Genomic DNA, 57,671 nt, shown 5'->3' with positions numbered 1-57,671 from the left:
TATTTGTAGACCGTTTTATGGGTACAGCAATGTTCTACCCAGCAAACTACGGTTATGTACCAAACACCCTGTCACTTGACGGTGACCCATTAGACGTACTGGTGGTAACTCCGCATCCGGTCGAACCAGGTTCTGTGATTCGTTGCCGTCCTGTGGGTAAGTTGAACATGGAAGATGACGGTGGTATTGATGCGAAACTGGTTGCAGTTCCACATGATAAACTGACGCCAATCTACAAAGATGTTCAGGAATATACGGATCTTCCTCCATTACTGATCAGCCAGATCGAACATTTCTTCCAGCACTACAAAGACCTTGAACCAGGTAAATGGGTTAAGCTTAGTGGTTGGGACGGGGCTGATGTTGCAAAACAGGAAGTCATGAGTTCAATTGAAGCTTATGCAGAAGCAAATAAATAATTGCTTTTTGTTCATTGGGCTTTAAATTTTTAAAGCTTGGTATAAAAAAACCTGCACATGATGCAGGTTTTTTTATGGCTTGAATTTCGCGTGAATTAGAATAATTTCACAGGAATGTCTAGCCAGATACGCCATTCGTTGGTGTCACCAATATAGCTAGATTGATAGTCATCACTCGCTCGGTAATAAGAGTGACGTAAGCGTAAGCTTGCATCTTTCAGGTGACCAGATTGAACGGTATATTTAACCTGGTTAAAAAATTCATGTTCCTGAGCATTGCTGGTGATTAATTCAGCGCGGTTATCCGGATTCGCAACATGGATATCCCAGCCATAAACAAAAGCCGTGGTCCAGTTTAAACCTGGAATGCCATGATTTTTGAAGTTATAGCTGTACTGTAGCTGAGCAGATTTTTCCTTATTGCCAATAAAGTCAGAAAGGTAAGAGTTTGGAAGATACATGCTCTGACCGCCATCAGCATTTTCACCATAATCGTAACCAACATTGCCTGAGTTTTGTTGGTAAGCCAGCATGATATTGTGCACGTCTTTGTTATAGGCACTTGAAACCGCCCAGATTGTATTATGACGGTCTGCCAGATCAGTCGTGGTCTGAGAGTAGGTATTGGCATCTTTGTCAAACTTAGTATGATATCCACTCAAATCTAAAGTTAAAGATGAATCATCCTTCAGGTCATGGGTAGAGTTGACACTCGCATAATGACGTTCCAGTTTATCTTTAACATCAACTCCATAATAAGAGGAGTTAAGGTGGTCATTGAAGTCGTATTTTGCACCCCAAACTACTGCACTTTTCAGATGACGGCCATCAGTACTAAGTTGATCTGAATATTGATCTTTGGTGAATTTACCTGCTGTAAGCTTCAGCTTGTCTATTTCGTTACTTGTGACCAGTACACCGGTAAAATACTCGGGAACCAGACGTGCGGTATTACTTGCGAGTACAGGAATATCAAGAACCTGAGTACCATAAGTAGCTGTCGTACTGGAAACACGAGCTTTCACATATGCCCCACCACGTGCCCAGGTACTATAAGGATCCACCCGGCCTTGGGCATCTTTGGCACCATTATTATGCAGGGGAATCATGTTATTCCCCGCGTGTGCATTTTTGCCTATCTTGAAAGATGCATCACCGATAATACCTGCACCAAAACCGACTACACCTTTAGTAAAGCCAGAGTCCAGTTTAACTATCGCCGTTTGAGCAGATGAGCGTGTATCCGCTACACCATTCTTTTTGTCACGGCTTAGAAAACCGGTGCGGAATAAAACCGTACCGTCAGCACCTTCAACAAAACCTTTAGCTTCAGCTTGTTCATTGGCATACACAGATGACACCAAAGCAGCTTGAATCATAACGATCAATGTTAATTTTTTTATATTTTGCATTGGGAGATGACCTTATACAAACTAGTAGAGAATTTTTAAGAATTGTATAAGAATTGATGGAAAAAATGTCATTTTTTATTGCAGATCTTCTATTAAAGTCTAATTTTTTTAACTCAAATTAAAAAATAGCGAAACTTAACGAAGATGGATTTATAACCATTTGGTAAAAAATTAATATAAACAAAAACCTGTTAGAAGGTAAAACTTATCTTTTTAAGAATGCAAAATAAGAAGAAATAACTTTTACACTGAATAATGTGTAAAAAATATGATCAAAAAATATGCACGATTTTTTGGCATAAATTTTGATCCTTTTAAAAACAGAATCAAAATAGGGCAAGTTGTAAATAATTATGTATAAGCCTTAAAAAACAAAGGAATGGTGCTTAAATCTTTTGAGTCAAGAAATCACCTAGCACATACTTTTTAGAATAATTTAAATTTTAATTTAAAAACAGAAACTTATGTATTAATCATTTTGTAGGTTTCATTGTTTCGAGTGTCCTTTATCCAGATTGGCATAGCTCTTGCAGTTTCGAGCTTGAGTTTAATCAATGACCATAAAAAACGTCTCAGACGATCTGGGGGAGTCACACAATGAAATCAACATTAAAAGTATTATCTCTTGCTTTATTGGGCGCTGCATCTTCTTTTACTTTTGCTGAGGAACCGGCTGCTGAACATACGGTATCTGGAAATATCAGCGTACTTTCAAGCTATAACCTGCGTGGTATTACCAATACGCCAGAAAATAAGGGCGCTACTTTACAGGGGGGGCTGGACTACAATCATGCTTCTGGTTTCTATGCAGGGTGGTGGGGTTCGACATTAGACTATGGTGATGATTTGCCCAATGCCTTTGAAAATGATTTTTATGCGGGCTATAACGGTTCAATCAATGAAGACTGGGATTATACAGCGGGTTTAACTTATTATTATTATTATGATATTGGCAATACAGGATCAAATGGTTTTGAAACCATGCTGGGTCTGACGTACAAAGATTTTGGTATGACTGCTCAAACATTACTGGAAGATCTTGATTGGGGTAATGCAGGGGATACCTATCTAAAAGGCACCTATAGCTATGCACTGCCAAAAGATTTTAGTCTGGATACTGCACTTGGCCTATATATTTATGCCAAAGATGGCGACATAAAAGGAACAGAAAACAGTTTCGGTTTCCGTCATTTCGATATCGGTCTAAGCAAGCCACTTGCTGATACAGGCATCACCGCCAGCATGAATTATATTTTTGGTGGTTATAACCGTTTTGAAGATAAACAGAAAAATAAAGTGGTATTAGGACTAGGCTACAGCTTCTAATCTTTGGTGTTTAAAAAAGGCGATCTCAGGTCGCCTTTTTTAATGTTCTAAATCTGCTGCTGCCCGCGATAAGATAAAGCCTCAGACAGATGCTGGCTTTGGATATCGGGACTTTGATGCAAATCGGCAATGGTACGTGCGACACGCAAGACCCGATGATAACCTCGGGCTGACAAATTTAATTTTTGCTGCGCCAGTTCAAGCATATTCTGAGCAGACTGATCTAATGCGGCATACTGCTCTAGCTGCTTCGGACTCAGACTCATATTCAAGGTGTTTTGCCGTTGCATCTGAATTTCATAAGCGGCAATGACGCGTTGTCTGACCGTTTCCGAGTTTTCTGTAGGTCTATTGTCCTGTAACTCATGCGCCTGTAATGGAGGTACATCAATATGCAAATCAATCCGGTCCAGCAGGGGACCGGAGATCCGGTTCTGATAACGCTTAATACTTTCAGGCGAACATTGACAGCGGATATCCTGATTAAAGGCATACCCACATGGGCATGGATTCATGGCAGCCACCAACTGGAAATTGGCGGGAAAAGTAATCTGGCGTGATGCCCGGGAAATGACAATTTCCTTTGCCTCCAAAGGCTGCCGTAAGACTTCCAGAACTTTGCGGTCGAATTCAGGCAGTTCGTCCAGAAATAAAACCCCTAAATGCGCCAGGGTAATTTCTCCTGGCTTGGGATGTGAACCACCACCGACCAGTGCCACTGCAGAAGCAGTATGATGCGGAGCCCGAAACGGGCGTTGCCCAAAAGGATGATTGGCATTCGCCACTGAATAGATACTGGCGACTTCCAGATTTTCCTGGGTCTTTAAAGGCGGTAAAATACTGGCCAATCGGGAGGCCAGCAAAGTCTTGCCTGTTCCAGGCGGACCACGAAACAGCAGGGAATGACCACCTGCTGCAGCAATTTCTAAAGCACGTCGTGGTCGTAATTGTCCTTTTACATCCGCAAGATCAAACTTATAAAAATGGTCTGTAGCAAGTGAACCGGATTCTATCTGCTGCAAGGGCTGTGTCTGGGAAAGATGTTCACACACCTCTTTCAGATGATTGGCTGCGAAGACTTTAAAATCAGGGAGCTGACAGGCTTCTTGGGCATTTGGGCCAGGCAGGATCAGTTGATGCTGATCACTCTGACAGGCAATCGCAATACTCAGGGTTCCACTGACCGGACGTAATTGACCATCAAGGGCCAATTCTCCAATAAATTCAAGATGCTCGGTGCAATCTTCTGGGAGCTGGCCTGAAGCCACTAAAATGCCTAAAGCAATCGGTAAGTCCAGACGTGAGCCATCTTTTGGCAGATCTGCTGGCGCCAGATTAATGGTGAGACGTTTAGTGGGGAATTGAAAGCCGCTATTCAAAATAGCCGACCGTACCCGGTCTTTACTTTCCCGTACTGCTGCTTCTGGAAGCCCCACAATAGTGAGTGAAGGCATGCCCGAACTGACATGAACCTCGACTTCTATTAAAGGTGCATGCAGGCCAAGCAAGCCTCGCGTATAAATTTTGGCAAAAGACATTATTGTTGTTCCAATTTGGTGCGTTATTTTTATAAGTCTGGTGTCTTTTGTGCACTGTACTTGTGCTTATTTTTTGTTCGAAATTTTTTCTTCTAGTGCCTCAACCTGTTTGAGTAATTCATCCAGACGATAATTGGCTTTATTTAGGGCAGTGCGTTGACGTTCAATTTCTTCTTTAGACACCAGATCCATTTTAGCCACAGCTTCATTTAACAGGGCACGGAGATTATGTTCCAAATCTTTCTTAGGTTGTTCGACTTGCTGCATAATTGCTTGTAATAAGGTTTCAATCATCGTCTGATCCATTGCCATAGAAAGGAGCGCACAGTTTAGCATTGCTAAAATGCAGACTATAGTATTTCAGATAAAATATAGACTTATTCGGGCAGAGATATTGTAAAAATCCACATAAAAAATGTCTATTTTTTGAAGATTCAAGGACTTTATAAGTATAAAATAAGGTATAAATAGACCACATGCCGAGCTTTCTAATTTCCCCCGACCTTAGGGATCTTGGCATGAAATTTGAACGTAAAACCTTACTGGTGAAATAAGCCGAAGGAAAACAAACATGAAGCTCGTAACTGCAATTGTAAAACCTTTTAAATTAGATGATGTGCGCGAAGCATTGTCTGAAATTGGTGTTCAAGGCATCACTGTAACTGAAGTGAAAGGCTTTGGTCGTCAAAAAGGCCATACTGAACTCTATCGTGGTGCTGAATACGTTGTAGATTTCCTACCGAAAGTCAAAATTGAAATTGCAATCAGCGATGACATGGTTGACTCAGTAATTGAATCTATCACCCGTGTGGCTAGCACTGGAAAAATCGGTGACGGAAAAATTTTCGTAACTAACTTGGAACAAGTCATCCGTATTCGTACAGGTGAAACAGGGGCAGACGCTGTCTAACTTGGCACGAAGTTTGCTGAGTACCTAATAACTCACAAAAACTTGGTTGGGGGATACGATGAAAAAAATGCTACTCGCGTTCGGCATGGCCGGCGCTCTTTTTGGTGGTTCTGTTGCATGGGCTGAAGAAGCTGCAACAGCAACAACACCAACAGAAGAAATTGTGCTTGTTGAAGAAGCAGGCGATACAACACTAAATACAACAGAGACTACAGCAGTCATTGCTGAAGCAGCGCCAGTCGAAGCCGTAATACCTGCAGAAGAAGAACCAACGCTAGATACTGGTGATACCGCCTGGATTTTAACCTCGACCGCTCTGGTTTTATTGATGACCATTCCTGGTTTGGCGCTATTTTATGGCGGTATGGTCCGCAAGAAAAATGTCCTGGCGACCATGGCACATAGCTTTGTTGCTGCTACAGTGGTCAGTATTGCCTGGGTCATCATTGGTTATACCCTCGCTTTCGGGGAAGGTAATGCCTTTATAGGTAGCCTGGATAAATTCATGTTAGCGGGAATCACCACAGAAGCACTCTCGGGCACGATTCCTGAAATCCTATTCGTGATTTTCCAAATGACTTTTGCCATTATTACGGTTGCCATCATTAGCGGTTCGATTGCAGAACGTATGAAATTTGGTGCTTTCGTTGCTTTCATCGCACTTTGGGTGGTGATTGTCTATGCCCCAATTACCCACTGGGTGTGGGGTGGCGGCTGGTTAGGTAACGATGGCGCGCTTGATTTTGCCGGTGGTACAGTCGTACATATCAACTCGGGTGTTGCTGGTCTGGTAGCGGCATATATGCTGGGCAAACGTATGGGCTTGGGCCGTGAATCTATGGCACCACATAACCTGACCCTTACAGTGATCGGTGCATCTTTACTCTGGGTAGGCTGGTTCGGTTTCAATGGTGGTTCTGCATTAGGTGCAAACGGTTCTGCAGGCTATGCCTTGATCGTGACTCAAGTGGCAGCAGCGGCGGCAGCTATCTCTTGGTTAATTACTGAAAAACTGGTGCGTGGTAAAGCTTCCGTACTGGGTGGCGTATCAGGTGCAGTTGCAGGTCTGGTCGTAATTACTCCTGCTGCAGGTTTTGTGACCGTAGGTGGTGCGCTGGCGATGGGTCTGATCGGTGGTGTGGTGTGTTTCTGGGGGATTACTGCACTGAAACGCGCATTGAAAGCCGATGATTCTTTAGATGCCTTTGGCTTGCATGGTGTAGGTGGTATTGTAGGTGCGATTTTAACAGCCTTCTTTGCCAGCGAATTCATCATGGGTGACAATGCCCCTGCCAATGTCATGCATCAGCTTTGGGTGCAAGTGGAAGGTGTGTTGGCGACAATTGCTTACTCTGCGATCATGACCTTCATTATCCTCAAAGTCATCGACTTGATCATTGGAATCCGTGTGACATCTGATGATGAGCGTATGGGGCTGGATTTGAGCCAACATGGCGAACGTGTCGAATAATAATAACTACCTCATAATCAATATATAGTGTAAAACAGCCCGAATGGGCTGTTTTTTTTCTATATGTTGCGTAAAGCTCTACAAAGTTTGTAATTTTTGCTACACTCGGAAATCATCTGGATTTGCTCAATTAAACCGCTATGCATTGCCCATTTTGCAATACTGCAGACAGTAAAGTGATTGATTCACGCCTGGCAGCTGAAGGCTGTCAGATTCGTCGTCGTCGTGAATGTGTCAGTTGTAATGAACGCTTCACTACCTTTGAAAGTTATGAAGTGGTGATGCCACGTGTCATCAAGTCAGATGGCAAGAATGAGCCTTTCGATGAAGCCAAACTACGTCGCTCCCTGATGCATGCCTTGCAAAAACGCCCGGTGACCCAGGAACAGATTGAAACCGTGCTAAGTGATATCCAGCTACAGATTCGCCGTCTGGGTGAGCGTGACGTGAAATCACGTACCATCGGTGAAATCGTGATGCAGTCTTTATTTGCTCTGGATCATGTTGCCTATGTACGTTTCGCTTCGGTTTATCAGGATTTTCAGGATGTCGAAGCTTTTCGTCATCAGATTGAACAGATGCAACAACGAGAATTACACGAATAAACATGGCTGAATTGAATCAAGATCGAGTCTGGATGCAGCGTGCCATTGAATTGGCTCGTCAAGGGCAATATTCCACCAAACCGAATCCGAATGTCGGCTGTGTCATTGTTAAAGATGGCATCGTGATTGGTGAAGGCTTTCATCCCCAAGCCGGCCAGCCACATGCTGAAGTCTTTGCGCTGCGTCAGGCGGGTGGACAGGCACGTGGTGCAACCGCTTATGTGACTTTAGAACCTTGTGCGCATTATGGCCGAACACCGCCTTGTGCCAAAGGCTTAGTTGAGGCAGGCGTGGCAAAAGTTATTGTTGCCTGTCCTGATCCCAATCCGCTGGTAGCCGGCAAGGGCGTACAGATCCTGAAAGATGCGGGCATTGAGGTAGATGTTGGCATCTGTGAGGATGAAGCGCATCAGCTGAATCAAGGTTTCCTGAAGGCTATGGCAACCGGCCAACCTTATGTACGTTTAAAAATTGCTTCAAGCCTGGATGGCCGTACCGCGATGGCATCGGGTGAATCAAAATGGATTACTGGTGCAGCAGCGCGTCAGGATGTACAGCACTGGCGTGCGATTTCAGGCGCGGTGATTACCGGGATTGATACGGTCCTTGCGGATGACTGTGAACTGAATGTGCGTCAACTGGATGGCGTTGAAGATATCAAGACCGTGGTGCAACCGAAACGGATTATTCTGGACCGTCAGGGGCGTTTACCACTCAACGCAAAAATTTTAGCGCAAGCCGACACCGTAATGGTGATGGGGCCTTTTCGTCAAGAACTAGCTGATCTGGGTGTGCTACACTTGCCTGTACAAACCTTACAAGAATTATTGATGCTGTTGGTTCAACAGCATCAGATTTATGATGTGCTGGTGGAAGCAGGGGCGACCTTATCTACCGTATTTTTACAAGAACACTTGGTTGATGAACTGATTAGTTACGTTGCGCCGACCCTATTGGGGCAGTCTGCACGTACTATGTTCAATGCAGAATTCAGCCGTATGGCCGAACAACTCCGATTTAAGCTGCGCGATGTGACTCGCTTGGGTGATGACGTGCGCTTCAGGCTAATTCCTTTTCAAGAGACACTATGAGTTCAGAGCCTACGGTTTATCATAAACGTCGCCATGCGGCGCGTACCACCGATGAATATCTTTTCCATCAACTGGTTCCTTATCTGGGCAATAAGCGCCGTTTACTGCATTTGATTCTGGAAGCTCTGGAGAGTACAGGAACCCTGAAACGTAGCGATGGTCGTGCGCCAATCTTTGCTGATTTTTTTGCCGGTTCAGGTGTGGTTTCACGTTTGGCCCGTCAGAATGGTTATCGCGTCATTGCCAATGACTGGGAACCGTATAGCCATGCGTTGAATCATGCGGTACTGGCCTGTACGGAAGCACCGGCATTTAAAGAGTTGGGTGGCTATCAGAAAGCCATTGACTACCTGAACCGTTTGCCTGAAGTCAAAGGCTGGGTCACGCACAACCTCTGTCCACGTAATGATGAAATCTATGATCCAGCCCGTGACCGTTTGTTCTTCAAACGCCGTAACGGCATGCGTATTGATGCGATTCGCCAGCAGATTGCCGCCTGGCAGGCCCAAGGTGCAATTGATGATGTGGAAATGTCTGCCTTGCTGGCCCCTTTGCTGTATTCAGCCAGTTTTGTCAGCAATACGTCTGGTGTTTTCAAAAGCTTCCACCATGGCTGGGGCGGGAAAACCCAAACTGCGCTGGAACGGATTGAATCATTGCTGTGGCTGACCCCAAGCCGTTTTTGCGAGTCGGATCAGAAAAAGGGAATGGCCGCAGAAATGTGGTGTGTCGATGCCCAGCATCTGGCCAACCAGATGAGCGGCTTTGAAGTGGATGTGGCCTATCTGGATCCGCCATATAATCAGCATGCGTATAGCAGTAATTATCATGTGTTGAATGCATTGACCTTATGGGATCAGGTCGATTTGCCAACCCCGGACACCAAAGGCTTTAAGAGCGGAATTGACCGGGCATGGCGTAAAGAGCGTCCGAGCCAGTACAACTCTTCTAAATATGCCAAAGAAGCCTACGAGAGCCTGCTGGACACCATCAACGCGCGCTTTATTCTGACCAGTTATTCAACCGACGGGAATATCAGCGCCACCGATTTATTACAGGCCAACCTGAAACGTGGCCGGGTCAGCTTGCTGACCCAAGATGTACCGCGTTATCGTGTTAGTAAACAGCGTCAGTCCGAACGTGCCCGGGTACTGGAATTTATTGTGATTACGGATACGCATGCCAAGTCCGGTCCGCCAATCCGCCAGTTACTCAGCCAGTTGCATCATTATGCAGAATTGGGCGGTGTGGATACGACCGGCGTTAGTACCCAGCTGGCTCTCTGGTAAAAGAAATTTAAAGGAAATAAAAATGTTTACAGGTATTATCGAAAGCCTCGGCAAAGTCGAAAGTCTGCAAAGCGTTGGCGGTGATGTACGTTTGCGGATCCAGACCGATCTGGACATGTCCGATGTACATCTGGGTGATTCTATTGCGACCAACGGTATTTGCCTTACAGTCATTGACTGGGGCAAGAACTGGTATGCGGCTGATGTTTCCCGTGAAAGCCTGAACCGGACTACACTGGGTAACTGGAAAGCAGGCCAGCCTGTCAATGTCGAAAAAGCCATGTTGCCGACCACACGTTTTGGCGGTCATATTGTGTCAGGTCATGTGGATGCAGTCGGCGAAATCACGCTGGTTCGTGAAGACGCCCGCTCGATTTATTATGAAGTGACGGCACCGGCCGAAATTGCCAAATACCTGGCAGAAAAAGGCTCGGTTACAGTCGATGGCATCAGTCTGACGATTAATCATTTGCGTGGCAGTGTCATTAGTCTCAACCTGATTCCGCATACAGCGGAGCGGACCAATATCGGTACCTGGAAGGTGGGAACCAAGGTCAACCTGGAAGTTGATGTACTGGCACGTTATATCGAACGTTTATTGCTGGGTGATAAAGCAGCTGAAACCACTGAACAATCGAAAATCAGCATGGATTTTCTAGCTGAAAACGGTTTCTTAAAATAAGAAAAATGTTGATTTACTGAACAGTCTGATTGAAAAATTAGACTGTTTTTTTATTTTTCGGGATAATCAGCAGTTCAACTTGCAAATATTGCCTGGGTGGACGGGTCGAATGCTCGATTTTTTACTTAACTTGGAACAGTCATTGCCGCTATTGCTCGATCAATACGGGGTATGGATTTATGCAATTCTGTTTCTGGTGATTTTTGCAGAAACCGGTTCTGTATTCTTCTTTTTTCTGCCGGGTGACAGCTTGTTACTGGCTGTGGGAGCGTTATGCGCCAGCAGTGATATCGTGACCTTGCATTCCATGGGGCTGTTGCTATTTACTGCTACAGTGCTGGGTTATAGCGTGAATTATTACACTGGGAAAGTTCTTGGTTTAAAATATTTCAATCAGCATTCACGTTTTTTTAAGCCAGAATATATGGTGAAAACCAATCACTATTTTATGAAACATGGTGGTAAAACTATCGTTATTGCGCGTTTTATTCCCTTTGTTCGCTCATTTGGCCCTTTTGCTGCAGGATCCGCCCATATGAGTTTTGCCACATTCAGCTTCTATAATATTGTGGGGGGTATACTCTGGATTGGCACTTTATTAAGTATTGGTTATCTGCTCGGAAATGCCGCTTTTATGCTGGCCGACTTTTTCTAGGATAAAACTAAAAAAGCCCGAATGTTCGGGCTTTTTATGTGAAAGGATGATCTAACTATTGCTTGGTTGATCAGAAAATTCAGAGTTTTGAATGATATACTCAATTTCTTCTTTGGCTGCAGCACGCATTTTCTCTCTAAGTGCATTGACTGTTTGTTCAATCACCGCTTCTGCCTCAAGTTCCAGGCGTAAACGCACACTTTCTAATTCGGATAAAATGTTCTGATCCTCAATCTGGATGCGGCCTTTGGCAAAGTCAAAAGTATGCTCAGGGTTTTTCTGAAAGCGGTCAACATAGTGCTGCACTTCAGTCTTTAGCTGCATATTAATTTCAGCAAGCATTTGGGTCTGTTCGCTCAATTTTCGCTGTTCTTCAAGACGTAACTGTTCTTGATAGGCCTGTTCCTCGGCACGCTTTTCGGCCAAAGCTTTTTCGAGTGCAAGCTGTTTGCGAATACGGGCTTCTTCAATCAATTCGGCCTTGCGCTGCGCATAGGCTGCTTCAATCTTGCGTTCAGATTCCTGCTGCAAGCGCTGCTCACGACTCTGCCATTCTTCCAAAGACGTTTCAGGTTTTAAAATATCGCAGATACGAGAGAGGTCATCGATAAAGGTCTGACGTACAGCTTCCGGCACATTTAACCAGCGCTGTTTAAAATCGGGACCTACATTTAATGCCACGTGCCTCTCCTTATGAATAATATCGGTTAAAGCTTATGGGTGTTTGGCTCAATGCCTAAACGACGATACTGTTTGAATTTTTCACGGCCCTGCTGTTTAGCCGTTTCTTGGTTTTCAATAATCTCAATAATGTGACTAAATTTCGCGTAAGGTTCAAGTGCTTCCGGATTAAAATTGAAAATAATCCAGTCAGACTCTTCAGGTAGCCTTGCCGAAATACAGACAGTGGCCTGAGGCTGGTCAATGCCATGGGGAATAAAACTGCCTGGATCAAAGCTCCACAGGCGTTCATCCAGCTGTTGCTGCAATTCGGCATTAGCACACAGTAACCAGATCCGCGCCGGCTGGCGCAGAATCTTGCGGCATAAACGGCAAGCGCTATCCACTTGCCGTTCAGGGCTTTTCTCAAATAAATAAAAGCTGACCTTAGCCATTCGATTGAACGCGGTTGGCCAGGAATTGCATTAATAATGGGACAGGACGGCCGGTTGCGCCTTTATTGGTACCTGAGTTCCATGCCGTGCCTGCAACATCCAGATGTGCCCAGCGATATTCACGGGTAAAACGTTGTAAGAAGCAGGCAGCAGTCACAGAACCGGCTTTTGGACCACCGATATTGCCAATATCTGCAAATGGTGAGTCAAGCTGTTCCTGATAGTCTTCCAGTACCGGCATACGCCATACCCGGTCAAACGAATCTTGGCCGGCAGTTTCCAGCTCTGCTGCCAGTTTATCATCTGGTGTGAACATACCGGTTAGCACTGAACCTAAAGCGACCACACAAGCACCAGTTAAAGTTGCAATATCAATCACTAAAGCAGGATTGAAACGTTTTACATAAGTCAGGGTGTCGCATAGCACCAGACGGCCTTCGGCATCGGTATTCAGGATTTCGACGGTCTGACCACTCATTGTGGTCACGATATCGCCAGGACGGGTGGCTTTGCCTGAAGGCATATTCTCTGCTGCAGCAATGGTACCTATGACATGCAATGGTAAGCGGGACTCACACAATGCACGCATCGTGCCGAGCACAGAGGCTGCACCGCACATGTCGTATTTCATTTCGTCCATGCCTGCGCCTGGTTTGAGAGAAATACCGCCGGTATCAAACGTAATGCCTTTACCTACCAGCACAACCGGTGCTTCGCTACGCTCTGACTGATACTCTATGCTGATAATACGGCCCGGACGCTCTGAACCCTTACTCACTGCAAGGAAGGCACCCATGCCTAAATCTGCCATCTGCTGTTCGTCCAGCACCGTGACTTTAAGCAGGTCTGGATATTCAGCGGCCAAAGCCACCGCCTGTTCTGCAAGATATTCAGGGAAACAGATATTGCCTGGACGGTTACCCAGGTCACGTGCCAGGTTTTGTCCGTTCTGCACCGCTTGTACCAGTTGCAACTGTTCGGTAGTTAATATGCTATGGGTGGCAATCAGGTCGATCTGCTCAAGTACAAATTCATTTTTCTTGGATTTGTATTCATCATAACCATAGCTGGCCTGAGTTAGAAACAGGGCAAACAGATAATGGAATTCTTGTGGAAGCTGGTTCAGGTCTACAGAAATCTGTTTGAATTTTTTTTGAGTGGCCTGAATAATAGTCTGTGCGATTTTTGCAAGTTTGGCCGGTTGCAGTTCAGCAACTTTGCCCAAGCCGATCAGTGCAGCATGGCTAGACTGACTGACCTGACCAATCAGGCTCAGGCTTTCAGCCAATGCTGCCTTGAATTGAGAGGCTTCAATTAATGTGTCTAAATTATTGATTTGATAGGTTGCTGTTGTATTCTGAAGCTGTTCTGAGTCAACTAAAATCAACAAAGATTGACTTGATCCATTCTCTGGGAATGACGTATTAATTGTAAGTTTCATATTCTGTTTTCACGCCTGTCTAGATTGGTAAATCATTCAGTCATTGAAACATTTATCTGAATAGATTTTCAATGGGCTGAGCGGCTTAGGTTTTATATTTTTGCTATTCGGGTAAACTAGCACCCGTTTTATAGACCTTATTTTGGAAGAATTAATTTGATTATTCGGCGTTATCTGGTCAAGCAAGTTATCTCGACATCCTTGGTGGTGATTGCCTTATTGACTTTGATCATGATGGGTGGTCGACTGATCAAGTATTTTGGGGTCGCTGCACAAGGCCGTCTGGATGCAGGCATTCTATTTAGCATTATTGGCTACCGGCTGCCTGAATTCTTGACCCTGATTCTTCCACTCGGTTTCTTTATTGGACTGATGCTGGTTTTTGGCCGTTTATATGTCGATCATGAAATGGCCGTCCTGAATGGTAGTGGTGTCAGCCGGCATCAACTGGCGCGCTTGCTAGTGCCGATGACCCTGGTATTTTTGATTGCTCAGGCGGGACTCATGCTCTGGGCTGCACCTTGGGGAATACGCCAGTTTGAAGCCCTGACCACCAGTCAGGCGGTACGTACCGGTTTTGATCTGGTACGACCCAAAGAATTTATCTCTTCCGGACCCTATACCATTTATGCGGGTGACCTGTCTGAAGACCGTAAAAACTTAAAAGATATATTCTTCTATCAGCGCGCGCAAAAAGAAGGCAAGCCGGATGTGATGATTCTGGCACAGGAAGCGACCCGAATCGAAATACCAAATGATGCTGCCAATGTGGTAGATCTGGTCCAAGGGCGCCGTTATGAGATTTATCCGGGTACGCCGCAGTATACTCAAGCTGAATTTGAAAGTTATCGTCTGCGCCTGGAAAGTAATGAAGAAGTAGAGTTTGCCAGTACTGATGTTGAAGCCTTGCCGACTTCGCAATTATGGAAGAACCGTCAGGATCCTGTGGTGGCTAGTGAACTGGGCTGGCGGGTGTTTGTGCCTTTTGCCATTCTGATTGCCCTGATCCTGGCTGTAGCCTTGTCTGAGGTAAGTCCACGACAGGGTCGTTATCTTAAGTTATTTCCTGCCCTCATGATCTTTGCCAGTCTGATTGTGGCCCTGATGGCAGTAAAGACCCGGATCAGTAAACAGGAAATGGGAATCTGGGCCTATCCATTGATCCTGATTGCCTATGCAATTGCAGGTGCCTTGTTCTCACGTAAACAGAAATTGGGTCCGAAAATCAAGAAACAGATTCAGCGAGTGAGGTCTTAACAATGTTGGCACGTCGTATAGTTGCAAAACATGTGACCCAAACCACTGCGCTGGCCATGCTGGGTGCAACCGCGGTATTGGCGGGTTTACAGGTTTTATTCACTTATCTGGGTGAGCTGGGCTCACTCAAAGAAGGCTATGGCGCCTGGGATGCCTTGAAATATGTACTCTGGGAAGCGCCGAAATATTTGTATGAAATCCTGCCGATTTCTGCATTGATTGGTGCAGTATTGGGATTGGGCACATTAGCTTCGAATAGTGAGCTGATCGTGATGCGTTCGGTGGGTGTAAGCTTATGGCGTATAGTCGGCTGGGTCATCCGTTCAGCCCTGTTGCTGGTGGTGTTGTCTTTTGCCTTAAGTGAGTGGGTGATTCCGTATACCACTGAACAGGCTAAAAGCGTCAAGAGTGCCAGTAAAGCCGCTCAACTCGGTGAAGTCCGTGGTTACTGGACCCGCGAAGGTCAGCGCTTTATTTATATCGATTATGCCAACTCCAAAGGTCAGCTGAAAAATGTGCAGATGCTGGATTTCGATGACAATTACCGTTTACGTGGCACTTTAGAGGCTAAAGAGGGTGAGTTTGTCAAAGATGGAGCCTGGAAATTAAACAGTACCGAACAGTTTGATATTTTAAAAGATGGCAATGCGACTCTGGTGCAACATGCTGAACAGCCACTGGCTCTAGCCTTGCAACCGAAATATGTGCATATGGTGACGATTGATCCAGAAGATTTATCGCCAAGCCAGCTAGTGAGCTTTATGAGCTATATGCATGAATACAGCCAAGTGCCTAAAACCTATCAGTTGGCCTTCTGGCAGAAAGTCGGTTCCCCATTTGCCCTGATCGCTTTGGTCGTGATTGCCTGTTCGTTTATTTTCGGGCCGTTGCGTCAACAATCCATGGGTTTCCGTCTGGTGATCGCCTTATTTGCCGGACTGGGTTTCTTCTATCTGCAGGATTTCCTCGGTTATGCCAGTCTGATTTATGCACCCTCACCAGCCTGGTTCGTATTTATTCCCATTCTGATCATGTTTGGTATCGGAGGATATCTGCTGCATCGGGCACGCTAAATCACAGGGAAATAGAACAAATCAATCATCATGAGAGGCCTAAACCATACCCGGGTCATGGCCTCTTTTTATAAACTTCGCTAAAATAGAGCGATTAATTCGTAGACGAACAGAGTATTTCATTATGACGGATGCAACTGCTGGCAAAATCCCTCACGTTTTGGTGATTATGGATGGTGTGGGTCATCGCGAAGCGGTCGAAGACAATGCGTTTTTAGCAGCTAAACGACCAAATTTAACTGCAATGCAGAACAAGCATCCACATGGTTTGATCTCGGGTTCAGGTGAAGATGTTGGCCTGCCGGATGGCCAGATGGGTAACTCGGAAGTCGGACATATGAACCTCGGGGCAGGCCGTGTGCTGTATCAGGACTTTACCCGAATTACCAAAGACATTCGTACAGGTGACTTCTTTGAACATGAAGTGCTGGTCGATGCAGTAGAGAAAGCCAAAGCTGCAGGTGGGGCAGTACATTTGCTTGGCCTTTTGTCTGAAGGCGGTGTGCACTCACATGAAGATCATATCGTGGCGATGGCAGAGCTCGCACTGAAACGCGGTGCCAAAGTCTATTTACATGCATTTTTAGATGGTCGTGATACACCGCCTAAAAGCGCACAGCCATCTTTAGAAAAGCTTGATGCCTTATTTGCGCAATATCCAGGTCAAGGTCGTATTGCAACCATGATCGGCCGTTATTTTGCCATGGACCGTGATAACCGTTGGGATCGTGTTGAGCAGGCCTATCGTCTGCTGACTGAAGGTGAAGCGGCTCGTACGGCTGCCACTGCAGTCGAAGGTCTGGAACAGGCCTATGCAGCTGGTGAGTCGGATGAGTTTGTCAAAGCCACGCGTATTGGCGAGCTGGCAAAAATTCAGGATGGCGATAGCGTGGTGTTCATGAACTTCCGTGCTGACCGTGCCCGTGAATTGACCCGCGCATTTGTGGAAAAAGACTTTGCCGGTTTTGAACGTAAAGTGGTGCCAAATCTGGCGAAGTTTGTCATGCTGACGCGTTATCAAGCCACGATTGATGCACCTGTGGCGTATATGCCTGAAGCATTGGTCAATTCGATTGGCGAATACCTGTCAAACCTGGGCAAAACCCAGCTGCGTATCGCGGAAACAGAAAAGTATGCGCATGTGACTTTCTTCTTCAGTGGTGGTCGTGAAGACGAATATCCGGGTGAGAAACGTATCCTGATTCCATCGCCAAACGTAGCCACTTATGACCTTAAACCGGAAATGAGTGCTTATGAAGTTACCGATGAACTGGTTGCTGCGATCAATTCAGGTGAATTTGACCTGCTGGTGGTGAACTATGCCAATGGGGATATGGTCGGCCATACTGGCGTATTCGATGCTGCGGTAAAAGCAGTTGAAGCGGTTGATACCTGTCTCGGTCGGGTTTACGAAGCCGTGATGGCGCAAAAAGGTCATATGATTGTGACAGCCGATCATGGTAACGTTGAGCAGATGCAGGACTACCACAGTGGTCAGGTACATACCCAGCATACAACTGAATTGGTTCCGTTTATTTATGTCGGCCCAACTCAGGCCACAATCATGGAAGGTGGGGTACTGGCAGATGTCGCACCGACTTTATTAAGCCTGATGCAAGTTCCGGTGCCGGCTGAAATGCAGGGTCGTAACCTGATTCAGCTTGATGCATAATCTTTAATAAAATTCTGAAAAGGTAAAAGAATGACAAGAACACGCTGGAAGTCTGTCGTAATACCATGCTTACTGATGTGTTTGAGTCATTCAGCCTGGAGTGCCGGCTCCGACGAGCCGGCATTCGATGATATGGAAATGGATGGACAGGTGTATTCGGAAATTCCTGTGGCTTCCATTCAGGAATTCGTGCAAATTTATGGCATTGTAAAAGACAATTATATTCAAGATAAAAATGACGATGCCTTGTTTCAGCAGGCCATTCAGGGCTTGGTCAGTGGCTTGGACCGCTATTCCCGTTATTTGTCTCCTGAAGATTATAAACAGCTGCGTGAATATACCGAAGGAGAGCTGGCCAGCATTGATTTTGACCTGCAGTTTGATCCACGACTGAAGCAATGGGTGATTCGAGGTCTGAGTGACGACGCCGATTCAGCCAAACAGGGTCTGCGAAATGGTGTCACTGTTTATAAAATTGACGATCAGGTATTAAGCAGCCTGAATCAGGCGCAGGTCCGGCAGTTACTCAGTGGAGCAGTCGGCTCTACGCTCACGGTTCAGCTTTCTCCCCAAAGTCCGGCCTTTCGTCTGGTACGCAATACCAAACTGGATACCGAAATTAAATCGAGCTTGCACAATAATCAGGTCCTGGTTTTACAGGTTAAAGTTTTTCAGCAAGATACTGCCAATGAAATCAAACGTCTGATTGAAAGTTATTCGGATAAACGCTTAAAAGCCGTATTATTTGATCTGCGCAATAACCCGGGGGGCTTACTCTCTGCAGCAGTAGAATCTGCCGATTTATTTTTGAATCAGGGCGTGATTGTATCGACCAAAAGCCGGGCTGAAGGTAACCAGCAATTTCAGGCCTTGCCGAGTTTTGAGTTTCAGAATCTGAAAGTTGGGGTTCTGATTAATAACCGCTCGGCTTCTGCAGCAGAAGTCTTTACTGCCGCCTTAAAAGAGCATAACCGTGCTTGGGTAGTGGGTGAAAAAAGCTATGGCAAAGGGGTGGTACAAAAACTCTTTCCTTTAAGCAACGGTTCGGCTCTACAGATGACCGTATCGCAGTACTTTAGCCCGAGCGGACAGATGATTGAAGGGCGGGGAATACAGCCGCATTTCAATTATCCATTCAAGCAGGAGATGCGTGAGGAGAGCTATCTGGACCATGTCACAGACTTGCTGCTCCAGCAAAAATAATTATTCGTCTTCTTCAGTATCGAGTCCGAACTTTTTTAAACGATAGCGCAGGGAACGGAACGACATGCCGAGTTTCTTGGCGGCCAGTGTCCGGTTCCAGTGGGTCATATTCAGCGCGTTAAGCAAAATTTCTTTTTCCACCTTTTCCAGATATAGCTCCAATCCTTCTTCAGGCAGCTTTCTAGGGGCAATCAGGGTTTCGGTCGCAATGATCTCGCTCGTAAGTGTATTTATCTCCTGAGAGCTGTTTAGTGCCTGGCGTAGGGGCGCACTTTGCAGATGCTGAAGATCAATCCGTTCTTCATCACTCAAGGTAATTGCACGTTCCATAATATTACGCAATTCACGTACATTACCGGGGTAATATTGCCCCAATAAAAACTCTTTACTGCGTTCAGTCAGTTTTTTATTGGGAATTCCCCATTCCTGGCAAATTTTCTGAATAAAGTGTTCAGCCAGTAACAGAATATCTTGGCCGCGTTCACGCAGCGGCGGTAAAGTCAGATCCATGACATGAATACGGAAATATAAATCCTGACGGAATTTCCCTTGTTGCACTAAGGCTTCCAGATCCTGATGGGTGGCACTGATCACGCGGAAATCCACATCAATTTCGGTATCTGAACCGAGTGGACGAATACGTTTTTCCTGTACGGCACGTAACAGTTTGACCTGCATGGAAAGTGGCAGTTCTGCAATTTCATCCAGAAACAGGCTGCCACCATGTGCAGATTGAATCAGGCCCTGTTTGTCCTGCGCAGCGCCGGTAAAGCTGCCTTTTTTATGTCCAAACAGTTCGCTTTCCATCAGTTCAGTCGGAATGGCACCACAGTTGATTGCAATAAAAGGCCCTTCATTACGGTTGCTCAGGCGGTGGACCAGATTGGCTACCACTTCCTTGCCAGTGCCGGATTCACCTGTGATAAAAACCGGCGCCTGGGATCGGGCAATTTTTTGTAAGGTAATACGTAATTGCTGAATCGGCAGGGATTGTCCAATCAGCATTTTATGTTCGAGCGCTTCATTCGGATTATTATGCGAATAATCTACCGGTTTATTCAGGGCCTTTTGGAGTAGCTGTTCCAGGTGTTTCTGGTTAACCGGTTTACTGACAAAATCAAAAGCCCCTGCTTTAAGTGCAGCAATGGCGATTTCCATGTTGCCATAGGCAGTCAGGACCGCAACCGGAACTGCGGGATAGAGCTTACCAATCCAGTCCACTAATTCCAGGCCATTGCCATCGGGCAGGTTCAGGTCAGTCAGACAGGCATCATATTGATGATTGGCAAGATATTTTTTAGCATCTTCTAGTCGATGGGTAATGTGGGTACGAATTCCCATACGCAGTAGTGACATTTGCATGAGGGTACATAAATCCTCCTCATCATCCACCAAGAGTACTAGTGGTTGTTGTTCCCCATTCATCTTCCTTGACCCCTTTATAGCGTGATACGTTGACAGCTGATGCGAAAGCATGCGCCCTGTTCTTGTTGTATATAGTTTAATTGTGCCTGATTTGCTTCACAAAAACTATGTGATAAATACAGTCCTAATCCGGTACCGCTAATTGAAGTGCTAAAAAAGGGTTTAAACAGTAAGGCCTGGTCATGTACAGCCACGCCCGAGCCAAAATCCCGTATGTCAATCCAGACCCGATGTTCATAGGGATGCACATTCAGCTGAATATAGGCTGCATCTGCTGCATTGTGGCGAATGGCATTACGAATCAGGTTAATCAGGATTTGCCGGAACTGTGCTTCATCAAACTGAATCATGAGGGGGATATCAATATTAAATTGAATCTGATCGCGAATATCAGCCAGATCTTCCTGGATAAATAACGGGATAAATTCATTAAGATGAATCGGCACCGGATGGGTTTCTTTATTTTTGACCATATTCAGTGTGTCCTGAATAATCCGGTCAATCCGGGTGGCCTGTCGGCCAATCATCTGCTGGAGTAGCTGTTGCTGTTCAGTTTCCGAGTCCAGATATAAATCATTGGCCTGCACAATGGCTGCCAGGGGATTGCGAATTTCATGCGCAATACTGGCAGAGAGCTGACCTAAAGCAGCAAGTTTGAGCTGTTGCACTTGCTGATTCAGCTTTTTGGCATCCTGCAACACAAGCAGCATGAGGGTCTGGTGCGGTACAATCAGCTTTTGTACCTGCACATGAATGTTATAGCGACTTTGCTGGGAATCAAACTGAAAACGCTCACCATTTTCCAGCGTTTCAAACTGGATCAGTTCAAATAAATCAGGTTGTGAGTGGTATAAGGTGAACTTTTCATGGCCATATTTCGATTCAATTCCCAGAAGATTGCAGGCGGCAGGATTGCTGAGTACCACATGATAGTTTTCATCCAGTACCAGATAGCCGGTTTCGATCTGTTCCAGAATATAGCGGTTGATATTCTGTAAGCGATACAGTTCTAGAGATTGAGAAAAGTTTAGATTTTCCAGAATCTGAAAACGGCGTACGGCAATTTGTCCGGTGCCATAAACCATAAAGAATAAAAAAGCCAGTAAGGCACTATTACTGATATTACTCAGCGAAGAAAATGCAAAAATGCTGCCGATAAAATGCTGGTAAATTACGCTGATAACCGCAACCAGCGTGACCACCAAGGCTTTTTTTGCATCCAACAATAAGGATGCAGAAAAGATGGTGATTACAAACAGCAGTCCGATCTGCAAATTAGGACCATCACTGGCCAAGGTCAGCAAACTTAAAATGCAGACATCGCTAAAGAAAATCATGATCAGCTGCGGCTGGATCAGATGTCTGATCCATTTCAATGCAAACAGCTGTACAGTATTGATCGCTACCCCGATTCCCAGCGCATAATAATACAGCTGAGGATATTGGTAATCTATATTTACTTCGGGATAGGTCAGCAGAAAAATCAGCAGCAGACCGGTACTGATCAGCAGGCGATAAGCGCTATACCAGATACCTAGATGATATTGATTCAGTTCAGCATAGTTTTTTTGTTGTGCCATATGCACCATGATTCACCAAAGGCTAAGGTTTAATCAGCCCATAGCGCATGGCCAGATGAGTCAGTTTGACATCACTATCAATATTCAGTTTTTCAAAAATACGGTAACGATAGGTATTCACGGTTTTAACGCTGACAAAGAGTTTGTCGGCAATTTCCTGGGCGCTGATACAGTTCACCACCATCATGGCCACTTGCATTTCCCGTTCTGAAAGTGCATCAAAAGGCGACTGCTGTGTATCGGAAAGGTAAGAACTGGCGAGCTGCTCGGCAATGTCGGCACTAAAATATTTGCCGCCTTGCATGACTTTATTAATCGCCCGTACCATTTCCGTAATGGGTGCTCCCTTGGTGATATAGCCTTTGGCACCTGCTTTAAGAAGTAAAGAGGGATAAGGTTCTTCTGCCAGGCCACTGACCGCTAGTACTTTGGTTTCAGGCGCCGTCTGTAGCAGGCGGCGCGTAGTTTCTACGCCGCCAATACCCGGCATGTTGACATCTAATAGCACTACATTCGGATGATGTTGACGAACCAGAGAGATTGCTTCTTCACCAGATTCAGCCTGGCCAATTACCTGAACCTCCGCATGGTCTTCCAGCATTCTGCAAATTCCAGTACGTACTAATTCATGGTCGTCCACAACTAAAACTGTGATCACCTATACTCTCCCTCTATTAAAAAAATCATTTTTTTGTTACATAAAGCAAAATAAGCTTGCAATGAAAGTACAAAATTAGCAATCCTATTCGCAAGATTAAATCTGAAACCTAGCACACAGTGTCAAGAACAAAAAATGTTCAGGATTGTGTTTAAATGTAAGGCATATTAGAGGTAATACGCAAATCAATCTTACCTCTGTTAGTTGAGTGAAGGAATAATGAAGAAAATAAACAAGTCTCTAAGGCATCTACTCGGCCTGTCCGTGTTAATCAGCATGAGCACGACAAGTTTTGCCGAGATCATTATGAATTCTGGCACAGCAGAGGGCGGATCCAGTATCAGCTGGTCTTCTGAAGAAGTTAACCAGTTAATGAGCGATGATTTTAATGCATCTGCCAACGAACCTTCGCCACCTGGTTCAGCTACAGTGATGACTACTTTGCGTCCGGCCGGAACAGTAGCGCCAGCAGCAGTCAAGCCAGCCTATACCGCACCACAGATTATTGATACCAATCATTTTAGTAATCAACCTTCTGTAAATGCACGGGCTGCGCTGGTCATGGATGCACAAACCGGTGAAGTGCTGTTTAGTAAAAATACCAATACGGCCTATCCGATTGCATCCATTACCAAATTAATGACAGCCGTGGTCATTTCAGATGCACGTTTGAACATGTCAGAAAAAATCACCTTGCAACAGGCTGATTTTTCCTGCTCAGGGTGCAAGAGCTCAAGCTCGACCTTAAGAGCAGGGGATAGTATGAACCGTGCTGAAGCATTGTTATTTGCCCTGATGAAATCTGAAAATCCGGCTGCCGCAGCTTTAGCACGTACTTATCCTGGTGGTCGCTCAGCGTTTATTGCCAAAATGAATGCAAAAGCCAAAGAACTCGGGATGAATTCTACTCACTTTATGGAATCAACAGGTTTGCATCCAGGTAATGTGGCCTCCGCCCGTGACTTGGGGATTTTGGTGAATACTGCTTCTCAATATGGTCTGATTCGCCAGTTCTCAACGACACCAAGCTATGACTTTAACTTGGGCTACCGCGTGCTGAAATCTAATAATACAAATGCACTGGTACGCAATGGCGGCTGGAATATCAATATTTCTAAAACCGGTTTTATTAATGAAGCAGGTCGCTGTGTTGTAATGCACACGACCCTGAATAACCGTCCGGTGGCGGTGGTATTATTGGGGGCTAACAGCTCGCAGGCACGCACCAATGATGCCACCCGTTTAATGACTTGGGTAACTCAGCAACCAAAACGAATCTAATTGATCTACCTATAAAAAAACCCTGCAATCGCAGGGTTTTGTTAATGCTGACAGAAATTACATATTCGACAGAATAGAGTCTTTTACCTGAGTCATAGTTGCATCAATCGACAACATTACGGCATCAGCACATTGTTTAATTGCGGTGTCAGGATCTTTCAGACCATTACCCGTTACGGTACATACGATCACTGAGCCTTCTGCAATTTTACCCGCTTTAATATCACGGATGGCACCGCCCACAGATGCAGCAGATGCCGGCTCTACGAATACACCTTCATACATAGAAAGCAGACGTTGAGCTTCAAGAATTTCCGCATCAGTCAGTTCATCAAACCAGCCGTTTGAATCACGAACAACCGCTTTAGCATGATTGAAGCTTTGTGGATTACCGATACGAATCGCAGTTGCAACAGTTTCCGGATTTTCTACTGGACCGCCACGAAGGAACGGGGCAGCACCAGATGCTTGGTAACCTGCCATGATTGGCAAACCTGCCGGTTTAGGACCCGTAAAAGCATCAGTTTCAGCATCGTAAACGACTTGCTCAAATTCTTCTTTCGACTGGTTGGCAACCGCTTCGGTATAGCCCATCCAGTGTGCAGTGATGTTACCCGCGTTACCGACTGGCAAGCAGTGGTAATCCGGAGCACGACCTAAAGCTTCAACGATCTCGTAAGCAATGGTTTTTTGACCTTGCAGACGGTAAGGGTTAATTGAGTTTACAATCGTCACCGGTGCCTGATCTGCAACTTCTTTAACCAGACGCATACCGTCATCGAAGTTACCGCGAATTTGCATGGTGATCGCACCATACATCATCGCCTGCGCCATTTTACCCATGGCAATTTTACCTTCCGGGATTAAAACGAACGCCTTGATGCCTGCACGTGCCGCATAGGCAGCAGCAGCAGCTGAGGTATTCCCGGTAGAAGCACAGATGATGGCTTTAGAACCATCTTCAACCGCCTTGGTTACTGCCATGGTCATACCACGGTCTTTAAATGAACCAGTCGGGTTTAAGCCTTCGTACTTCACATAGATTTCAACGTCTTTACCAATGATGCGTGGAATATTCTCAAGCTTGATCAGTGGAGTATTACCTTCACCCAAAGAGATCGCACGAGTAGTTGCAGACACTGGTAAACGGTCGCGATAGCGGTCAACTAAACCAGTATAACGATTGGCATTCGACATGATGATGTTCCAATTGTGTGTAGAGCTTGGCGAGGGAAGAGTGTCCCCTCGACCCGATTAATTATCAAGCGATTCTAAACGAATTCGTACAATTTCGCCATGAATGACGGGTAATGCTTGAATTTGTTGAAGGGCTTCATCCATTTTTGATTCCTTGACTGGATCAGTCAGAATCACGATAGGAATAAGGTCTTTTAAGCGTGGTTGCTGCATGATGGCATCGATACTGATCCCGGCACGGCTTAAAATCGTGGTGACATCGGCAAGCACGCCCATTTGATCTTCGGCATTAATACGAATGTAATAGCCGGTCGTCATTTGTTCACGAGTTAAGATCGGTAAATCGGTCAGGGCTTCAAAGGCCAGTTGTGGAATGGTTCCTGCACCGTCTTCGGTGTAAATAATATCACGGACAATATCCACAACGTCTGCGACTACTGCAGAAGCTGTTGGACCAGCACCTGCGCCAGCCCCGTAATACAGTGTTGGACCGACCGCGTTGGCTTGAACAAGCACGGCATTTTTCACGCCATTCACATTGGCAATTAGCTGGTCATCTGGAATTAAAGTAGGATGAACGCGTAATTCGATTCCGGCATCTGTGCGGCGTGCAATACCCAAGTGTTTGATACGGAAGCCCAAGTCTTCTGCATATTTCACGTCTTGCGCAGTCACTTTGCTGATGCCTTCAGTAAATACTTTATCGAACTGGAGCGGTATACCAAATGCACATGAAGCTAGAATAGTCAGTTTATGCGCAGCATCAATGCCTTCAACATCAAAGGTTGGATCGGCTTCAGCATAACCGAGTTCCTGTGCTTCTTTCAGCACATCGTCAAAAGCACGACCTTTTTCACGCATTTCACTGAGAATGAAGTTACCAGTACCGTTGATGATGCCCGCCAGCCATTCAATCTTGTTGGCTGCCAGACCTTCACGAATCACTTTAATAATGGGAATGCCACCTGCGACTGCCGCTTCATAGGCAATTTGTACGGCATTGTCTTCAGCCGCCTTAAACAGTTCATTACCATGTTCAGCCAAGAGTGCTTTATTGGCTGTCACGATATGTTTGCCATGTTTCATGGCTTCCATAATAATTTCGAAAGCAGGATGAATTCCACCCATGACTTCAACCACCACATCCACATCAGGTTGACGTACGATGTCCATCAAGTCTGCACTCTGTTTGACCGATGCCGGTAGATTCAGATCAGGACGTGGGCGACGGGTGCCTACATAGGTAATTTCAATTTCACGACCGGTGCGACGTTTAATCTCAGCAGCATTTTCTTTTAATAGTTTCAAGGCACCACCACCTACAGTACCAAGACCGAGGATTGCCAGACGAACTGGTTTCACGTCACACTCCAAATTACACAGTTTTTTACAAGAACCTAGATCATAGCTAAAAAAACTGCCTGACTCTAGGGTCATTTCAGAATATCTTTATTTATAAATTAAAGTTAAATAACGTATTAAAATGAGTTATTTAAGCCGGTTCAATAACTCAGCGGCAGACAGGTAACCCCCCAGATAAATTCCTTCTGAACTATAAATTGCAGGGGTACCATTTACACCTATATTCAGACCCATTTGATATTGATCCTGAACAGGATTTTTACATTTGGCTGCATTGATCTGTGCACCCGCAATCGCCTGGTCAAATGCACTACGGCGGTCGGCACTGCACCAGATCGCTTCCATGGCCGGCATATGCTGTTCACCACGCGGCCAGGCGATATAACGCACTTCAATACCTTTGGCATTCATCTCATCCATTTGCTCATGAAATTTATGGCAATACGGACAGCTGACGTCGGTAAATACATAGACCACATGCTTGGCTTTGCCTTTGGCTGGATAAATCAATAGATCTTCAGCTTTCAGTCCATCAAACAGTTTTTTATTGATCCCGGCTTGCAGACTTTCACTGACGTTATGTAGCTGTTTGTCTCCAAGGCGGATCACATCACCCTGAATCAGATATTTGCCATCACTGGTTACATAGACCGCAGACATGCCTTCTAGGCTGACCCAGTACAGGTTCGGCACTTCGGTTGCTTTAATATCGGTGATCTTGGCATTGATACCGGCAGTTTTGAAATGCTTTTCCAGAGTAGAAACCAAACGCTGTTGTGCATTACGTTCGGTGAGGGTAGACGCTTCGCCCGTTGCGGGTGCGCTTGCAGTCAGTGTATCTTGCTTTTTAGCTTCGTTATTGGAGTTGGAACATGCAGCAAAACCCAAACCAGCAGCAAGTGTGCAAGCCATAAAAATTTTTGAGCGGGCAAATGTCATAAATAACCCTTTTCTTCTTGGACTGAAAACAGAGCATTAGCATAACAAAAAAAAATGCAAACACGTCAAACTTCTCAGTTTATTCGGTCTGGATTAGATTTAAGCACGTGGATGATGGGTTGCATGCAGCTGCTGCATTCGGACCTGTGCCACATGGGTATAGATCTGGGTGGTAGACAGGTCACTGTGTCCAAGCAGCATCTGTACCACGCGTAAGTCTGCGCCATGATTGAGTAAATGAGTGGCAAAGGCATGGCGCAAGGTATGTGGTGAAAGTTCGGCCTGGATTCCGGCCTGCAGTGCATAACGCTTAATGGCATACCAGAAATTCTGTCGGCTCATGATGCCACCATGCTGGGTCAGAAACAGATAATCGGTCGAAGTCTTGTACAGTTGCGGACGGGCTTCGGTTAAATATTTTTCTACCCATTCACAGGCTATTTGGCCCATCGGTACCAGACGTTCTTTATTGCCCTTACCGACAATGCGTAAATATCCCTGTTTTAAGTTGATCAGTTCCAGACGCAAGTTAATCAGTTCGGTCACCCGGAGTCCGCAGGCATACAGTACTTCAAACATGGCGCGATCACGCAGTCCTAATGCCGTGTTGATATTCGGGGCATGAATCAGGGCTTCTACATCTGTTTCGGAGAGATCTTTGGGTAAGGCCCGGCCCAGTTTCGGGGTTTTATGTGCAGCAACCGGATTGTCACTACGCAGTTTTTGCTCACGCAGAAATTTATAAAATGAACGCAAAGCAGACAGGCAGCGGGCAATCGAACGCGGACTTTTTTGCTGTTTGGTCAGTGCAATCAGCACATCGGAAATATCATCATGACTCCATTGTGGCAAGGGTTTGCTCAGGCATTCTGCACATTGCATCAGATCGGACAGATAGGCGTTGCGGGTATGCGGGCTGACCGTTTGCGCAATCAGATAGTCACGAAAACCCTGTAAATAGCTGAATACTTCAGGAATTTGGACAGGGGCGGGAATACGAGGTTTTTTATTCAGCATAGAGTGAAAAGATCTGATCTGAAAAAGCGATGAATTTAATAGATATTCTCCACTGTAGTTTAATTTCACCAAACTGTCGATGTGATATGAAACTAATTCAGCATGTAATCAATCTTATTTGTTAATTATTCTCATTTGTTTGTATACTGTCCAAAATAGTTCAGGAATTTTCACGGTGCGTTTGTCTGATTTAAAAGCAAAACAAACAGCCATCATCCGAAAAGTAAGTCGAACGGCTGATGGTGAAGGTGCTCTCAACGATGTTGTAGCGAGTCGCCTGGAAACTCTAGGCTTTGTGCCCGGTACGAAGGTACAGGTGATTACTAAAGGTATTTTTGGTGGAGATCCCATTTTGATTCAAGTTGGATTTACACGTTTTGCTTTGCGTAAATCAGAAGCAGCCAAAATTGAAATCGAGCAGGCGGTGTCGGCATGAGTGATACATTACGTATTGCCCTTGTCGGTAACCCTAACTGCGGTAAAACTTCATTATTCAACCATTTAACCGGAACTCGCCAGAAAGTCGGCAACTATGCAGGTGTCACGGTTGAGCGTAAAGTCGGTACATTTCAGCTTGCTTCAGGCAAAGCGGTACGGGTACTGGATTTGCCCGGAACTTATAGTCTGGATGCGACCAGTCCGGATGAAGAGATTACCCGTAATGTCGTACAAGGTAAAATTGCTGAAGAGCAGGAACAGAATGCATTTTTATGTGTGGTGGATGCCACCAATCTAAAATTGCATCTGGGTCTGGTACTGGAAATGATTGAGCTGGGCCGTCCGGTGCTGGTTGTGCTGAACATGATGGATGAAGCACGCCGACGTGGCATGCAGATCAACACCCAGAAGCTGTCCGAACGACTGGGCGTGCCTGTGGTAGAAACGGTGGCTGTACGTAATTCAGGCATAGAAAATCTGAAAAATGCGCTAGATCAGGGCAAGTATTCTGTACCGCAGACCGAACTCAGTGGCTTGAAAGGTAACAGTCACCAGCGCGTGGAAAACATTCTGAATGACGTGGTCAATTTCGTCGATCAGGAAGATAAACGTACTGATTTTCTTGACAGGATTTTTCTGCATCCGGTACTGGGCTTAATTAGTCTGGCCGTGATGATGTTCGTGATTTTCCAGGCCGTATTTGCCTGGGCTGCGCCGTTTATGGATGGCATCGAAACCTTCTTCGGCTGGCTAGGTGAATTCCTTGGTGAATATATTTCTCATCCCTTGCTGAATAGTCTGGTGGTGGACGGGATTATTGCCGGTGCCGGTGGTGTGGTGGTGTTCCTGCCGCAGATTCTGATTCTGTTCTTCTTTATTCTGGTACTGGAAGAATCAGGCTATTTACCGCGTGCTGCTTTTCTATTAGATAAGCTGATGTTTAAAGCCGGTTTATCAGGACGTGCCTTTATTCCGTTATTGTCCAGCTTTGCCTGTGCCATTCCCGGGATTATGGCTTCGCGTACCATTAGTGATCCACGAGATCGTTTAACCACGATTTTCGTTGCCCCCTTAATGACCTGTTCGGCGCGCTTGCCAGTTTATGCCTTGCTGATTGCAGCATTTATACCGGCACAAACTGTGTGGGGTTTCCTCAATCTGCAAGGTTTGGTGCTGTTTGGTCTTTATATGGCGGGTATCGTGAGTGCCTTGCTGGTATCTTTTGTGTTGAAATTCTTCCACAAAGATAAATCACAGCACATGCTGCTGATGGAACTGCCAAGCTACCGTTTTCCGGACTTGAAGAACGTTTGGATCGGCTTATTGGATCGCGGCAAAATCTTCTTGAAACGTGTCGGTGGCATCATCTTCGCATTATCGATTGTACTGTGGTTCTTGTGTACTTTCCCACAGCCCCCAGAAGGGGCAACCTTGCCGGCCATTGATTATTCATTGGCAGGGATGCTCGGTCATCTGATGCAGCCGATCTTTGCACCGCTCGGCTTTAACTGGCAGATCTGTATTGCCCTGATTCCGGCGATGGCAGCACGTGAAGTGGTGGTTGCAGCACTGGGAACAGTCTATGCGATGTCTGCAGTTGATGAAGATGCGATGTCTGAAGGTCTGGCTGCACTGATTAGCGGTGGAGGTGATCTGGGCTGGTCAGTAGCGACAGGTTTGTCTTTGCTGGTGTGGTTTATTTATGCACCACACTGTCTGGCGACTCTGGCAACGGTTAAACGTGAAACCGGTTCTTGGAAAACGGTCAGTATCATGACTGTTTACCTGTTTGGTCTGGCATATTTTATGTCATTCCTGACTTATCAAATTGCTTCATATTATTTGGGCTAAATCTCAACTTGGCCTTGGCCAATTGAATTTGCTGCACTGTATATGTATGGGAGATTGAGGTGATTGAAATTCTAATTGTGACAGCACTGGTGCTTTGGAGCATGCTGGTCGTATTCAAAAAGGTGTTTCCGAACACCTCTAACTCAGTCTTCCAGAAGCTGTCTGATGCCTGTGCAGCCAAGGGCTGGCAGCGTCTGGCCAAATGGCTGCAACCGGGTGTGGCGGCAGGCTGCGGTGGCAACTGTGCCTGTCCGGTTTCAGAAAAAGGTTCAGACGTAAAGCCGGCTCAACAAGCGGTAAAATGGAAATAATTTCCTGTTCTGGCTGAATTTTAAAAACCGTCATGATCATGACGGTTTTTTTTACGCATGGACACAAAAAAATGTGCAGAAAAGCCAATCAGAAAAGGCATTCAAAACAGCAAAGTGCTACCATTTCGTCAGTTTCAAAATAGACCAAAATATGGGGCGAAAATGTTAATACAACGTGGTGGGTTAAAAGTCGTTGCAGGACTCGGAATATCAGGTGTTGCAGCAGTCAATTTCTTGCATAGTCAGGGCTACCGCGTTGCAGTAACAGATTCTAGAGCTAACCCGCCAGGACATGAGCAGATTCCGGCTGAGGTTCAAACCAGTTTCGGTCAGTTTGATGCAGAGTTATTGCTGTCTGCAGAAGAAATCGTGATCAGCCCCGGGCTTGATCCTAAACTTCCTGAAATTCAGGCAGCGATTAACAAGGACATTCCGGTAGTCAGTGAAATCCAGATTTTACGCCGTGCTACGGATAAGCCTATTGTGGCGATTACCGGTTCTAATGCCAAAAGTACCGTGACTACCTTGATTGGCCTGATGGCAGCGGATGCAGGCAAAAAAGTCGCTGTCGGTGGCAATCTGGGCCGTCCTGCGCTAGATCTGACCAAAGATGACCCTGAGCTGTATATACTCGAGCTGTCCAGTTTTCAGCTGGAAACCACCTCAAATCTGGCGGCTGAAGTCGCGGTGGTATTGAACATGAGTGAAGATCATCTCGACCGTCATGGCGATATGATGGGTTATCACACGGCGAAACACCGGATTTTCCAGGGTGTGAAAAAAGTCGTCTATAACCGTGATGACTCTTTGACCCGTCCTTTGGTCCCAGATGTGACCCCGATGCAAAGTTTCGGTCTGAATGCGCCAGATATGAACCAGTACGGTATCCTCAAGGATACCGATGGCAGCATCTGGTTGGCGCGTGGTCGTGAGCGTCTGCTGAAAAGTAGCGAGATGTATATGCAGGGCACGCATAATGTTGCCAATGCCTTGGCCTGTCTGGCACTGGGTGAAGCGATTGGTTTGCCACTAGAAAGTATGCTGAACACTTTAAAGACTTTTAAAGGTCTGGAACATCGCTGTGAATTCGTCAAGGAAGTACAGGGCGTACGCTATTATAACGACTCCAAAGGTACCAATATCGGTGCAACTTTAGCTGCGCTAGATGGTCTGGGCATGGCGTTTGAAGCTCAAGGCGGTAAGGTCGCGATTATTCTCGGTGGGCAGGGCAAAGGGCAGGACTTTAAGGCCTTGCGTGAATCATTAAGCAAATATGCCAAAGTAGCGGTATTGATCGGTGAAGATCGTCCTGTCATTGAAGCGGCAATTGCGGGCACGACTGAACTGATCCATGCGGACAGCCTGCAGCAGGCGGTAGAAATCTGCCAAAAGCACACCCAGGCACATGATGTCGTGCTATTGTCTCCTGCATGCGCAAGTTTTGATATGTTCTCGGGTTATCCTGAGCGTGGTCGCAAGTTTGTTGCATATGTGAATGAACTCAATTAAGAATAACAAGGATTCGTGATATGGCTGGGTTTGCTCAGACTACGATCAATAAATTAAATCAATTTTATACGCAGTGGGTGCCTCGATTACCTGCTGAGCTGAATCTACGAAATGTGCTGATTTTCTGTGTATTGGCTTTGCTCTGTATCGGTTCGATCATGGTGGCATCGGCCTCGATGCCCTATGCAGAACGTATGCATGAAAATCCGTTTCACTATATTAGCCGGCACGGTATTTCGATTTTTGTCGCTGCCGTAGCAGCTTTTCTGGCTTATAAAATCCCCTTAAAAGTCTGGTTTAATAACACTTTCTTTTTGTGGATTATTACCATCGTACTTTTGGTGGCCGTGCTATTTGTTGGGACGGAAGTCAATGGTTCCAAGCGCTGGATCCGGGTCGCTGGTTTTACCTTGCAGGCTTCGGAAGTCGCTAAAGTGATGATGGCGATTTTTACCGCAGACTACGTGGTACGCCGTGCCGAGGAAGTACGCAATAATATCAAGGGTCTGGTCCGTTTAAGTGCCATCATGGGGGCTACCGTTGGTTTGATTATCCTCGAGCCTGACCTGGGTGCAACTGTGGTAATTACTTTAACCATGCTTGGCGTGTTCTTTCTGGCAGGCGCACCTTGGATTCAGTTCGGTGTGGCCTTCATGACCCTGGTCGGAGCTTTTGCTGCCGCGATTCTGTTGGAACCGTATCGTCTGCAACGTCTGCTGTCTTTTTCAAATCCTTGGGAAGATCCCTTAGGCACTGGTTATCAGCTCTCCAATGCTTTGATGGCCTTTGGTCGTGGCGAATGGGCAGGGGTAGGCTTGGGACATAGTATCCAGAAAATGTCTTATTTACCCGAGGCGCATACCGATTTCATGCTGGCAATTTTGGGTGAGGAATTTGGCTTTTTAGGCATTTCGACCATCCTGATCCTGTCCTTCACCATGCTGGTTTGCTGTATCCGCATTGGACATCGCGCCTTACAGCATCAATATCTGCGTGCCGGATATCTGGCCTATGGCATCAGTATCATTTTCCTGTTACAGATTCTGGTAAATGCAGGCATGAATATGGGCATGTTACCGACCAAGGGTTTGACGCTGCCATTTATCAGTTATGGTGGTTCATCCCTGATTATCTGTGCAGTCATGATCAGTCTGATCCTGAAGATTGATTCAACCACACGCCAGGTCAATCCAAGCCGGGAAGAGTCAAGCTTCTAGATTAGAATTTCGTCCCGGCTCTGGTTGAGCATGGTCAAGCACTGTGCTCGGCATTGTGGTTCCACAATTAGAACAAGTCACAAAAGCAGTTTTAGGCTTGGAAAGTGGAATCAAAGGTATAAAAAATAAAGAAAAATAATTACGTTGCTGTTTAAGCTCGTAAGCAGAACGGGTCCGGCAGACTGGACACAGAAACTGGCTTTTTTCAATTGTTTTGCTTTTAGGGCCGACACCAAAAATAAAAAACATTTTTAATCCTCTCTCGCTTTCGTTGTTATTTTTAGCTTAAGTGAAAAGCTGTTTTTATAAATAGTGACCTTGTAGCTCAGTTGTATGTGGAATCCGCTCGATATCCCATTGCGCCACTGCCTGTTGCAGCATCCGCTGTGGAGCATCTAAATCAACTTCAGCCTGATGCAAAGCCTGAAGTGCCTGTTTTAATAATTGTGGCGCCTGAGTCAAATCCAGTGCTTGGGCCAGATTCTGTTTTGACAGTTTTTGCCCCTGATCATTCATTGCCAGCGGCAGATGCATATAGTTCAGACGCGGATAACCGAGTAGCTGCCCCAGATAAATTTGCCGTTCAGTATTATCTAAAAGGTCAGCCCCACGTACCACATGGGTCATACCTTGCAGATGGTCATCGACCACTACAGCCAGCTGGTAATTGATAATGCCATCACGACGTTTTAAGACAAAATCGCCCAGATCTTTTTTCAGTTCTGAACAGTGCCGACCTTGCAGCCGGTCTTCAAAACAGATTTCCACATCTTCAACTTTTAAACGGATGGCCTGATGCTCAAAAGCCAGACCCAAGTCGCGGCAGGTATCCTGATAGATATGGTTGGAACCGAGCATTTTACGGGTGCATTGACAGGCATAGACTAGACCTTGCTGACGTAATTGCTGAATGACGTCTTCGTAAATATCTAAACGGTCTTTCTGAAAAATGATTTCGGCATCAGGTTCAAGCTGAAAGGCATCCATGGCACGCAGGATATGCTCTTCGCTGCCGGGATAAATACGAGGAATATCGGTGTCTTCAATCCGGACCAGCCATTTACCATGATTGGCTTTGGCATCGCAGTAACTGGCAATAGCAGTAATGAGGGAACCAAAATGCAAAGGGCCGGTTGGCGATGGCGCGAACCGGCCCACATAAGCCATCCTGTTGTCCCCCTCCTTTTTTAAAGGAGGGGTTAGGGGAGGATTATTTACAGACATACTTAACCGTTATTTTGCTTCTCTTTGATCTCTGCAAGGGTTTTGCAGTCAATACATAAAGTAGCCGTTGGACGTGCTTCTAAACGACGCAGACCAATCTCGATACCACAGGTTTCACAGAAACCATAGTCATCATTCTGGATCGCTTCGATCGACTGTTCAATTTTACGAATCAGTTTACGCTCACGGTCACGGGTACGTAACTCAATAGCAAACTCTTCTTCCTGAGTCGCACGGTCGTTGACATCTGGAAGAGCGGTATTTTCGTCTTGCATCGTATTTAAAGTACGATCCACTTCTGACATCAGTTCAGCTTTCCAGGCCAGCAAGATTTCGCGGAAATGCTGAAGCTGACCTTCAGACATATATTCTTCATTTTTTTTAGGTTGATAAGGTTCAATACCAAATAAGCTAGCAGTAGAACCACCATCAGTCGTTTTAGGTTTAGATTTACGTACGCGCTTTGCAGCTTTCTCTTCTACAACTTCAGTTTGATTGTCTAAGACTTGATTTTGGTTGTCATTCGCCATTTAGGGCATTCCTCATCATATGCGTATGATTGCTACGCAAAAAATATGGTGATATGCAATTTTTATCCACCCTGTAGAAGGATTATCCTCCTGTGGGGGCCGTCATCATATAGACTTTTTATGCTTATTGATAGTCTTTGATGTATGGACTATGCATATCACATTTCCTTGGGTTGCAATAAAGTAATGCAAAAAAAACAAATTGGAAAGTTAATAACCTGAAATTTCGGTATTAATATTTTGCTGGCTCATTGCCACCCGTTCTATATAAGTATCAAACTCGCCATTTTGTTGCAAATGTAATACACGATACCCCGGTGCCGCCTGATCCAGCGCAAAATCTTGACTCTCAGGTTTGAACTGCACACTGGTGGATGGTGTAGATAAAAAGTAGATTCCCTGCCATTCATTGCAGGAATCCTGATGCACATGACCAAACAGAACCAGTTTGATATTCTGATGTCGAGCCAGTACATCTTTCAAATCTTCAGCATTTTTGAGCCGGTGCTGATCAATCCAGTGTGATTTCATCGCAAAAGGATGATGATGGCAAGCAACGATGACATGCTGATGCTTGAATTCAAGCAATAATTGGTCTAACTGGTCGAGCTGGTCCTGTTCCACCCAGCCATCAACCTTGCCTTGAACGGCACTATTTAACAGGATCATGGTCCAGGTACCAAAATGAATTGCATGCGCCTGATTGGTATTCTGGTAAAAAGGGAAGACCCGAGTGTCATCATGATTGCCCGGAATCTGGTAATGCGGCACGTTTAAAGACCGGATATATTCCAGATATCGCTGATAAGTGCTTTCGACCGGAACCTGTGCCAGATCACCGGTATGAATCAATGCATCCATTTGGGGAAAGCGCTGCTGAATATGCTGCATCACTTCATGAAAACTCTGCTCGGGATTCATCCGGGCAAATTCCAGTCCTTCCCGATCCATCAGATGGGTATCAGAAATCTGGATAATGGTCCAATCTGGCTGTGTGTTGATGCTCGACTGCTCGAAACTCATGTCTTTCCCCTTAGACAGATTCCTGCAGTATGAATATCTTGCTGTAACCATTGCAAGGCCATAATGACAGGTGCATTTTTTAAGCGGCCATTGGTGAGTAAGACGGGAATATCGGCATAATCCAGAATATGCAGCTGAATATTTTCCCCCTCATCCGGCATGCCAAAAGTACCGCCCTGTTCAGGCAATTCGGTCTGGGCCACATATAAATGGAACAGCTCGGAACAGGCACCTGCTGAAGGATAGAAGCTGAAAATATGCTGTAACTCATCCAGTGTACAGCCTGATTCTTCGAGTGCCTCGCGGCGGATACACGCTTCAGGTGCTTCGTCTCCATCCAGAACACCCGCAATTACTTCGAGTTGCCATGGAGAGTCAACATCGTCCAGTCCACCAATCCGGAACTGTTCAATCAGACCGAATTTCTGCTGTTGGTGATTATACATCAGCACCCCTGCGGCTTCTGGCCGGTGAATCAGCTCGCGTTGCAAAACAGGAGTCGATGTTTCCTGATTAAATAAACGATGTTTCAGGCTGACTTTTTCCACCTGGATAAATCCCCGGTACAAGAACTCACGTGCCTCTATGTGAAAGTCTTTTTTATTATAAGAGGCCTGTTTAATAATATTCATATGCTCAGATAGAATGAAGGAATTGATTTATTTTCATCCTATCTGAGTTTTTTTTGAAGACAACTGTTTTTTTTAAGTTTTAAAGTTTGTGATATAAATTTTGGCCGGAATTATGGAAGCTGGCTTTCATCTGGTCCATACCTGCTTCTATTTCGGCCTGAGAGGTTGCCTGCTGACCAGGAGTAGCCTGTTGACTGGCATAATCCCGAACATTCTGGCTAATCTTCATTGAACAGAACTTCGGTCCGCACATGGAGCAGAAATGTGCCGATTTATGTGCGGCTTTCGGCATGGTTTCATCGTGCATGCTGCGTGCTGTGTCCGGATCCAGACTCAAGTTGAACTGGTCTTCCCAGCGAAATTCAAAACGGGCCTTGGACAGGGCGTTGTCCCGAGCTTGCGCACCCGGATGACCTTTGGCCAGATCGGCTGCATGCGCGGCAATCTTGTAGGTAATAATGCCGTCTTTGACATCCTTTTTATTGGGTAAACCTAAATGCTCCTTAGGGGTGACATAACACAGCATCGCGGTACCATACCAGCCAATCATCGCGGCTCCTATTGCCGAAGTAATATGGTCATAACCCGGTGCGATATCGGTGGTGAGTGGTCCCAAGGTATAAAATGGAGCTTCTTTACAGACCTCCAGTTGCAGGGCCATATTTTCCTTGATCATATGCATCGGGACATGGCCCGGACCTTCAATCATCACCTGTACATCATGCTCCCAGGCACGATGGGTCAGTTCACCCAAGGTTCGAAGTTCTGCAAACTGTGCTTCGTCATTGGCATCCTGCACACAGCCGGGACGTAAGCCATCGCCAAGACTGAAAGACACATCATAGGCTTTCATGATTTCGCAAATTTCATCGAAATGGGTATACAGGAAATTCTCCTGATGATGCGCCAGACACCACTGCGCCATGATCGAACCGCCACGCGAGACGATACCGGTCAAACGGTTGGCAGTCAGCGGTACATATCTTAAAAGCACGCCGGCATGAATGGTAAAGTAATCCACACCTTGTTCAGCCTGTTCAATTAGGGTGTCTTTAAAGATCTCCCAAGTCAGGTCTTCGGCCACACCATTGACTTTTTCCAGTGCCTGATAAATCGGTACGGTTCCGATCGGTACAGGAGAGTTGCGGATAATCCATTCCCGGGTTTCATGAATATTCTGGCCGGTCGAAAGATCCATAATGGTATCTGCACCCCAGCGCGTCGCCCAGGTCATTTTCGAGACTTCTTCTTCGATACTTGAACCGAGTGCAGAATTACCAATATTGGCATTGATTTTGACCAGAAAATTACGCCCGATAATCATCGGTTCCAGTTCCGGATGATTGATATTGGCTGGAATAATTGCGCGTCCTGCTGCGACTTCCTGACGCACGAATTCTGGCGTAATTTCAGTCAGGTTTTTTGCACCAAAATTCTGGCCCGGATGCTGGCGCATATCGACACCTTCACGCTGGCACAGGTTTTCACGAATGGCAATGTATTCCATTTCCGGGGTGATGATGCCTTGCTTGGCATAATGCATCTGGGTGATGTTGCGGCCGCGTTTGGCTTTACGTGGTTTTTGGATATGCGCGAAACGGATCGCGGCTGTGCGGATATCACGTAAACGCTGGCGACCAAATTCAGAACTGAGCTGATCCAGAATTTCGCTATCATTACGCTGTTCAATCCAGCTTTCACGAACATTCGGCAGACCTTTGTTTAGGTCAATCGTTACATTGGGGTCGGTATACACACCAGAGGTGTCATAGACCATTAACGGCGGATTATGTTCGCCACCCAGACTGGTCGGGGTTTCACTTAAGGAAATTTCCCGCATGGGCACCTGAATATCAGGACGGGAACCTTGCAGATAAACTTTACGTGAGGCAGGCAGAATTCGCGTTAAATCGCGTGCTTCCTGTTCATGAGCGGAGAGGGTAGTTTCAGAAGAAAGATTCGTTAACTGGTTCATGGCTATGATCCTTATGAATGACATCAACGAATCAAGCACGACCAAAAACGTAGGCAGATTTATCCTGAACAGATAAAGCAAGGGCTGGGTTTTTAGCTGGCTTGATTCCTACGCAGGTATTAACCTGATCAGGTTCAACGGTACTCATGCTCAATTCCTGATAACGATAAAAGGAATCTCATGATCTCAGCGAGGATTTACTCGCGCTCCGTCAAGCGAGGCTAAAGCTTAGCTCAGTTTAGGTAGAATAAACAGGTTTAAATCTCTCAACTTTAAGCAAGGAGTGATTCAGACCTTGTCAAATGAACTGAATCTATCACTGATGAACTAGATGCAGATGGCATCGGTAAAACAGTCTTTATCGTATTTTTGTGAGGGCGGACTGATCTGGGCATAGTACAGAATCTGTTCTGTTGCTGAACGGTTTCTATAGTCTGCAGGCAAGGCTTGCTGACGCTGTTCCGGATTCATGTCCAGAAACTCTAAGAATAGACGTGCCTGTGTAGACAGCTTCGATTTCTGGCCGTTTGCCAGCCCGATGATCGTTTCTAGGTGGCTGGTATCCACAGCATAACGGTCGCGATAGTCTTCCGAAACTGGTGATTGTTCGGTACCTCTAAACAGGAAATAGGTATATTGCTTGAGCAGATATTCGGCATCGCGTTTATAGCTGCTGTTGGGATAAGTCTTGAGATAGTCTTCCCAGAAAAGACTACGAGCTGCAATTTCAGATGCTTCAATCTGCAGGCGTTTTTCAACCAGTATCGGGTCCTTATTCTGTTCTGCCAGATTTTCAATAAAGGCTTTTTCAGCAGCCGGTAGATACGGAGCAAAAATACGGGCCAGATATTCCGGACTACGGCGATATTGCAAATTGCCATTGCCTAAGTCCAGCAGTTCTACATAAGCCTGATTTTTATGCTTTAACAGATACTGGTCCCGTGGAGTAAGCTGTTGAAAATGAGCTTGCTGAATGGTCGGATGCTGTGCCATTTCCAGTGCATACTGCTCAAAAGCGCGTTGCTGGAACTCGGTACGGTCTACCTTTAAAAAGCGCTGATACATTTCGGTAGAACGCAGCATCAGGTGCTTCTGCTCCGCCAGATCCATCAACGGCAGGCACACTTTAAGATCCTGATTAATCTGTTCCAATGCGAACGTGGTGCGCTGGTCATTAATCTGGGACATATTTTTTTCAATATTCTGGCACATCAAGCTAAAGTCATTGACTGGACTTTGCTTTTGTTTGGCTTCAGTCTGTTCAATCTGGATCTGTGGGTCAGAGGGCTGTTGGCAACCTCCTAAAAACAGCACACCGCCAGCAACTAAACAGGCTTTGAATATCGACTGGAATGGCATTAACACTATGCTTCAGGACTCTGTATAGGTGAATTCAGAAAATAACGGCCTTGTAGGAAGATATTGTATAGATCAAATTAAAATACTATGTTTAGTATTGTGAATTGCTTTGTTACATTGCCGATAGGGCTGGGCAGAAATTGAATGAATGATGGATAAAAATTGATCTTTATATTAAAAAATTAATAAAAATCATACGTAAAAATTCAAAAGATATCTTTAGTATAATTTGGCTTAAAGCGCCAGCAATTTTTTGCTTTGAATCGCGGTTGGGGATTAATACTATAAAATGAAACTAAAACTCGTTGTCGTGGCCATTTTATTGATGAGCAGTCCGTCGGTTTTTGCTTTGGATTTGCAAGAAGCCTATGCACGTGCCCAGCAAAATGATCCAACCTGGCAGGCGAATGTATTGCAGTATCAGGCAGATCAGCTCAATCTGGGGATTGCTAGCGGCAACTTGCTGCCGACCATTACCCTTTCAGGAAATGTGACCCGTAAAAACCAGTCCACGGATGCACCTGCCGATCCCCAATTTTCCAGCTTGGTGACTTCCAGCACCACGACTCGTCAGCTCGCGCTCACTGCACGCCAGCCTTTATTCCGCTGGGATGCCTGGCAAGGCTATAAACAGGTCAAAACCTCGGTCGAACTGAGTGAAGTAAATTTACAGCTGCAAAAACAGCAGCATATTTTACAGGTGGCTGAAGCTTATTTTAATGTCTTGCGGCAGCAGTCTTTGACCACAGCATATTTGCAGGAAGAACAGGCTTTATCTGAACAGCTACGAATGATGAATGCCAAACTGAAAGAAGGTCTGGTAGCCCGTAGTGATGTGAGTGAGGCCAATGCCCAGTATCAAAGTGCCCAGGCCAACCGGATTTCAACCCAGGTCCAGCTGGTTCTGGCCCAAGAGCAGCTGGCTCGGTTAATTGGGCCTTATCGGGAAAATCTGGCAGTATTACGCAACGACTTTCAGTTCCAGAAACCGGTTCCGAGCAATATGCAGTCCTGGATAGATTTGGCGCAAAACCAGAATCTGGAAATTCTGCAGGCACGTCTGCAAAGACGATATTCTGAAGATGCCAAACGCGTCGAGCAGGCTGCGTTATATCCTCAGGTTGAAGCTGTAGGCACCTATGGCTATCTCAAACAGTCACCGGAAACGATTATGTCCAGCAACGGCGATTTTGACCAGATTGGCGTTGAAGTGAACTGGAATCTATATACCGGGGGACGCACGCAAAAAAGTATTCGTCAGGCAGGCGTCAATGTACAAAAAAGTGAAGCCCAGCTGGAGGCTGCGATCCGTAAAGCCAATGCTGATGTAAAGCAGTCCTTCATGCAGGTAGAAACCGATCAGGCCAAGCTGAATGCACGTCAAGCTGCGATGGAATCATCGGAAGTTGTCTCACGGGCATCCAGAGCACAATATGATGAAGGGTTAAAGACCATGGTTGATGTGTTGCTGGCCCAGCGCAATGCCTTTTCTGCCAAGACCGATTATCTGAATGCCAAATATGATTATCTGCTACATGTCCTGCAATTGCAGGCCTCGGTCGGGCAGTTGACTGAAAAGGAACTGGCAGCGCTGAATGCCTGGCTGATTGAATATGATCCATCGCAGCCTCTATAGCATCACGATTGTCATCAAACTTTCATCATAGATATGCTTTAATATGACTTATTATTGATCATTTTTTCTCTGCCGTTCAGGAGTAGCTTTCCTTGTGTCCAAATAATCCTGTATTAACTCATCACATTTCTTCGCAATTTAATGATGAATTGCAGGACGTCAATACCAAATTTATGACAATGGGCGGACTGGTAGAACAGCAGGTAGCCAACGCCATTCATGCCTTATTGGATACAGATGTTTCAATGGCAATAGACGTGCAGTTCCAGGACAATGTCGTAAATCAGATGGAGCGTGAAATCGATGAAGCGCTGACCCTGATTCTGGCGCGCCGTCATCCTGCTGCGATTGACCTGCGCATGGTAATTGCCATGTCGAAAGCCAATACCGATCTGGAGCGGATCGGAGATGAAGCTTCAAAAATAGGCCGGATTGCACAAAGCTTGTGTGAAGAAGGGGGTTCACCGCGCGGTTATATGGAAACCCGGCATATCGGCAACCAGGTGCGGGTGATGATTCATGATGCACTGGATGCTTTTGCGCGTCTGGATGTAGATCAGGCGCTGAAAGTCATGTTGGCAGATGCAGATATTGACCGTGAATATCAGTCGGCGACACGTACGCTCATGACTTATATGATTGAAGACCCGCGGCATATCACTCGTGTCATCAATGTCTTATGGGTACTGCGTTCGCTAGAAAGAATTGGTGATCATGCCCGGAATATTTCGGAACAGGTCATTTATATGGTCAAAGGTTTTGATGTGCGCCATACCAGCGTTGAAGAAATTGAACAGAGAGTGCAGCGTTAAATCGCCCCAATTCAAATAAAAAAACCTCCGTACTGGAGGTTTTTTTGATGAGGATAGAAAAGCTAGCTATGGGTTTCTTCTTCTGCATCATCTTCAAAAGTCTTGGCTATTTTTTCAATATTCAGACTTTTGGCCATCGCATCAAAAATTTCCTTATACACGCCATCCTGATGATAAAGTGCATCATGTTCACCGTGTTCGGCAATACAACCTTCTTTCATGACATAGGTATAGTCCGCATCAATGATTTGCGACAGGCTATGTGAAATGATGATCACGGTACGACCTTGCTTGATCTGGTCCAGACTCTGTTTGATCTGTTCTGTTGCAATCGCATCCAGACTCGCGGTCGGTTCATCCAGAAAAATAATGGGCGGGTTTTTCAGGAACATCCGCGCAATGGCGATCCGCTGTTGCTGTCCGCCAGAAAGTTGCAGAGCATCGGAATCATAGCCATCCGGCAACTGCAAAATCTGTTCGTGAATCGAGGCTTTTTTGGCCGCAGCGATGACTTCCTCCCTGCTGGCATTGGTTTTTCCATAACGGATATTGTCAAAAACCGTGCCTTGGAAAATATGGTTTTTCTGCAGTACCAGCCCGATATGATCACGCAGATACTGGGTGTCATAGTCTTTTAAATCAATGCCATCCAGTTTGATCTGGCCTTGCTGCGGTTCATAAAATTTATCCAGCAGGCTGATCAAGGTTGATTTTCCGGCACCAGATAAGCCGACCAATGCTGTAATCGTATTGGGCCGGATTTCCATATTGATATCTTTCAGGGCATGATAGCCATTTGGATAATAAAAATTCACCCCACACAGCTCAAACCGGCCTTTTACGGGTGGTGTTTGCTGGCCACTTGGTTCAATTTCATCATCGGCTTCCAGAATCTTGAAAAAGCTCTCCGAATAGATCATGGCATCATTTACTTCATCATAAATCCGGTGCAGAGAGCGAATCGGGGCAGAGACGTTATTAAAGAGCAGTACATGGTACATAATCATGCCAATACTCATCTGGCCATCCAGTACAAAATAGGAGGTCAAAATAATAATCAGTACAATGCCGATCTGTTCAATAAAGGTTTTTAGGCCATCGAACAGGAAGCTGGTTTGACGGGTTTTCATCTGGTTGTCGGTCAGTTCGCGCTGCAAGTTGAGCTGCTTTTCCGATTCAATCGATTCCCGGTTAAAAGATTTAATGACCGTAATCGAATTGATGATGCTGAGAATGCCCTGACTCTTTTTCTCCCGGCCATCTCGCAGACTACGACGCCAGCCCCCCAGTTTCTGCGCCTGTTTGTAGGTCAGCCAGAAATAGATCGGGACAATGGCAGTGGCCACCAGACCCACATAAACATTGGCGTAATACATCAGGCCCAATGCCACAATTGCACTGGTAAACAACGGTAAAATATCAATAAAGAAAATCTGTACCAGCCGGGTGAGGGAGCTGATGCCACGGTCAATCCGGGTTTGTAGTTTTCCGGCCTGATTATTGTCCTGATTAAAAAAAGCCAGCCGGTATTTTAAAAACTTTTCAATGATGCCTTGAGCCAGATCCTGAGACACAAAAATCCGCAGTTTCTCTCCATAGAACTTCTGCCCGAACTGAACAAAGGCATTGATAATTTCTTTGCCGAGCAAAATCGCCGAAATCGTGATCAGAATATGCCAGCCTTGCTCCAGTCCTTGGCCCTTTTCCAGCAGGGCATTGATGCTGTCGACAGCGTATTGCAGGGTCAGCGCATTGACCTGTGCAGTAAAGGAGCCGATCAGGGTTAAAATCAGGGTGGCAATTACCAGCAGCCGATAAGGACGTACAAAGGGACGAAGTTTTAAAAACAGCTGCCATAAGTTCATAAGTAATTATTTTTATTGTCAAAGTTGAACTCAGTCTAGGCAGGAATAAAAATGGCGACAAGAGCAAATGTTGTATTTATTTGTGAAACCGAATTGTAATTTTTCAGCTTAAGTCCCAAGATTTTTAGCAAATATCGTACTTTTAGGCCATCTGTTAAAATGACTTTGGATCTTTTTGCGCCCGAAGCTCAAGCCAATTTATTACCCTTTGATGGGGTCGTGGAGGATTATGGCCAGATTATGGATGAAAAGCAGAGCCAGCAATATTTACAGCATTTTTTGGCTCATCTGGTCTGGCAGCCGGACGAAGTGAATTTATTTGGCAAGCATTATATTACGGGACGCAAAGTGGTGTGGTATGGTGATGAACACTATCAGTATCACTACTCTGGAAGTTTTAAGCAGGCTCAGATCTGGACACCGGGTCTGTTCCGGTTAAAACAGCATATTGAAAAGCTGGTTGGTCATTCGTTTAATTCCTGTCTGGCCAATTTATATGAAGATGGTTCGCAAGGTCTGGGCTGGCACAGTGATGATGAAGCTGCGTTATATGTGGGAACATCCCGAGAAAATATTATTGCTTCGCTCAGTCTGGGTGCCACCCGCAAGATGAGCTTTAAACATAAAACCGAGCAGGCAACAGTCGATCTGCTGTTGCAGAGTGGTCAATTGATTGTAATGCGTGGACAGACTCAGCAATACTGGAAGCACTGTATCCGTAAAACCACTAAAGTGCTGCAACCTAGAATTAATCTGACTTTTCGTTATTTTTATCCTTAGGTGGCATTCAGTCATAAAAAAGTACCCCAAAGGATACTTTTTTTAAACTTTCAAAGTAAATTAAGGTGTGATTCCGGCAGGATGTCGATACCAGCTTTCAATCAATAGGGCAGCTGCAATACTGTCCGCAGACATTTTTTTGCCACGACCTTGCGCCTGATAATGATCTAGTTCATCGCGTGCTTCACGGGTGGTCAAACGTTCATCCACCATCCAGGTTTCAATATTGGTCTGATGACGTAAACGACGGGCAAATTTTCTCGCCCGTGTCGACAGTTCAGATTCACTATCATCCATGTTCAGTGGCAAACCCACCAGAAATAAGCCCGGTTGATGGCTTTTTACGATTTTAAGCAGTTCATCCCAGTTGGGGATCCCATCTTTCATGGGAAATAAAGCTAAGGGATTGGTACTTGCAATCAGGGATTGACCGACAGCCATTCCCATTTTTTGTGTACCAAAATCAAACGCCATAATCGTTTGTGGCGCGTTTACATCAGGCATGTCCAATCTCGGAAGATAACCAGTTGCGGTCTACGCCCATTTTTTTATAGGCAGCATCCCAACGGTCGTTATAAGGTAAGTTAAAAATCAGATCCATATCGGAATCGCATATCAGCCAGTCACCACGGGCAATTTCTTCTTCCAGTTGATGCTTGCCCCAGCTGGCATAACCAAGGGCAATCTGATAGCGACCGACCCCTTCGTTATGTGCAATCGCATCCAGAATATCTTTGGATGTCGTGATGCAGACATTCTCTCCGACTGCAATGGAGGAATGCCAGGTTGGCTGGCCAGTATGCAAGACAAAGCCGGCCTCGGGACGTAAAGGGCCACCTTGCAATACTTCATGCGGATTGACGTTGTCTGCCTCAATATCAAGATCATTCAGCAATTCTTTAATTTGAATGCCGGCAGGTCGATTGATAATGATGCCTTGAGCACCATCTTCATCATGACGCGCGAGATAAATGACCGTCCGGGCAAAAAAATCATTATTCGCATGCGGCGGTGCAATCAGACAACGATGTGTCAGAAACTGTTTGGTCACCTGAGCAGTTCTCCTTAAAATTAATTTCTTCGCAGAGAAATCCAATGATCCTAATTGCTACGTTACTCGAGCTTTTTGGATTCACCAAATTTTATTTGTCCGGATTGTAAAGTTTTAAGCCTGCTGAAATTTCAACTGACGTAACTGACGGGCATGCTGTAAAGTCGTTTCACTAATTTCCATACCCCCTGTCATTCTTGCAAGTTCCTGAATAATATTATTTTCTTCAAGATTGATAATGGTGCTGCTGGCAGGATCGGTCTGCTGTTTTTTCACCAGCAAATGATGATCAGACTGTGCTGCCACCTGTGCCTGATGGGTGATACACAAAATCTGTACATGCTGGCCCAGACCGGCCAGTAAACGTCCGACAATTTCTGCAGTACCGCCACTGATCCCGACATCAATTTCGTCAAAGACCAGAACTTCGGCTTCGGTTTTTTCCGCATTCATGACTTGCATCACCAGCGCAATACGCGACAATTCACCGCCTGATGCAACGCGAGCCAGCGGCTGAGCCGGAATGCCTTTATTGGCCGTGAAAAGCAGCTGTATAAAGCTCAGACCTTCACTGGACGGATGCTCCAGAGGCTCAAATTTAAACTCAAAATGCGCTTCAGGCAGAGCCAGCTGTTTAACCTGTTCAGTCAGTTTTTTAGCGAGTGGCTTAGCCGCATCACGACGGATCTGGTCTAGATGCTGGGCTTTGTGCAGGAACTCCTGATAAGAGACTTCGACCTGCTCAGCCAAGGTTTCCGGATCTTCCAGTTGCTGTAGCTGTTCAAGTTCAAGCTGCCAGGCCTCATATTCTTCTTTTAGTAATTCCGGCTGGGTGCGATATTTGCGCGCCAAACGATGGAAAATTTCCAGCGTTGAATTCAGTTCTTCCATACGTTCCGGATCAAAACTCTGCCGATCCATAAACTGGCGTAATGTTGCCGTTGCATCTTCGAGTTCACTCTGGGCATTTAGTAAAGAAGTATGAATCTGGGAAAGCTGTTCGCTACGACCGGCATGTGATTCCATGCGACGTAGAATGGAAGCCAGTTCTTGGGAAATATTCTGTTCGCCTTCATCCAGACTATTCAGGCTATAGACACAGTCCTGCATGATCGCTTCATGATGGGAAAGCCGGTCAAATTCCTGTTCAATCTCCTGATAATCCGTCTGAACAATTTCTTCCAGTTCTTCTAGCTGCAGTTCCAAGGTTTCCATGCGCTGCTTACGGGTCGCTTGTGCATCTAGCGCTGCCTGATGCTGACGAATATTTTTCTGCCAGGTGCTATAAGCGTCCCGCACTTCCTGAGCTGGTGCATAAAAATTGCTATAGCGATCCAGCCAGTGTTTTGGATAAGGTGGTTCCAGAAGTTGCTGCTGGCTATGCTGGCTATAAAGTTGAACCAGCAGACGCCCAATTTCTTTCAACTCTGACAGGCTGCTCGGACGTCCATTGATCCAGGCCTTGCTGCGGCCGGTAGCAAAAATTACCCGACGCAAATGAATTTCACCTGATTCATCATCCAGTTCATGCTCTTTCAACCAGGCTGCTTCAGGACTGTGCTCTTGGTAGCTGAAGCTGGCGGTGACATCCGCCTTTTCCGTACCATAACGCACATAATTGGTATCGGTTCGCTCACCCAGACAGGCAGACAATGCATCTAGTAACAGGGATTTACCTGCACCGGTTTCACCGGTTAAAACGTTAAAACCTTTATCAATATCAATAGCAAGATGCTCAGCTAAAGCAAAATTGATCAGAGTTAAATGTGTCAGCATAAACGCATCCGGGCTGCGAAAAGTTTGATTGAAATAGCCTGATGTCGGATTGGGGGTCGCAACATGGCTGGGATTATTATAAATCAGGACGAATCAATTTCATTCTATCTTAAATTTTAAAGATTCATATATGCTTATTTCACTGTATTTTCGCAACAAGCTGACTCAGAAGTATGTTAATTCATTGCTGATTTTCATATTTTTGCCATCAATATTCTCTAAGCTAATAGTTGAAATAAAATTATTTCAGCAGAAGGTGGTTAAGTCGAAACTGAAGCCGATATGCCAGCAAAATACAGGCCAAAACATGCTGCAACTAAAAGGGATTCAGCGATACAGAATATTTTATCGACGTCGATAAACTTCGATTGATTAGTTGAGGGTGCACATTTAAACTACAGCAATCAAAATATTACAAAATGCTTTATCTGGAGAAATCGCATGTCAGCTCAGTTTGATCATGTATCGGTACTTAAAAAATCTAATGTATATTTCGGCGGGTTGTGTATTAGTCACATTGTACAATTTGAAGACGGGACCAAGAAAACGTTGGGTGTCATTCTGCCATCAGAAAATGCCTTGACCTTTGAAACACATGTTCCTGAGCGCATGGAAATTGTTTCAGGTGAATGCCGTGTTCAGATTGGCGATAGCGAAGAAAGTGAGCTGTTCCGTGCCGGTCAGTCTTTCTATGTACCGGGCAATAGCCGTTTTAAAATCGAAACCGATGATGTGCTGGACTATGTCTGCCATTTTGAAGGTTAAGTCCAGATTCAAGATCAGTGTAAACCGGGCAAGAAATTTCAGTGCGAATCGGTTAAACTAATCAGCTACAGAAATCCTGTGAAGTCAGCTTTACGGGATTTTTCTTTTGTATATAACTAATCTAGAGGTCGTTCATGGCAAAACCTGAATATTTTTATGGCGTACATTCAGTGGAGTCATTGTTAGAGCTTGAGCCTGAACGTGTCTTGACATTATTCACTCTCAAAGGACGCGATGATCAGCGTTTAAAGCGTGTACTGGAACTGGCTGAACCGTTTGGGATCAGTGTGCAGCAAGCCAGCCGTGACAAACTGGAAAAATTGGCCGGCCAGCCGTTTCACCAAGGCGTGGTCGCTGCGGTACGTGCACATCCGACACTGAATGAAAAAGATCTTGAATCACTGTTGAGCGCAAATCCTCAAGCGTTGTTATTGGCTCTTGATCATATTACCGATCCGCATAATCTCGGTGCCTGTATCCGTACGGCCGCTGCAATGGGCGTTGAGGCAGTGATTGCGCCACGTGATCGTTCAGCCACCCTAACTCCGACAGCACGTAAAGTGGCTGCAGGTGGTGCGGACAAAGTCAAATTCATTCAGGTGACCAATCTGGCGCGTACTTTGGGTCAAATCAAAGAAGATTTTAATGTTCGTGTGGTCGGTACCATGCTGGATGAAAAAGCACTACCGATCCAGAATTTTGATTTCACCGGTACCGGCGTCTGTGTGGTGATGGGTGCGGAAGATACTGGCCTGCGTCCAATCACGCAAAGCCAATGTGATCAGACCGTGTATATTCCGATGGCAGGCAATCTGCAAAGTCTGAATGTCAGTGTGGCTACAGGTATGGCGCTGTATGAAGCCTGCCGTCAGCGTAACCTTTAATTGATGATGACATTGTCAGACCGTACGCAAGGCTATGTTTTTTTAGTTGTTACCATGTGCATCTGGGGCGGTTTTACCTTAACGGCCCGCCTGAATGCGCTTTGGCAGATCAGTGCCTGGGATATCGTGGCCTTGCGTTTTTCTCTGGCATTCCTGATTCTGATGCCGATCTTGCTTTATCGTAAAGAGGCCGCTTTTTTACTGAAAAAAGAGCCTTTTATTTTAGCGATGATTGGCGGGGTGATTTATTGCCTGTTTGCCTATAGTGCTTTTCACTACGCACCTACCGCCCATGCTGCAATTTTCTTGAATGGCTGTATTCCGATCTGTACCGCGATTATGGCTTTTTTTCTGATGGGGCAGGCTTTTGATAAACATACCTGGGCCAGCCTGATCATTATGATCGTAGTACTATGCCTCATGAGTATGCTGATGTATCGGGAAACTGGTGTGGCCTTTGGGGCAGGGGACGGGCTGTTTTTTATCAGTGCCATACTTTGGGCGATTTTTACCGTTTTATTGCGTAAATATCAGCTAACTGCATGGCAGGCAATGTGTGGGGTCGCGATCTGGTCGGCAGTGATATATGTGCCGATTTATCTGCTATTTTTACCGAAAAATTTGAGTGTGCCTGAACCCAAGCATTTACTGTTTCAGACCATTTTTCACGGCATATTTGTGGTGATTATTGCCACTTTAAGCTATGTAGAAGCCATCAAGCGTCTTGGTGCATTTAAGGCAGGCAGTATTACCAATCTTGCACCTTTTATTGCGGCAATTCTGGCTGTACCTTTATTAAATGAAACTTTAAGTCTGGCCATGGTCTGTGGCCTGATGGGTATGGCAGTTGGGGCCTTACAGCCGTGGCGCTGGTTACAGCATCAGGACAGTCTGAGCCGAAAATTGGCAGAACAAAAAAAGCAGTCTTAATCAGACTGCTTTTTTTATGCTTCAGCTGGCTGCCATGTTTAAATATTTTTGATGTAATAGTCTGAGATGAGCATAGAGATGATCCAGATGACCATCATTTAGGACAATATCATCGGCCATGGTCTGCTTTTGTTCGCGGGACATTTGTGCGGCAATGATATTGCGAATTTGTTCGATATTCTGGCCATCACGTTGTGAGGCTCGCTCAATTTGCAGTTCGATGGTGGCATCAATCAGCAAGGTATGCTGGGTGAGTTCGTGCTGATTGGTCTCAAATAGTAGTGGTGAAACCAGAATGGCATAGGGACTTTGCACAGCATGTAGTTGCTGGATAATGGAAGTGCGAATTGCTGGATGGGTAATACTTTCCAGGGTCTTGCGTGCTTCAGGAGACTGGAAGATATATTCACGCAAGGCACGCCGATTCAGTGAGCCATCGGCAAGCAGTACCCAATCGCCAAAAGCCTGCTGAATCTGGGTAAGTGCAGGCTGCCCGATTTCAACCACTTCACGTGCTACCACATCGGCATCGACTACCGTGATCCCTTGTGCTTCAAACCACTGACTGGCAGCAGACTTGCCACTGCCAATCCCACCGGTTAAACCGAGTACAAATTTCAATTTATTGACCTAAATACACTTTCATAATTTGTTCACCCCAAAGAAAAGCAATCCAGCCGGCAATCGCAATATAGGGACCAAAAGCAAAAGGCTGATTTTCCTTGCGGACTTTTAGCAGAATGATACCGATAATCGCACCTACTAGGGAAGACAGCAACACAATTAAAGGCAGTAATAATGGACCCATCCAGGCACCCAAAGCCGCTAGTAATTTAAAATCGCCATAACCCATGCCTTCTTTACCGGTGATGATTTTAAACAGGTAATACACTATCCATAGACACAGAAAACCAATGATATAGCCCCAGATGGCAGAGCTTGGGGAGGTATAGAGTGCATAACTATTTAACCCCAGACCTAGTGCAGCCAAGGGCAGGGTATAACGGTCAGGTAATAGCTGGGTGTCAAAATCAATAAAGGTTAGCGCAATCAGTACATAAGTCAGGATCAGACCAAACAGCATTTGTAGGGTAGGGCCAAATACTGCTACGACAAGCAGTGCACAAACTGCCGTCAGAATTTCAACAAATGGATAGCGGATACTAATGGGATTCTGGCAGTTGCTACATTTTCCGCGCAGGACCAGCCAGCTGATAACGGGGATATTCTGGTACCAGCGGATTGGCTGATGACATTTAGGACAAGTCGAAGCGGGTTTGCTTAAACTTAATTTCACTTCATCAATCACCGGCTGTTCCGGATGCAGGAACATCTGGCAATCAGTACGCCATTCCTGTTCCATCATCTTGGGCGTGCGGTAAATCACTACATTCAGAAAACTGCCGATACATAAACTAAAAAGCCCAACTGCGATATACAACGCCGTTGGGTTTTGAATAAAATATTGAATAAGATCTTGCATTAAACCACAGAACCCATTTGGAAAATTGGAAGGTACATGGCAATCACCAGACCACCGACAAGCACACCGAGAACAGCCATAATTAACGGCTCCATCATCGAAGTTAAGCCGTCCACTGCATTGTCGACTTCATTTTCATAATGCGTAGCTACTTTGTCCAGCATGGCATCTAGCGCACCTGACTCTTCACCAATTGCGACCATTTGGATGGCCATGGAAGGAAACTTGTTGGTGACCCGCATAGCAAACTGCAGCTGTTGGCCTGTGGCAACATCTTCACGAATTTTCATCACAGCATCTTCATATACGACGTTATTGGTTGCGCCCGCAGTAGATTCCAGTGCATCAATCAAGGGCACACCAGCTGCAAAAGTGGTGGCCAAAGTACGACTATAACGGGCAATAATCGCTTTATATACCAGATCACCAAAAATCGGTGCCTTGAGCGCCGCTTTATCCAGAAAATCGCGGAATTTCTTGCTACGTTTTTTGGCTTCAAGAAAAGCAGTAATGATGGCTCCAATGGCAATAATCAGCAGGAACCAATATTTTTGCATCCAGTCCGACATATTGACCACCATCTTGGTAAAAGCGGGCAGATCAGCACCAAATGAAGAAAATAATTCCTGGAAAACCGGGACCACTTTGACCATCAGAATAATGGTAACGATCAACGCAACCACGACTACCGAAGCCGGATACTTCATCGCTTTTTTGATTTTTTGCTTGAGCAGTTCGCTTTTTTCTTTGTAAATCGCAACACGATCAAGCATGGTTTCAAGAGCACCCGACTGCTCGCCTGATTCCACCAGCGAACAGAATAATTTATCGAAGTATTGAGGATATTTACGTAGTGCTCCAGCGAAAGTGTTACCCCCTTCGACTTCCCCTTTAATTCCCAGTACAACTTCGCGCATGGATGGATTTTCCAGACCTTCTGCGACAATTTCAAAGCCTTGTACCAGCGGCACCCCGGCTTTCATCATGGTCGCCAACTGTCGGGTAAAAATTGTAATATCCAGTGTCGAGACTTTTTTCTTCATCAAGCCTTCAAGGATATTTTTTTTCTTTTCCCGAATGGTTTTTATGCTGATGCCTTGTTTCCGAAGGGTGACCTTGGCCAGAGCCATATTTTTTGCTGGCAATTCCCCCTTGATCTTTGCCCCTTTACGATCAATTCCTTCATAGCTGAAGATTGGCATCATCTGGCCTTTCTTTACTGCTGCCATACCTTTATCCTTATTTTAGATCAGCGCCTGATCATTCGCTGGTGACACGATTGACTTCCTGTAAAGAAGTCACCCCCTGCATCACCTTGACTAAACCTGACCGGCGTAAATTGTTAAAACCTGCACGTGCGGAAGCATCGGCAATTTCAAGTGCATTGCCGTCCTCCATAATAATTCTGGAAATTTCGGGTGTTACTTTCATAACTTCATAAATACCCACACGACCCTTATAGCCTTCGCGACATTCATTGCAGCCCACCGGTTCATAAATTTGGAACTCAGGTTGCTGCAAGTCGATTTCGGTAAAACCCATCTCCAGTAAGCTTTGTTTCGGAATATCGGCAGGTTTTTTACATTGTGAACATAAACGACGCGCCAACCGTTGTGCAATAACCAGGTTGACTGAAGTGGCAATATTGAAAGAAGGCACCCCCATATTGCGTAAACGGGTTAAAGTCTCAGGCGCACTATTGGTATGCAGCGTTGACATCACCATATGACCGGTCTGCGCCGCTTTAATCGCAATCTCGGCAGTTTCCAGATCCCGGATCTCACCGACCATTACGATGTCCGGGTCTTGACGTAAGAAGGACTTCAGTGCGGCAGAGAAGGTCAGGCCGACTTTATTATTCACGTTGACCTGATTAATCCCTTGCAGGTTAATCTCGACCGGATCTTCCGCTGTCGAAATATTGGTATCTTCACGGTTTAGGATATTCAGACCAGTATAAAGAGAAACTGTTTTACCGGAACCCGTCGGGCCGGTGATCAGCAGCATCCCTTGCGGTTTGTCCAGCGCCTGCATAAACAGTTCTTTTTGTTCCGGTTCATAACCCAGAGCATCAATCCCCAGCATCGCGCTGGATGGATCCAGAATACGCAGTACCAGCTTCTCGCCAAACAGGGTAGGGAGAGAGTTGACACGGAAATCAATGGCTTTGTTTTTGGATAATTTTAGTTTGATTCGGCCGTCTTGCGGTACCCGTTTTTCTGAAATGTCCATTTGTGACATAACCTTAAGACGTGAAGACAGGCGGTTTGCCAGCTGTAAGGGCGGGGTTGCAATCTGACGTAGAACGCCATCGACCCGGTAACGTACCCGATAGATTTTTTCATAAGGTTCAAAGTGTAGATCTGAAGCGCCCATACGGATCGCATCAATCAGCAATTTATTAATATATTTGACAATCGGTGCTTCTTCACCCTTGTTACTGTCATCCTCTTCTTTATTCGGATCAGCAGATTCGACATCAACATCCAGATCAAAGTCTTCATCGAATTCAAAAGTGCTTTCTTCGGTAAAATTCTGCTCGATCAGTTTTTCAAGTTTATTGTGTTCAACAATAATGGTTTCAATGTTGAGTTTGGTGGAAAAACGGACCGCATCAATTGCTTCAATATTGGTCGGGTTACTGATGGCAATATATAAAATACTGGAATTTTTAAAAATTGGCAGGATGCGATGCTTGGTAATCAGCTTCTCGTCAATGATATCCCGCAGGATTTGAGCAGGGTCATAAACACTGATATCAAATAGCGGTTCTCCGAATTCGACTGAAATCGTTTCGGCAATGACGGTGGGAGAAAGCTGTTGCTGGTTAATCAGCTCGGCCACAATATCTATTTTTTCCTGCTTGGCATGCGCCAAAGCACTGCGCATATCTTCAGCCGAGATTACGCCTTCCTCGACCAAACGACGAATAAATCCGGTAAATCTCGGCGACCCCTGTAAAGCTGTCATGCTATAAATGCCTACTCATCAAATTTTTTTAATTACTATATTAAAATTATACGTTTGTTACGTAAAAATGCCATAGCAAAGAGTGCTGCCACCTTCCTCATATCCAGTAAAACTATGAACTGGTTAGAAGAAGTCCCTATTTTTTTAAGTGATAACAAAAAATAACCATTTAGGATAGTCTAAACCTAGAATGAGTGATAAGAAAACTATTCTTTTAATTTTCCAATTCCGTGTAGAATGTGCCCAATTGAAAATATGTAAATGAAATAGGTTAATTATGTCGGTTTCGACGATTACCCCTTGGGTGATAGGTAACTGGAAAATGAATCCGGTGCAGGCAGAGGCATTGAGCTTGGTGCGTGGTATCAAGAGTTTACTGGAAACAGCACCAATCTCTGAGGGTAAATGTCATCTGGGTGTGGCGCCGATGGCTATTGCGTTAAGCCAGATTCAGGCAGAACTGTCATCCGCTTCTCGTCCTATTTACACAGTAGCGCAAGATGTTTCACGTATTTCAGGAATGGGTGCCTACACCGGTGAAGTCAGTGCTGAATTACTTGCAGACAGCCAAATCCAGTATGTATTGGTAGGTCATTCTGAGCGCCGAGAAATATTTGCGGAAAATACTGACATTTTAAATGCTAAAATCAAGCATGCTTTAAGTGCCGGTTTAACCGTGATTTACTGTGTAGGTGAAAGCTTGGAACAACGTGAAGCCGGGCAGGCAGAAGCAGTAGTATTGCAGCAGATTTGTGATATTGCAGCTGTGGTGGATGCTGATCAGTGGAAAAATGTCGTGATTGCCTATGAACCGATCTGGGCAATTGGAACCGGTAAAACTGCTTCTCCTGAAGATGCGCAAGCCATGCATGCACAAATCCGTCAAGGCTTAAGCCAGATTACGGGCTATGGCGAGACTATGGCGATTTTATATGGTGGTAGTGTCAAGCCGGAAAATGCAGTAGAGTTAGCAGCCTGCCCGGATATCAACGGGGCATTGGTCGGTGGTGCATCACTCAATGCTGAGTCATTCCATAAAATTGCTCAGGCATTTGCAAATACACAATAATTAGGAGTTCGGCATGCAAACTTTTGTGCTGGTAGTACATATTATCTTAGCTGTTTTGATGATTGTCTTGATTTTGGTTCAGCATGGTAAAGGTGCAGATGCTGGTGCCTCTTTCGGCGGCGGCGGTGCAGCAACAGTATTCGGAGCATCAGGTTCGGGTAATTTCATGACCCGCTTGACTGCGATTTTTACTGCGCTGTTTTTCGTAACCAGTCTGACTTTGGCGGTTCTTGCCAAGAAGCAAACAACAAATGCGTATAGTTTGTCATCAGTCCAGTCCGCACCGACTGCGCCGGTACAACCGGTTGAAACTTCACCAACTGCACCAAAAACGGCCGAATAGTTTTAATTAGTCCTTTCTTTTTTTGAGTGATGCGACTAGAATGCGTCACAGCTGCGGTGGTGGTGGAATTGGTAGACACGCTACCTTGAGGTGGTAGTGCTTTCGGGCGTGGGGGTTCAAGTCCCCCCTTCCGCACCAACTTATAATCCAGAAATTTAAGTTGGTGTATGCAGCTGAAAAACTTCTATTGATGCGGGATGGAGCAGTCTGGTAGCTCGTCGGGCTCATAACCCGAAGGTCGTTGGTTCAAATCCAGCTCCCGCTACCAATCAATCCTTTTTAAAGACGCAAACTTTCAAGAGGCAGCTTAAACCAGTATTAAGCTGAGAAATATAATTTGCATGTTGTTGCGGGATGGAGCAGTCTGGTAGCTCGTCGGGCTCATAACCCGAAGGTCGTTGGTTCAAATCCAGCTCCCGCTACCAATCTTTTAAAGATGCAAACTTTAAAAGCAGCTTGGAATATTAAGCTGAAAGTTTTTTGTACGCTGATGCGGGATGGAGCAGTCTGGTAGCTCGTCGGGCTCATAACCCGAAGGTCGTTGGTTCAAATCCAGCTCCCGCTACCATTTTTTCAGCGACAGATCACAAATATGCAGAATGATGCGGTTTTGATTGAAA

55 protein-coding genes, 4 tRNA genes and 1 riboswitch (1 of these 60 cut by a window edge) are annotated in these 57,671 nt (G+C 45.6%); of the genes, 31 read left to right on the top strand and 28 right to left on the bottom strand.

Annotation, left to right across the window (positions count from 1 at the left end):
* A protein-coding gene (ppa, locus tag AY605_RS01290) for an inorganic diphosphatase (RefSeq protein WP_064094678.1) crosses the window boundary here: on the top strand, positions 1-419 show its 3' portion. 118 nt of this gene lie to the left of the window's left edge; the window shows 419 of its 537 coding nt (coding positions 119-537); its start codon lies off the left edge, out of view; the stop codon is at positions 417-419.
* Positions 420-514: 95 nt separating this feature from the next.
* Here the strand turns inward: ppa and AY605_RS01285 are convergent, their stop codons facing one another.
* Entirely contained in the window at positions 515-1,831 is a 1,317-nt protein-coding gene (locus tag AY605_RS01285) for an OprD family outer membrane porin (protein WP_064094677.1), read from the bottom strand.
* 597 nt (positions 1,832-2,428) lie between these two features.
* On the opposite strand from AY605_RS01285, the gene AY605_RS01280 reads away from it, so the two are divergent.
* Positions 2,429-3,157: a TorF family putative porin gene (locus AY605_RS01280; protein ID WP_064094676.1), complete on the top strand. Its 729-nt coding sequence runs from the start codon at positions 2,429-2,431 to the stop codon at positions 3,155-3,157.
* Between the two features lie 47 nt (positions 3,158-3,204).
* Here AY605_RS01280 and AY605_RS01275 read toward each other — a convergent pair whose 3' ends face one another.
* Both AY605_RS01275 and AY605_RS01270 read right to left on the bottom strand, forming a co-directional pair.
* Positions 3,205-4,695, bottom strand: coding sequence for a YifB family Mg chelatase-like AAA ATPase (locus AY605_RS01275; RefSeq protein ID WP_064094675.1), 1,491 nt, complete (start codon positions 4,693-4,695; stop codon positions 3,205-3,207).
* A gap of 66 nt (positions 4,696-4,761) precedes the next feature.
* Positions 4,762-4,989, bottom strand: coding sequence for an accessory factor UbiK family protein (locus AY605_RS01270; RefSeq protein WP_064095169.1), 228 nt, complete (start codon positions 4,987-4,989; stop codon positions 4,762-4,764).
* Between the two features lie 277 nt (positions 4,990-5,266).
* Here AY605_RS01270 and glnK point away from each other — a divergent pair, with 277 nt between their 5' ends.
* From glnK to AY605_RS01235, 7 genes are all read left to right on the top strand, one after another.
* Positions 5,267-5,605, top strand: coding sequence for a P-II family nitrogen regulator (gene glnK, locus AY605_RS01265; protein WP_005094485.1), 339 nt, complete (start codon positions 5,267-5,269; stop codon positions 5,603-5,605).
* Between the two features lie 58 nt (positions 5,606-5,663).
* A complete protein-coding gene (locus AY605_RS01260) occupies positions 5,664-7,076 on the top strand; it encodes an ammonium transporter (RefSeq protein WP_064094674.1) in 1,413 nt (470 codons plus the stop codon).
* A 140-nt stretch (positions 7,077-7,216) separates the two neighbouring features.
* Positions 7,217-7,681, top strand: coding sequence for a transcriptional regulator NrdR (nrdR, locus tag AY605_RS01255; RefSeq protein ID WP_064094673.1), 465 nt, complete (start codon positions 7,217-7,219; stop codon positions 7,679-7,681).
* 2 nt (positions 7,682-7,683) lie between these two features.
* Entirely contained in the window at positions 7,684-8,772 is a 1,089-nt protein-coding gene (gene ribD / locus AY605_RS01250; protein WP_064094672.1) for a bifunctional diaminohydroxyphosphoribosylaminopyrimidine deaminase/5-amino-6-(5-phosphoribosylamino)uracil reductase RibD, read from the top strand.
* Positions 8,769-10,061: a DNA adenine methylase gene (locus AY605_RS01245; RefSeq protein WP_064094671.1), complete on the top strand. Its 1,293-nt coding sequence runs from the start codon at positions 8,769-8,771 to the stop codon at positions 10,059-10,061. The genes ribD and AY605_RS01245 overlap by 4 nt, the downstream gene beginning before the upstream one ends.
* A 22-nt stretch (positions 10,062-10,083) precedes the next feature.
* Positions 10,084-10,743, top strand: coding sequence for a riboflavin synthase (locus AY605_RS01240; protein ID WP_064094670.1), 660 nt, complete (start codon positions 10,084-10,086; stop codon positions 10,741-10,743).
* Positions 10,744-10,852: 109 nt separating this feature from the next.
* On the top strand, positions 10,853-11,398 hold the full coding sequence (locus AY605_RS01235) for a VTT domain-containing protein (RefSeq protein WP_064094669.1): 546 nt from the start codon (positions 10,853-10,855) through the stop codon (positions 11,396-11,398).
* 51 nt (positions 11,399-11,449) lie between these two features.
* On the opposite strand, the gene AY605_RS01230 is transcribed toward AY605_RS01235, so the two are convergent.
* The 3 genes from AY605_RS01230 to AY605_RS01220 are packed head-to-tail and all read right to left on the bottom strand — an operon-like array spanning position 11,450 to position 13,954.
* Entirely contained in the window at positions 11,450-12,079 is a 630-nt protein-coding gene (locus AY605_RS01230) for a hypothetical protein (protein ID WP_064094668.1), read from the bottom strand.
* Between the two features lie 26 nt (positions 12,080-12,105).
* Entirely contained in the window at positions 12,106-12,513 is a 408-nt protein-coding gene (locus AY605_RS01225) for a DNA polymerase III subunit chi (protein WP_064094667.1), read from the bottom strand.
* Positions 12,506-13,954 (bottom strand): leucyl aminopeptidase, encoded by a 1,449-nt coding sequence (locus AY605_RS01220; protein ID WP_064094666.1) that lies wholly within the window; start codon positions 13,952-13,954, stop codon positions 12,506-12,508. The genes AY605_RS01225 and AY605_RS01220 overlap by 8 nt, the downstream gene beginning before the upstream one ends.
* Before the next feature lie 156 nt (positions 13,955-14,110).
* On the opposite strand from AY605_RS01220, the gene lptF reads away from it, so the two are divergent.
* The 4 genes from lptF to AY605_RS01200 all read left to right on the top strand — a co-directional run bounded on the left by lptF (position 14,111) and on the right by AY605_RS01200 (position 19,159).
* Positions 14,111-15,211, top strand: a complete 1,101-nt coding sequence (lptF, locus tag AY605_RS01215) for an LPS export ABC transporter permease LptF (protein WP_064094665.1) — start codon at positions 14,111-14,113, stop codon at positions 15,209-15,211.
* Positions 15,212-15,213: 2 nt separating this feature from the next.
* Entirely contained in the window at positions 15,214-16,284 is a 1,071-nt protein-coding gene (gene lptG, locus AY605_RS01210) for an LPS export ABC transporter permease LptG (RefSeq protein ID WP_064094664.1), read from the top strand.
* Positions 16,285-16,408: 124 nt separating this feature from the next.
* Positions 16,409-17,956 (top strand): 2,3-bisphosphoglycerate-independent phosphoglycerate mutase, encoded by a 1,548-nt coding sequence (gene gpmI, locus AY605_RS01205; RefSeq protein WP_064094663.1) that lies wholly within the window; start codon positions 16,409-16,411, stop codon positions 17,954-17,956.
* 30 nt (positions 17,957-17,986) lie between these two features.
* Positions 17,987-19,159 carry a S41 family peptidase gene (locus tag AY605_RS01200; protein WP_064094662.1) on the top strand — a complete coding sequence of 391 codons (1,173 nt, stop codon included), beginning with the start codon at positions 17,987-17,989 and terminating at the stop codon, positions 19,157-19,159.
* Here AY605_RS01200 and AY605_RS01195 read toward each other — a convergent pair whose 3' ends face one another.
* The 3 genes from AY605_RS01195 to AY605_RS01185 are packed head-to-tail and all read right to left on the bottom strand — an operon-like array spanning position 19,160 to position 22,822.
* Positions 19,160-20,584: a sigma-54-dependent transcriptional regulator gene (locus AY605_RS01195; RefSeq protein ID WP_064094661.1), complete on the bottom strand. Its 1,425-nt coding sequence runs from the start codon at positions 20,582-20,584 to the stop codon at positions 19,160-19,162.
* Between the two features lie 14 nt (positions 20,585-20,598).
* Positions 20,599-22,164 carry a sensor histidine kinase gene (locus AY605_RS01190; RefSeq protein ID WP_064095168.1) on the bottom strand — a complete coding sequence of 522 codons (1,566 nt, stop codon included), beginning with the start codon at positions 22,162-22,164 and terminating at the stop codon, positions 20,599-20,601.
* Positions 22,165-22,186: 22 nt separating this feature from the next.
* Positions 22,187-22,822: a response regulator gene (locus tag AY605_RS01185; RefSeq protein ID WP_064094660.1), complete on the bottom strand. Its 636-nt coding sequence runs from the start codon at positions 22,820-22,822 to the stop codon at positions 22,187-22,189.
* A 219-nt stretch (positions 22,823-23,041) separates the two neighbouring features.
* Here AY605_RS01185 and AY605_RS01180 point away from each other — a divergent pair, with 219 nt between their 5' ends.
* The gene (locus AY605_RS01180) at positions 23,042-24,103 is read left to right on the top strand and encodes a serine hydrolase (RefSeq protein WP_064094659.1); all 1,062 of its coding nucleotides are present in this window, start codon (positions 23,042-23,044) and stop codon (positions 24,101-24,103) included.
* Positions 24,104-24,160: 57 nt separating this feature from the next.
* Here the strand turns inward: AY605_RS01180 and thrC are convergent, their stop codons facing one another.
* The 4 genes from thrC to xerD form a co-directional block, all read right to left on the bottom strand.
* On the bottom strand, positions 24,161-25,300 hold the full coding sequence (thrC, locus tag AY605_RS01175; protein WP_064094658.1) for a threonine synthase: 1,140 nt from the start codon (positions 25,298-25,300) through the stop codon (positions 24,161-24,163).
* A 57-nt stretch (positions 25,301-25,357) separates the two neighbouring features.
* On the bottom strand, positions 25,358-26,662 hold the full coding sequence (locus tag AY605_RS01170; RefSeq protein ID WP_064094657.1) for a homoserine dehydrogenase: 1,305 nt from the start codon (positions 26,660-26,662) through the stop codon (positions 25,358-25,360).
* A gap of 126 nt (positions 26,663-26,788) precedes the next feature.
* A complete protein-coding gene (locus AY605_RS01165; RefSeq protein WP_064094656.1) occupies positions 26,789-27,601 on the bottom strand; it encodes a DsbC family protein in 813 nt (270 codons plus the stop codon).
* 99 nt (positions 27,602-27,700) lie between these two features.
* Positions 27,701-28,618 carry a site-specific tyrosine recombinase XerD gene (gene xerD / locus AY605_RS01160; RefSeq protein WP_064094655.1) on the bottom strand — a complete coding sequence of 306 codons (918 nt, stop codon included), beginning with the start codon at positions 28,616-28,618 and terminating at the stop codon, positions 27,701-27,703.
* A 175-nt stretch (positions 28,619-28,793) separates the two neighbouring features.
* Between xerD and AY605_RS01155 the strand changes: the two genes are divergently transcribed.
* The 5 genes from AY605_RS01155 (at position 28,794) to ftsW (ending at position 33,944) form a co-directional block, all read left to right on the top strand.
* Positions 28,794-29,054, top strand: a complete 261-nt coding sequence (locus AY605_RS01155; protein ID WP_064094654.1) for a FeoA family protein — start codon at positions 28,794-28,796, stop codon at positions 29,052-29,054.
* A complete protein-coding gene (feoB, locus tag AY605_RS01150) occupies positions 29,051-30,907 on the top strand; it encodes a ferrous iron transporter B (RefSeq protein ID WP_064094653.1) in 1,857 nt (618 codons plus the stop codon). Before AY605_RS01155 ends, feoB begins: the two co-directional genes overlap by 4 nt.
* 59 nt (positions 30,908-30,966) lie before the next feature.
* Complete coding sequence (locus AY605_RS01145) at positions 30,967-31,218, top strand: DUF6587 family protein (RefSeq protein WP_005248417.1); 252 nt, start codon at positions 30,967-30,969, stop codon at positions 31,216-31,218.
* Positions 31,219-31,380: 162 nt separating this feature from the next.
* Positions 31,381-32,727: a UDP-N-acetylmuramoyl-L-alanine--D-glutamate ligase gene (gene murD / locus AY605_RS01140; RefSeq protein WP_064094652.1), complete on the top strand. Its 1,347-nt coding sequence runs from the start codon at positions 31,381-31,383 to the stop codon at positions 32,725-32,727.
* A 20-nt stretch (positions 32,728-32,747) separates the two neighbouring features.
* Entirely contained in the window at positions 32,748-33,944 is a 1,197-nt protein-coding gene (gene ftsW, locus AY605_RS01135) for a putative lipid II flippase FtsW (protein WP_064094651.1), read from the top strand.
* On the opposite strand, the gene AY605_RS01130 is transcribed toward ftsW, so the two are convergent.
* The 7 genes from AY605_RS01130 to AY605_RS01100 form a co-directional block, all read right to left on the bottom strand.
* Positions 33,933-34,193 (bottom strand): zinc ribbon domain-containing protein, encoded by a 261-nt coding sequence (locus AY605_RS01130; protein ID WP_064094650.1) that lies wholly within the window; start codon positions 34,191-34,193, stop codon positions 33,933-33,935. The two genes, ftsW and AY605_RS01130, sit on opposite strands and share 12 nt — an antisense overlap.
* Positions 34,194-34,247: 54 nt before the next feature.
* A complete protein-coding gene (gluQRS, locus tag AY605_RS01125; protein WP_064094649.1) occupies positions 34,248-35,168 on the bottom strand; it encodes a tRNA glutamyl-Q(34) synthetase GluQRS in 921 nt (306 codons plus the stop codon).
* Positions 35,169-35,170: 2 nt separating this feature from the next.
* Positions 35,171-35,698 (bottom strand): RNA polymerase-binding protein DksA, encoded by a 528-nt coding sequence (gene dksA, locus AY605_RS01120; RefSeq protein WP_064094648.1) that lies wholly within the window; start codon positions 35,696-35,698, stop codon positions 35,171-35,173.
* A 210-nt stretch (positions 35,699-35,908) separates the two neighbouring features.
* Complete coding sequence (gene cpdA, locus AY605_RS01115) at positions 35,909-36,721, bottom strand: 3',5'-cyclic-AMP phosphodiesterase (RefSeq protein WP_064094647.1); 813 nt, start codon at positions 36,719-36,721, stop codon at positions 35,909-35,911.
* The gene (locus tag AY605_RS01110) at positions 36,718-37,353 is read right to left on the bottom strand and encodes an NUDIX domain-containing protein (protein ID WP_064094646.1); all 636 of its coding nucleotides are present in this window, start codon (positions 37,351-37,353) and stop codon (positions 36,718-36,720) included. The genes cpdA and AY605_RS01110 overlap by 4 nt, the downstream gene beginning before the upstream one ends.
* A 79-nt stretch (positions 37,354-37,432) precedes the next feature.
* Positions 37,433-39,328, bottom strand: coding sequence for a phosphomethylpyrimidine synthase ThiC (gene thiC, locus AY605_RS01105; protein WP_064094645.1), 1,896 nt, complete (start codon positions 39,326-39,328; stop codon positions 37,433-37,435).
* 88 nt (positions 39,329-39,416) lie between these two features.
* Positions 39,417-39,549, bottom strand: a riboswitch (TPP riboswitch).
* Between the two features lie 106 nt (positions 39,550-39,655).
* Positions 39,656-40,687 (bottom strand): hypothetical protein, encoded by a 1,032-nt coding sequence (locus tag AY605_RS01100; RefSeq protein WP_064094644.1) that lies wholly within the window; start codon positions 40,685-40,687, stop codon positions 39,656-39,658.
* A 289-nt stretch (positions 40,688-40,976) separates the two neighbouring features.
* Here AY605_RS01100 and AY605_RS01095 point away from each other — a divergent pair, with 289 nt between their 5' ends.
* On the top strand, positions 40,977-42,323 hold the full coding sequence (locus AY605_RS01095) for a TolC family outer membrane protein (protein WP_064094643.1): 1,347 nt from the start codon (positions 40,977-40,979) through the stop codon (positions 42,321-42,323).
* Positions 42,324-42,415: 92 nt separating this feature from the next.
* On the top strand, positions 42,416-43,135 hold the full coding sequence (gene phoU / locus AY605_RS01090) for a phosphate signaling complex protein PhoU (RefSeq protein WP_064094642.1): 720 nt from the start codon (positions 42,416-42,418) through the stop codon (positions 43,133-43,135).
* A 62-nt stretch (positions 43,136-43,197) separates the two neighbouring features.
* Here the strand turns inward: phoU and AY605_RS01085 are convergent, their stop codons facing one another.
* Positions 43,198-45,000 (bottom strand): ABC transporter ATP-binding protein, encoded by a 1,803-nt coding sequence (locus AY605_RS01085; protein WP_064094641.1) that lies wholly within the window; start codon positions 44,998-45,000, stop codon positions 43,198-43,200.
* A gap of 159 nt (positions 45,001-45,159) precedes the next feature.
* Here AY605_RS01085 and AY605_RS01080 point away from each other — a divergent pair, with 159 nt between their 5' ends.
* Entirely contained in the window at positions 45,160-45,780 is a 621-nt protein-coding gene (locus AY605_RS01080; RefSeq protein ID WP_064094640.1) for an alpha-ketoglutarate-dependent dioxygenase AlkB family protein, read from the top strand.
* Between the two features lie 60 nt (positions 45,781-45,840).
* Here the strand turns inward: AY605_RS01080 and ruvX are convergent, their stop codons facing one another.
* From ruvX to recN, 3 genes are all read right to left on the bottom strand, one after another.
* Entirely contained in the window at positions 45,841-46,284 is a 444-nt protein-coding gene (ruvX, locus tag AY605_RS01075; RefSeq protein ID WP_064094639.1) for a Holliday junction resolvase RuvX, read from the bottom strand.
* Positions 46,277-46,831 carry a YqgE/AlgH family protein gene (locus tag AY605_RS01070; RefSeq protein WP_064094638.1) on the bottom strand — a complete coding sequence of 185 codons (555 nt, stop codon included), beginning with the start codon at positions 46,829-46,831 and terminating at the stop codon, positions 46,277-46,279. The genes ruvX and AY605_RS01070 overlap by 8 nt, the downstream gene beginning before the upstream one ends.
* A gap of 114 nt (positions 46,832-46,945) precedes the next feature.
* Entirely contained in the window at positions 46,946-48,607 is a 1,662-nt protein-coding gene (gene recN / locus AY605_RS01065) for a DNA repair protein RecN (protein WP_064094637.1), read from the bottom strand.
* A gap of 441 nt (positions 48,608-49,048) precedes the next feature.
* On the opposite strand from recN, the gene AY605_RS01060 reads away from it, so the two are divergent.
* From AY605_RS01060 to AY605_RS01050, 3 genes are all read left to right on the top strand, one after another.
* Complete coding sequence (locus tag AY605_RS01060; protein ID WP_004281089.1) at positions 49,049-49,372, top strand: pyrimidine/purine nucleoside phosphorylase; 324 nt, start codon at positions 49,049-49,051, stop codon at positions 49,370-49,372.
* 134 nt (positions 49,373-49,506) lie between these two features.
* Positions 49,507-50,256 (top strand): 23S rRNA (guanosine(2251)-2'-O)-methyltransferase RlmB, encoded by a 750-nt coding sequence (gene rlmB, locus AY605_RS01055; protein WP_005101440.1) that lies wholly within the window; start codon positions 49,507-49,509, stop codon positions 50,254-50,256.
* Between the two features lie 6 nt (positions 50,257-50,262).
* Positions 50,263-51,186 carry a DMT family transporter gene (locus tag AY605_RS01050; protein WP_413772523.1) on the top strand — a complete coding sequence of 308 codons (924 nt, stop codon included), beginning with the start codon at positions 50,263-50,265 and terminating at the stop codon, positions 51,184-51,186.
* A gap of 21 nt (positions 51,187-51,207) precedes the next feature.
* Here AY605_RS01050 and coaE read toward each other — a convergent pair whose 3' ends face one another.
* Genes coaE through pilB form a run of 4 tightly spaced genes read right to left on the bottom strand, consistent with a single transcriptional unit; the run spans position 51,208 to position 55,639 of the window.
* Positions 51,208-51,807, bottom strand: coding sequence for a dephospho-CoA kinase (coaE, locus tag AY605_RS01045; protein WP_064094635.1), 600 nt, complete (start codon positions 51,805-51,807; stop codon positions 51,208-51,210).
* A 1-nt stretch (position 51,808) separates the two neighbouring features.
* The gene (locus tag AY605_RS15290; RefSeq protein WP_064094634.1) at positions 51,809-52,669 is read right to left on the bottom strand and encodes a prepilin peptidase; all 861 of its coding nucleotides are present in this window, start codon (positions 52,667-52,669) and stop codon (positions 51,809-51,811) included.
* On the bottom strand, positions 52,669-53,898 hold the full coding sequence (locus AY605_RS01035) for a type II secretion system F family protein (protein ID WP_064094633.1): 1,230 nt from the start codon (positions 53,896-53,898) through the stop codon (positions 52,669-52,671). Before AY605_RS01035 ends, AY605_RS15290 begins: the two co-directional genes overlap by 1 nt.
* 31 nt (positions 53,899-53,929) lie before the next feature.
* A complete protein-coding gene (gene pilB, locus AY605_RS01030) occupies positions 53,930-55,639 on the bottom strand; it encodes a type IV-A pilus assembly ATPase PilB (protein WP_064094632.1) in 1,710 nt (569 codons plus the stop codon).
* Between the two features lie 277 nt (positions 55,640-55,916).
* Here pilB and tpiA point away from each other — a divergent pair, with 277 nt between their 5' ends.
* The 6 genes from tpiA (at position 55,917) to AY605_RS01000 (ending at position 57,619) form a co-directional block, all read left to right on the top strand.
* Positions 55,917-56,708 carry a triose-phosphate isomerase gene (gene tpiA / locus AY605_RS01025; RefSeq protein WP_064094631.1) on the top strand — a complete coding sequence of 264 codons (792 nt, stop codon included), beginning with the start codon at positions 55,917-55,919 and terminating at the stop codon, positions 56,706-56,708.
* Between the two features lie 13 nt (positions 56,709-56,721).
* Positions 56,722-57,051, top strand: a complete 330-nt coding sequence (gene secG / locus AY605_RS01020) for a preprotein translocase subunit SecG (RefSeq protein ID WP_064094630.1) — start codon at positions 56,722-56,724, stop codon at positions 57,049-57,051.
* A 53-nt stretch (positions 57,052-57,104) separates the two neighbouring features.
* Positions 57,105-57,189 (top strand) — tRNA-Leu (locus AY605_RS01015).
* 53 nt (positions 57,190-57,242) lie between these two features.
* Positions 57,243-57,319: transfer RNA gene (locus tag AY605_RS01010), tRNA-Met, on the top strand.
* Positions 57,320-57,399: 80 nt separating this feature from the next.
* A tRNA-Met gene (locus AY605_RS01005) sits at positions 57,400-57,476 on the top strand.
* A 66-nt stretch (positions 57,477-57,542) separates the two neighbouring features.
* Positions 57,543-57,619: transfer RNA gene (locus AY605_RS01000), tRNA-Met, on the top strand.
* Positions 57,620-57,671 lie beyond the last annotated feature (52 nt).

It is taken from the genome of Acinetobacter sp. SFD, from assembly GCF_001647575.1.
Taxonomy (GTDB): Bacteria; Pseudomonadota; Gammaproteobacteria; order Pseudomonadales; family Moraxellaceae; genus Acinetobacter; species Acinetobacter pecorum.
This window is presented reverse-complemented; position numbering and strand designations above follow the sequence as displayed.

What these genes read in the sequence shown, in the direction of transcription:
- AY605_RS01285 (WP_064094677.1), bottom strand. Translation starts at nt 1,831, where the DNA reads ATGCAAAATATAAAAAAATTAACATTGATCGTTATGATTCAAGCTGCT.
- AY605_RS01280 (WP_064094676.1), top strand. Translation starts at nt 2,429, where the DNA reads ATGAAATCAACATTAAAAGTATTATCTCTTGCTTTATTGGGCGCTGCA.
- AY605_RS01275 (WP_064094675.1), bottom strand. Translation starts at nt 4,695, where the DNA reads ATGTCTTTTGCCAAAATTTATACGCGAGGCTTGCTTGGCCTGCATGCA.
- AY605_RS01270 (WP_064095169.1), bottom strand. Translation starts at nt 4,989, where the DNA reads ATGATTGAAACCTTATTACAAGCAATTATGCAGCAAGTCGAACAACCT.
- glnK (WP_005094485.1), top strand. Translation starts at nt 5,267, where the DNA reads ATGAAGCTCGTAACTGCAATTGTAAAACCTTTTAAATTAGATGATGTG.
- AY605_RS01260 (WP_064094674.1), top strand. Translation starts at nt 5,664, where the DNA reads ATGAAAAAAATGCTACTCGCGTTCGGCATGGCCGGCGCTCTTTTTGGT.
- nrdR (WP_064094673.1), top strand. Translation starts at nt 7,217, where the DNA reads ATGCATTGCCCATTTTGCAATACTGCAGACAGTAAAGTGATTGATTCA.
- ribD (WP_064094672.1), top strand. Translation starts at nt 7,684, where the DNA reads ATGGCTGAATTGAATCAAGATCGAGTCTGGATGCAGCGTGCCATTGAA.
- AY605_RS01245 (WP_064094671.1), top strand. Translation starts at nt 8,769, where the DNA reads ATGAGTTCAGAGCCTACGGTTTATCATAAACGTCGCCATGCGGCGCGT.
- AY605_RS01240 (WP_064094670.1), top strand. Translation starts at nt 10,084, where the DNA reads ATGTTTACAGGTATTATCGAAAGCCTCGGCAAAGTCGAAAGTCTGCAA.
- AY605_RS01235 (WP_064094669.1), top strand. Translation starts at nt 10,853, where the DNA reads ATGCTCGATTTTTTACTTAACTTGGAACAGTCATTGCCGCTATTGCTC.
- AY605_RS01225 (WP_064094667.1), bottom strand. Translation starts at nt 12,513, where the DNA reads ATGGCTAAGGTCAGCTTTTATTTATTTGAGAAAAGCCCTGAACGGCAA.
- AY605_RS01220 (WP_064094666.1), bottom strand. Translation starts at nt 13,954, where the DNA reads ATGAAACTTACAATTAATACGTCATTCCCAGAGAATGGATCAAGTCAA.
- lptG (WP_064094664.1), top strand. Translation starts at nt 15,214, where the DNA reads ATGTTGGCACGTCGTATAGTTGCAAAACATGTGACCCAAACCACTGCG.
- gpmI (WP_064094663.1), top strand. Translation starts at nt 16,409, where the DNA reads ATGACGGATGCAACTGCTGGCAAAATCCCTCACGTTTTGGTGATTATG.
- AY605_RS01200 (WP_064094662.1), top strand. Translation starts at nt 17,987, where the DNA reads ATGACAAGAACACGCTGGAAGTCTGTCGTAATACCATGCTTACTGATG.
- AY605_RS01195 (WP_064094661.1), bottom strand. Translation starts at nt 20,584, where the DNA reads ATGAATGGGGAACAACAACCACTAGTACTCTTGGTGGATGATGAGGAG.
- AY605_RS01190 (WP_064095168.1), bottom strand. Translation starts at nt 22,164, where the DNA reads ATGGCACAACAAAAAAACTATGCTGAACTGAATCAATATCATCTAGGT.
- AY605_RS01180 (WP_064094659.1), top strand. Translation starts at nt 23,042, where the DNA reads ATGAAGAAAATAAACAAGTCTCTAAGGCATCTACTCGGCCTGTCCGTG.
- thrC (WP_064094658.1), bottom strand. Translation starts at nt 25,300, where the DNA reads ATGTCGAATGCCAATCGTTATACTGGTTTAGTTGACCGCTATCGCGAC.
- AY605_RS01165 (WP_064094656.1), bottom strand. Translation starts at nt 27,601, where the DNA reads ATGACATTTGCCCGCTCAAAAATTTTTATGGCTTGCACACTTGCTGCT.
- xerD (WP_064094655.1), bottom strand. Translation starts at nt 28,618, where the DNA reads ATGCTGAATAAAAAACCTCGTATTCCCGCCCCTGTCCAAATTCCTGAA.
- feoB (WP_064094653.1), top strand. Translation starts at nt 29,051, where the DNA reads ATGAGTGATACATTACGTATTGCCCTTGTCGGTAACCCTAACTGCGGT.
- murD (WP_064094652.1), top strand. Translation starts at nt 31,381, where the DNA reads ATGTTAATACAACGTGGTGGGTTAAAAGTCGTTGCAGGACTCGGAATA.
- ftsW (WP_064094651.1), top strand. Translation starts at nt 32,748, where the DNA reads ATGGCTGGGTTTGCTCAGACTACGATCAATAAATTAAATCAATTTTAT.
- AY605_RS01130 (WP_064094650.1), bottom strand. Translation starts at nt 34,193, where the DNA reads ATGTTTTTTATTTTTGGTGTCGGCCCTAAAAGCAAAACAATTGAAAAA.
- gluQRS (WP_064094649.1), bottom strand. Translation starts at nt 35,168, where the DNA reads ATGTCTGTAAATAATCCTCCCCTAACCCCTCCTTTAAAAAAGGAGGGG.
- dksA (WP_064094648.1), bottom strand. Translation starts at nt 35,698, where the DNA reads ATGGCGAATGACAACCAAAATCAAGTCTTAGACAATCAAACTGAAGTT.
- cpdA (WP_064094647.1), bottom strand. Translation starts at nt 36,721, where the DNA reads ATGAGTTTCGAGCAGTCGAGCATCAACACACAGCCAGATTGGACCATT.
- AY605_RS01110 (WP_064094646.1), bottom strand. Translation starts at nt 37,353, where the DNA reads ATGAATATTATTAAACAGGCCTCTTATAATAAAAAAGACTTTCACATA.
- thiC (WP_064094645.1), bottom strand. Translation starts at nt 39,328, where the DNA reads ATGAACCAGTTAACGAATCTTTCTTCTGAAACTACCCTCTCCGCTCAT.
- AY605_RS01100 (WP_064094644.1), bottom strand. Translation starts at nt 40,687, where the DNA reads ATGCCATTCCAGTCGATATTCAAAGCCTGTTTAGTTGCTGGCGGTGTG.
- AY605_RS01095 (WP_064094643.1), top strand. Translation starts at nt 40,977, where the DNA reads ATGAAACTAAAACTCGTTGTCGTGGCCATTTTATTGATGAGCAGTCCG.
- AY605_RS01085 (WP_064094641.1), bottom strand. Translation starts at nt 45,000, where the DNA reads ATGAACTTATGGCAGCTGTTTTTAAAACTTCGTCCCTTTGTACGTCCT.
- AY605_RS01080 (WP_064094640.1), top strand. Translation starts at nt 45,160, where the DNA reads ATGACTTTGGATCTTTTTGCGCCCGAAGCTCAAGCCAATTTATTACCC.
- ruvX (WP_064094639.1), bottom strand. Translation starts at nt 46,284, where the DNA reads ATGCCTGATGTAAACGCGCCACAAACGATTATGGCGTTTGATTTTGGT.
- recN (WP_064094637.1), bottom strand. Translation starts at nt 48,607, where the DNA reads ATGCTGACACATTTAACTCTGATCAATTTTGCTTTAGCTGAGCATCTT.
- AY605_RS01060 (WP_004281089.1), top strand. Translation starts at nt 49,049, where the DNA reads ATGTCAGCTCAGTTTGATCATGTATCGGTACTTAAAAAATCTAATGTA.
- rlmB (WP_005101440.1), top strand. Translation starts at nt 49,507, where the DNA reads ATGGCAAAACCTGAATATTTTTATGGCGTACATTCAGTGGAGTCATTG.
- AY605_RS01050 (WP_413772523.1), top strand. Translation starts at nt 50,263, where the DNA reads ATGACATTGTCAGACCGTACGCAAGGCTATGTTTTTTTAGTTGTTACC.
- AY605_RS15290 (WP_064094634.1), bottom strand. Translation starts at nt 52,669, where the DNA reads ATGCAAGATCTTATTCAATATTTTATTCAAAACCCAACGGCGTTGTAT.
- AY605_RS01035 (WP_064094633.1), bottom strand. Translation starts at nt 53,898, where the DNA reads ATGGCAGCAGTAAAGAAAGGCCAGATGATGCCAATCTTCAGCTATGAA.
- pilB (WP_064094632.1), bottom strand. Translation starts at nt 55,639, where the DNA reads ATGACAGCTTTACAGGGGTCGCCGAGATTTACCGGATTTATTCGTCGT.
- tpiA (WP_064094631.1), top strand. Translation starts at nt 55,917, where the DNA reads ATGTCGGTTTCGACGATTACCCCTTGGGTGATAGGTAACTGGAAAATG.
- secG (WP_064094630.1), top strand. Translation starts at nt 56,722, where the DNA reads ATGCAAACTTTTGTGCTGGTAGTACATATTATCTTAGCTGTTTTGATG.